This window comes from Stenotrophomonas sp. JAI102, from assembly GCF_013409105.1.
GTDB classification, from domain to species: Bacteria; Pseudomonadota; Gammaproteobacteria; order Xanthomonadales; family Xanthomonadaceae; genus Stenotrophomonas; species Stenotrophomonas maltophilia_AA.
In genome coordinates this window covers 340,562-396,612 of record NZ_JACCCI010000002.1, presented here as the reverse complement: position 1 = coordinate 396,612, position 56,051 = coordinate 340,562, and the positions used below count along the sequence as shown (strand labels likewise).

Annotated in this window: 51 protein-coding genes and 2 riboswitches (1 of these 53 cut by a window edge); of the genes, 26 read left to right on the top strand and 25 right to left on the bottom strand. The window is 68.1% G+C overall.

The features are described 5' to 3' along the window. A protein-coding gene (locus tag HDC96_RS10385; protein WP_179459924.1) for a hypothetical protein crosses the window boundary here: on the bottom strand, window positions 1-729 show its 5' portion. 276 nt of this gene lie to the left of the window's left edge; 729 of the gene's 1,005 nt are visible here — the first part of the coding sequence; its start codon is at window positions 727-729; the stop codon falls past the left edge of the window. Window positions 730-1,166: 437 nt separating this feature from the next. Here HDC96_RS10385 and HDC96_RS10380 point away from each other — a divergent pair, with 437 nt between their 5' ends. Then, window positions 1,167-3,347 (top strand): primosomal protein N', encoded by a 2,181-nt coding sequence (locus tag HDC96_RS10380; RefSeq protein ID WP_179460387.1) that lies wholly within the window; start codon window positions 1,167-1,169, stop codon window positions 3,345-3,347. Window positions 3,348-3,361: 14 nt separating this feature from the next. On the opposite strand, the gene HDC96_RS10375 is transcribed toward HDC96_RS10380, so the two are convergent. Both HDC96_RS10375 and HDC96_RS10370 read right to left on the bottom strand, forming a co-directional pair. Next, complete coding sequence (locus tag HDC96_RS10375; protein ID WP_179459923.1) at window positions 3,362-3,982, bottom strand: glutathione S-transferase; 621 nt, start codon at window positions 3,980-3,982, stop codon at window positions 3,362-3,364. A 76-nt stretch (window positions 3,983-4,058) separates the two neighbouring features. Continuing rightward, the gene (locus tag HDC96_RS10370) at window positions 4,059-4,820 is read right to left on the bottom strand and encodes an NYN domain-containing protein (protein WP_123730048.1); all 762 of its coding nucleotides are present in this window, start codon (window positions 4,818-4,820) and stop codon (window positions 4,059-4,061) included. A gap of 162 nt (window positions 4,821-4,982) precedes the next feature. On the opposite strand from HDC96_RS10370, the gene HDC96_RS10365 reads away from it, so the two are divergent. Then, window positions 4,983-6,275, top strand: coding sequence for an NAD(P)/FAD-dependent oxidoreductase (locus HDC96_RS10365; protein ID WP_179459922.1), 1,293 nt, complete (start codon window positions 4,983-4,985; stop codon window positions 6,273-6,275). Between the two features lie 48 nt (window positions 6,276-6,323). Here the strand turns inward: HDC96_RS10365 and HDC96_RS10360 are convergent, their stop codons facing one another. The 3 genes from HDC96_RS10360 to HDC96_RS10350 all read right to left on the bottom strand — a co-directional run bounded on the left by HDC96_RS10360 (window position 6,324) and on the right by HDC96_RS10350 (window position 7,512). Beyond that, window positions 6,324-6,758, bottom strand: coding sequence for a nuclear transport factor 2 family protein (locus HDC96_RS10360; protein ID WP_179459921.1), 435 nt, complete (start codon window positions 6,756-6,758; stop codon window positions 6,324-6,326). A gap of 53 nt (window positions 6,759-6,811) precedes the next feature. After that, window positions 6,812-7,156 (bottom strand): ribonuclease E inhibitor RraB, encoded by a 345-nt coding sequence (locus HDC96_RS10355; protein ID WP_176988052.1) that lies wholly within the window; start codon window positions 7,154-7,156, stop codon window positions 6,812-6,814. A gap of 86 nt (window positions 7,157-7,242) precedes the next feature. Next, entirely contained in the window at window positions 7,243-7,512 is a 270-nt protein-coding gene (locus tag HDC96_RS10350; protein WP_179459920.1) for a GIY-YIG nuclease family protein, read from the bottom strand. 44 nt (window positions 7,513-7,556) lie between these two features. After that, window positions 7,557-7,650: riboswitch (glycine riboswitch) on the top strand. Window positions 7,651-7,658: 8 nt separating this feature from the next. Further along, window positions 7,659-7,750: riboswitch (glycine riboswitch) on the top strand. A 91-nt stretch (window positions 7,751-7,841) separates the two neighbouring features. Between HDC96_RS10350 and HDC96_RS10345 the strand changes: the two genes are divergently transcribed. The 4 genes from HDC96_RS10345 to HDC96_RS10330 all read left to right on the top strand — a co-directional run bounded on the left by HDC96_RS10345 (window position 7,842) and on the right by HDC96_RS10330 (window position 16,045). Continuing rightward, window positions 7,842-8,459: a trimeric intracellular cation channel family protein gene (locus tag HDC96_RS10345; protein ID WP_179459919.1), complete on the top strand. Its 618-nt coding sequence runs from the start codon at window positions 7,842-7,844 to the stop codon at window positions 8,457-8,459. A 259-nt stretch (window positions 8,460-8,718) separates the two neighbouring features. Beyond that, window positions 8,719-9,879: an MdtA/MuxA family multidrug efflux RND transporter periplasmic adaptor subunit gene (locus HDC96_RS10340; protein ID WP_179459918.1), complete on the top strand. Its 1,161-nt coding sequence runs from the start codon at window positions 8,719-8,721 to the stop codon at window positions 9,877-9,879. After that, window positions 9,876-12,983 (top strand): MdtB/MuxB family multidrug efflux RND transporter permease subunit, encoded by a 3,108-nt coding sequence (locus tag HDC96_RS10335; RefSeq protein ID WP_179459917.1) that lies wholly within the window; start codon window positions 9,876-9,878, stop codon window positions 12,981-12,983. The genes HDC96_RS10340 and HDC96_RS10335 overlap by 4 nt, the downstream gene beginning before the upstream one ends. Continuing rightward, entirely contained in the window at window positions 12,980-16,045 is a 3,066-nt protein-coding gene (locus HDC96_RS10330; protein ID WP_179459916.1) for an efflux RND transporter permease subunit, read from the top strand. The genes HDC96_RS10335 and HDC96_RS10330 overlap by 4 nt, the downstream gene beginning before the upstream one ends. Window positions 16,046-16,177: 132 nt before the next feature. Here the strand turns inward: HDC96_RS10330 and HDC96_RS10325 are convergent, their stop codons facing one another. From HDC96_RS10325 to HDC96_RS10290, 8 genes are all read right to left on the bottom strand, one after another. Next, a complete protein-coding gene (locus HDC96_RS10325; protein WP_179459915.1) occupies window positions 16,178-16,654 on the bottom strand; it encodes a GNAT family N-acetyltransferase in 477 nt (158 codons plus the stop codon). A gap of 3 nt (window positions 16,655-16,657) precedes the next feature. Beyond that, a complete protein-coding gene (locus HDC96_RS10320; RefSeq protein WP_179459914.1) occupies window positions 16,658-16,927 on the bottom strand; it encodes a DUF1778 domain-containing protein in 270 nt (89 codons plus the stop codon). Window positions 16,928-17,105: 178 nt separating this feature from the next. Continuing rightward, a complete protein-coding gene (gene aroG, locus HDC96_RS10315; protein ID WP_179459913.1) occupies window positions 17,106-18,179 on the bottom strand; it encodes a 3-deoxy-7-phosphoheptulonate synthase AroG in 1,074 nt (357 codons plus the stop codon). A 270-nt stretch (window positions 18,180-18,449) separates the two neighbouring features. Continuing rightward, on the bottom strand, window positions 18,450-18,797 hold the full coding sequence (locus HDC96_RS10310) for a DUF6616 family protein (RefSeq protein ID WP_179459912.1): 348 nt from the start codon (window positions 18,795-18,797) through the stop codon (window positions 18,450-18,452). A 14-nt stretch (window positions 18,798-18,811) separates the two neighbouring features. Beyond that, window positions 18,812-19,552 carry a DNA alkylation repair protein gene (locus tag HDC96_RS10305; RefSeq protein WP_179459911.1) on the bottom strand — a complete coding sequence of 247 codons (741 nt, stop codon included), beginning with the start codon at window positions 19,550-19,552 and terminating at the stop codon, window positions 18,812-18,814. Further along, window positions 19,549-20,043 (bottom strand): MarR family transcriptional regulator, encoded by a 495-nt coding sequence (locus HDC96_RS10300; RefSeq protein ID WP_179459910.1) that lies wholly within the window; start codon window positions 20,041-20,043, stop codon window positions 19,549-19,551. The genes HDC96_RS10305 and HDC96_RS10300 overlap by 4 nt, the downstream gene beginning before the upstream one ends. 68 nt (window positions 20,044-20,111) lie before the next feature. Next, a complete protein-coding gene (locus tag HDC96_RS10295; RefSeq protein WP_179460386.1) occupies window positions 20,112-21,416 on the bottom strand; it encodes an ATP-binding protein in 1,305 nt (434 codons plus the stop codon). Between the two features lie 32 nt (window positions 21,417-21,448). Beyond that, entirely contained in the window at window positions 21,449-22,156 is a 708-nt protein-coding gene (locus HDC96_RS10290; RefSeq protein WP_179459909.1) for a response regulator transcription factor, read from the bottom strand. Between the two features lie 103 nt (window positions 22,157-22,259). Between HDC96_RS10290 and HDC96_RS10285 the strand changes: the two genes are divergently transcribed. Beyond that, window positions 22,260-23,189: a pepsin/retropepsin-like aspartic protease family protein gene (locus HDC96_RS10285; RefSeq protein WP_179460385.1), complete on the top strand. Its 930-nt coding sequence runs from the start codon at window positions 22,260-22,262 to the stop codon at window positions 23,187-23,189. A 15-nt stretch (window positions 23,190-23,204) separates the two neighbouring features. Here the strand turns inward: HDC96_RS10285 and HDC96_RS10280 are convergent, their stop codons facing one another. Beyond that, window positions 23,205-24,254, bottom strand: coding sequence for an LLM class oxidoreductase (locus HDC96_RS10280; protein WP_179459908.1), 1,050 nt, complete (start codon window positions 24,252-24,254; stop codon window positions 23,205-23,207). 16 nt (window positions 24,255-24,270) lie between these two features. Continuing rightward, window positions 24,271-24,906, bottom strand: a complete 636-nt coding sequence (locus HDC96_RS10275; protein WP_343203009.1) for a glutathione S-transferase family protein — start codon at window positions 24,904-24,906, stop codon at window positions 24,271-24,273. Between the two features lie 173 nt (window positions 24,907-25,079). Between HDC96_RS10275 and HDC96_RS10270 the strand changes: the two genes are divergently transcribed. Continuing rightward, window positions 25,080-25,979 carry a LysR substrate-binding domain-containing protein gene (locus HDC96_RS10270; RefSeq protein WP_179459906.1) on the top strand — a complete coding sequence of 300 codons (900 nt, stop codon included), beginning with the start codon at window positions 25,080-25,082 and terminating at the stop codon, window positions 25,977-25,979. Window positions 25,980-26,180: 201 nt separating this feature from the next. Here the strand turns inward: HDC96_RS10270 and groL are convergent, their stop codons facing one another. Together groL and HDC96_RS10260 are read right to left on the bottom strand one after the other, a co-directional pair. Beyond that, window positions 26,181-27,830, bottom strand: coding sequence for a chaperonin GroEL (gene groL / locus HDC96_RS10265; RefSeq protein WP_176988040.1), 1,650 nt, complete (start codon window positions 27,828-27,830; stop codon window positions 26,181-26,183). A gap of 91 nt (window positions 27,831-27,921) precedes the next feature. Continuing rightward, on the bottom strand, window positions 27,922-28,209 hold the full coding sequence (locus tag HDC96_RS10260; RefSeq protein ID WP_019183551.1) for a co-chaperone GroES: 288 nt from the start codon (window positions 28,207-28,209) through the stop codon (window positions 27,922-27,924). 293 nt (window positions 28,210-28,502) lie between these two features. Here HDC96_RS10260 and HDC96_RS10255 point away from each other — a divergent pair, with 293 nt between their 5' ends. The 4 genes from HDC96_RS10255 (at window position 28,503) to HDC96_RS10240 (ending at window position 33,616) form a co-directional block, all read left to right on the top strand. Continuing rightward, window positions 28,503-30,287 (top strand): endonuclease, encoded by a 1,785-nt coding sequence (locus tag HDC96_RS10255; RefSeq protein ID WP_179459905.1) that lies wholly within the window; start codon window positions 28,503-28,505, stop codon window positions 30,285-30,287. A gap of 73 nt (window positions 30,288-30,360) precedes the next feature. After that, on the top strand, window positions 30,361-30,699 hold the full coding sequence (gene cutA, locus HDC96_RS10250) for a divalent-cation tolerance protein CutA (RefSeq protein WP_179459904.1): 339 nt from the start codon (window positions 30,361-30,363) through the stop codon (window positions 30,697-30,699). Continuing rightward, window positions 30,699-33,059, top strand: coding sequence for a protein-disulfide reductase DsbD (locus tag HDC96_RS10245; RefSeq protein ID WP_179459903.1), 2,361 nt, complete (start codon window positions 30,699-30,701; stop codon window positions 33,057-33,059). The genes cutA and HDC96_RS10245 overlap by 1 nt, the downstream gene beginning before the upstream one ends. Beyond that, entirely contained in the window at window positions 33,056-33,616 is a 561-nt protein-coding gene (locus HDC96_RS10240; protein WP_179459902.1) for a TlpA disulfide reductase family protein, read from the top strand. The genes HDC96_RS10245 and HDC96_RS10240 overlap by 4 nt, the downstream gene beginning before the upstream one ends. Before the next feature lie 58 nt (window positions 33,617-33,674). On the opposite strand, the gene HDC96_RS10235 is transcribed toward HDC96_RS10240, so the two are convergent. Together HDC96_RS10235 and HDC96_RS10230 are read right to left on the bottom strand one after the other, a co-directional pair. Next, complete coding sequence (locus tag HDC96_RS10235) at window positions 33,675-36,314, bottom strand: excinuclease ABC subunit UvrA (RefSeq protein ID WP_179459901.1); 2,640 nt, start codon at window positions 36,312-36,314, stop codon at window positions 33,675-33,677. Between the two features lie 73 nt (window positions 36,315-36,387). Next, window positions 36,388-38,949, bottom strand: coding sequence for a methyl-accepting chemotaxis protein (locus tag HDC96_RS10230; protein WP_179459900.1), 2,562 nt, complete (start codon window positions 38,947-38,949; stop codon window positions 36,388-36,390). A 358-nt stretch (window positions 38,950-39,307) separates the two neighbouring features. On the opposite strand from HDC96_RS10230, the gene HDC96_RS10225 reads away from it, so the two are divergent. Then, window positions 39,308-39,451, top strand: a complete 144-nt coding sequence (locus HDC96_RS10225) for a hypothetical protein (RefSeq protein ID WP_179459899.1) — start codon at window positions 39,308-39,310, stop codon at window positions 39,449-39,451. Continuing rightward, window positions 39,448-39,651 carry a hypothetical protein gene (locus tag HDC96_RS10220; protein ID WP_179459898.1) on the top strand — a complete coding sequence of 68 codons (204 nt, stop codon included), beginning with the start codon at window positions 39,448-39,450 and terminating at the stop codon, window positions 39,649-39,651. The genes HDC96_RS10225 and HDC96_RS10220 overlap by 4 nt, the downstream gene beginning before the upstream one ends. Window positions 39,652-39,730: 79 nt before the next feature. Here the strand turns inward: HDC96_RS10220 and HDC96_RS10215 are convergent, their stop codons facing one another. Beyond that, window positions 39,731-40,972: an MFS transporter gene (locus HDC96_RS10215; protein ID WP_179459897.1), complete on the bottom strand. Its 1,242-nt coding sequence runs from the start codon at window positions 40,970-40,972 to the stop codon at window positions 39,731-39,733. Next, window positions 40,972-42,180, bottom strand: coding sequence for an MFS transporter (locus HDC96_RS10210; protein WP_179459896.1), 1,209 nt, complete (start codon window positions 42,178-42,180; stop codon window positions 40,972-40,974). The genes HDC96_RS10215 and HDC96_RS10210 overlap by 1 nt, the downstream gene beginning before the upstream one ends. 113 nt (window positions 42,181-42,293) lie before the next feature. On the opposite strand from HDC96_RS10210, the gene HDC96_RS10205 reads away from it, so the two are divergent. The 9 genes from HDC96_RS10205 (at window position 42,294) to accC (ending at window position 51,393) form a co-directional block, all read left to right on the top strand. Next, window positions 42,294-42,908 carry a TetR family transcriptional regulator gene (locus HDC96_RS10205; protein WP_179459895.1) on the top strand — a complete coding sequence of 205 codons (615 nt, stop codon included), beginning with the start codon at window positions 42,294-42,296 and terminating at the stop codon, window positions 42,906-42,908. A 103-nt stretch (window positions 42,909-43,011) separates the two neighbouring features. Continuing rightward, a complete protein-coding gene (locus tag HDC96_RS10200; protein WP_257018686.1) occupies window positions 43,012-45,807 on the top strand; it encodes a PAS domain-containing protein in 2,796 nt (931 codons plus the stop codon). Window positions 45,808-45,848: 41 nt separating this feature from the next. Next, window positions 45,849-46,865, top strand: coding sequence for a helix-turn-helix transcriptional regulator (locus HDC96_RS10195; protein ID WP_179459894.1), 1,017 nt, complete (start codon window positions 45,849-45,851; stop codon window positions 46,863-46,865). Between the two features lie 90 nt (window positions 46,866-46,955). Further along, window positions 46,956-47,801 carry a type 1 glutamine amidotransferase domain-containing protein gene (locus tag HDC96_RS10190; protein WP_179459893.1) on the top strand — a complete coding sequence of 282 codons (846 nt, stop codon included), beginning with the start codon at window positions 46,956-46,958 and terminating at the stop codon, window positions 47,799-47,801. 40 nt (window positions 47,802-47,841) lie between these two features. Further along, window positions 47,842-48,288 carry a nuclear transport factor 2 family protein gene (locus HDC96_RS10185; protein WP_179459892.1) on the top strand — a complete coding sequence of 149 codons (447 nt, stop codon included), beginning with the start codon at window positions 47,842-47,844 and terminating at the stop codon, window positions 48,286-48,288. Between the two features lie 312 nt (window positions 48,289-48,600). Next, the gene (aroQ, locus tag HDC96_RS10180; protein WP_179459891.1) at window positions 48,601-49,050 is read left to right on the top strand and encodes a type II 3-dehydroquinate dehydratase; all 450 of its coding nucleotides are present in this window, start codon (window positions 48,601-48,603) and stop codon (window positions 49,048-49,050) included. Further along, window positions 49,050-49,472: a lysozyme inhibitor LprI family protein gene (locus HDC96_RS10175; RefSeq protein WP_179459890.1), complete on the top strand. Its 423-nt coding sequence runs from the start codon at window positions 49,050-49,052 to the stop codon at window positions 49,470-49,472. Before aroQ ends, HDC96_RS10175 begins: the two co-directional genes overlap by 1 nt. 54 nt (window positions 49,473-49,526) lie before the next feature. Beyond that, window positions 49,527-50,015: an acetyl-CoA carboxylase biotin carboxyl carrier protein gene (accB, locus tag HDC96_RS10170; RefSeq protein ID WP_176988013.1), complete on the top strand. Its 489-nt coding sequence runs from the start codon at window positions 49,527-49,529 to the stop codon at window positions 50,013-50,015. 10 nt (window positions 50,016-50,025) lie between these two features. Further along, the gene (gene accC / locus HDC96_RS10165; protein ID WP_179459889.1) at window positions 50,026-51,393 is read left to right on the top strand and encodes an acetyl-CoA carboxylase biotin carboxylase subunit; all 1,368 of its coding nucleotides are present in this window, start codon (window positions 50,026-50,028) and stop codon (window positions 51,391-51,393) included. A gap of 82 nt (window positions 51,394-51,475) precedes the next feature. Here the strand turns inward: accC and HDC96_RS10160 are convergent, their stop codons facing one another. The 3 genes from HDC96_RS10160 to HDC96_RS10150 all read right to left on the bottom strand — a co-directional run bounded on the left by HDC96_RS10160 (window position 51,476) and on the right by HDC96_RS10150 (window position 53,526). Further along, window positions 51,476-52,018 (bottom strand): alpha/beta hydrolase, encoded by a 543-nt coding sequence (locus HDC96_RS10160; protein ID WP_343203013.1) that lies wholly within the window; start codon window positions 52,016-52,018, stop codon window positions 51,476-51,478. 177 nt (window positions 52,019-52,195) lie between these two features. Further along, window positions 52,196-52,567, bottom strand: coding sequence for a hypothetical protein (locus tag HDC96_RS10155; RefSeq protein ID WP_179459887.1), 372 nt, complete (start codon window positions 52,565-52,567; stop codon window positions 52,196-52,198). Next, window positions 52,564-53,526 (bottom strand): hypothetical protein, encoded by a 963-nt coding sequence (locus tag HDC96_RS10150; protein WP_179459886.1) that lies wholly within the window; start codon window positions 53,524-53,526, stop codon window positions 52,564-52,566. Before HDC96_RS10150 ends, HDC96_RS10155 begins: the two co-directional genes overlap by 4 nt. A 186-nt stretch (window positions 53,527-53,712) precedes the next feature. Between HDC96_RS10150 and prmA the strand changes: the two genes are divergently transcribed. The 3 genes from prmA to fis all read left to right on the top strand — a co-directional run bounded on the left by prmA (window position 53,713) and on the right by fis (window position 55,965). Beyond that, window positions 53,713-54,633, top strand: a complete 921-nt coding sequence (gene prmA / locus HDC96_RS10145) for a 50S ribosomal protein L11 methyltransferase (protein ID WP_179459885.1) — start codon at window positions 53,713-53,715, stop codon at window positions 54,631-54,633. A gap of 30 nt (window positions 54,634-54,663) precedes the next feature. Next, the gene (locus HDC96_RS10140; RefSeq protein ID WP_179459884.1) at window positions 54,664-55,575 is read left to right on the top strand and encodes a DUF3426 domain-containing protein; all 912 of its coding nucleotides are present in this window, start codon (window positions 54,664-54,666) and stop codon (window positions 55,573-55,575) included. A 114-nt stretch (window positions 55,576-55,689) separates the two neighbouring features. Next, on the top strand, window positions 55,690-55,965 hold the full coding sequence (fis, locus tag HDC96_RS10135) for a DNA-binding transcriptional regulator Fis (protein ID WP_026069829.1): 276 nt from the start codon (window positions 55,690-55,692) through the stop codon (window positions 55,963-55,965). Window positions 55,966-56,051 lie beyond the last annotated feature (86 nt).

The window sequence follows — 56,051 nt, the reverse complement described above, 5'->3', positions numbered from 1 at the left end:
CTCCGGCCCGCCGGCCTGGCGGGCGTGTTTCCACCACGCCGCGCCACCGAGCAGCACGCCGGCGGTGACGGCCACGATCAGCACGCCCTTCCACGGGAAGCGACGGCCACGCGGGCGCTTGACCGGTTGGCGCTGGGCGGGCGCATCGGACTTGACCGGGGTGCGCCAGGAGGCGGCCTCCGGCTGCTGGCTGGCCGGTGCCGCGACCGGTTGCTGCAGGCGCTGCAGCCGGCTGGCCGGGAGATCGCGGATGCGCAACTGGACCTGCTCGGCCAGGGCGCGCCAGCCGGCGGCATCCGGATTGCCATGGGCATCGCGGGGGCAGGCATCGGCCAGGGCGTGCTGATAGTCGGCCATCGGCAGATCCAGGATCTGTCCGGCCGCCGCTTCGTCCAGACCGCCGCCGATCCGCAGCAGGAACGCGAGCCGCGCCGGCGGGGTCAGGCCAGCCAGGTGCTCCAGCGGCGCCGGCCACCGGCCCGGGGTCGGCTCGCGCAGCGGCGCGCGGTGCACCAGCAGCGACCAGAACCGCTCCGGCCACTGGACCATGGGCAGGTCGCTGGCGATCCCGGCAAAAGCCCGCATGACCGCGACCAGGGCCTGCTCGGCGACGGTCGGGTTGCCGCACTGCAGCTCGGCCACGACCAGGGCGCGGCGTTCAACGCCACGGAGAAACGCCGACAGCGCGCCGGCTGCGGTAGAGGAAACAGGGGCGGGCGCAGCCGTCATAGCAACTCCATCATTGTGTGGAAATGATAGCGATTGCGTCACTCCAGCGGCGCGCGGATGTTCATTTCCTGTGAGCGGCCACGGTCCGCAAAGCCTTCCGGCGCAAAAGGTTGTGCACAGCACCACGGAAAACCGGGGTAGAACCACACGTGAGCCCCGCGTCAAGTCTGTTTCAACTTTGTTTCACAGCTATCCTGCTGTTTTTATTGACTATTGTATCTTGGCTATTTTTTGACCAACGTGAGAGGAACGTCGGAAGTTCCTGACGCAGGGCGGTCACATACGCAGTGGCACACAGACTTATCCACAGAAGATGTGGATAAGCCTGAATCTCCAATCAAGTCGGATATTTAGGTGGGATTTATGATTTGGCGCGCATCCCGTTGAGACGGTGAATGGGCGTGATCGGGTCCGCCGCCGCCCGCTACACTGACCCGATGACCTCCTCGTCTTCGACCCTGCGCGTCGCCCTCCCGGTGCCGCTGCCGCACTTGTTCGACTACGCCCCGCCGCCCGGCCCGGATCCGGATCCGGCGATGACCGGGCAGCGGGTCCGGGTGCCGTTCGGCTCCCGGGAGCTGGTCGGGGTGGTGGCGGGGATCGGCCAGGTGGAGGACCCGGGCAGCCTGCGCGCGGCGATCGAGTGGATCGACACCACCCCGCTGGTCACCGGCGAGCTGTGGCGCTCGCTGCAGTGGCTGGCGCGCTACACCCATGCCCCCCTGGGCGAAGTGATCAGCACCGCGCTGCCCGGCCCGCTGCGGCGCGGGGAGGCCGTGCCGGATACCCATCAGTGGGGCTGGCAGTTGACGGACGCTGGCCGCGACCCGCAGCCCAGGCTGCGCAGCGGTACCCGCCCGCAGCGCCTGGCTGAATGCCTGGCCGAGGGCGTGGTGAACGAAGACCGGCTGGATACGTTGATGGACGACTGGCGCAGCGCTGCCCGGTCGCTGGCCAAGCGCGATCTCGTCGAACGGATCGCGCTGGCGCACGCGCCGGCCGTGGCATCGCCGGCCAGCGGTCCTGCCCCCAATGCCGAACAGGCCGAGGCGATCGCCGCGATCACCGCCGCCGACGGTTTTGCCGCCTACCTGCTCGATGGCGTGACCGGCAGCGGCAAGACCGAGGTCTACCTGCAGGCGATCGTCGCCTGCCTGGCGCGGGGCAGGCAGGCGCTGGTGCTGGTGCCGGAGATCGGGCTGACCCCGCAGACGCTGTCGCGCTTCCGCAACCGCCTGGGCATTCCGGTGCATGTGCTGCACTCGGGCTTGAACGACAACGAGCGTGCCCGCGTCTGGGCGGCCGCCGCGCGGGGTGAAGCACAGGTCATCGTCGGCACGCGTTCGGCGGTGTTCACCCCGCTGCCGAATGCGGGCCTGATCGTGATCGACGAGGAGCACGACGGCAGCTACAAACAGCAGGACGGCATCCGCTACCACGCGCGTGATTTCGCGCTGGTACGCGCCAAGGCGCTGGACGTGGCAGTGGTGCTCGGCAGCGCCACGCCGTCACTGGAATCGCTGCACAACGCGCATGCCGGGCGGTATACCCACCTGCGCCTGAAGCAGCGCGCGGGCGCGGCGCGTCCGCCGGTGGTCCGCGTGCTCGACGTGCGCAAACGGCCGCTGCGCGATGGGCTCTCGCCGGAAGTACTGGCCGGCATCACCCAGCACCTGCAGGCCGGGCACCAGGTGCTCGTCTTCAAGAACCGCCGCGGCTATGCCCCCGTGCTGCTCTGCCACGACTGCGGCTGGACCGCACCGTGCCAGCGCTGCGATGCGCCGATGACCGTGCACGCCGGCGGCCGCCGCCTGCAGTGCCACCACTGTGGCGCACGCCAGTCCGCGCCGCTGGCGTGCCCGGACTGCGGCAGCCTCGCGCTGCAGCCGCAGGGCATCGGGACCGAACGACTGGAAGAACACCTGGTCGAGGCCTTCCCGGACTTCCCGGTGATCCGCATCGACCGCGGCACCACCGGCAAGCGCGATGCGCTGGAAACCCAGCTGGCCTCGCTCGGTGATCGCGCGGGCATCCTGGTCGGCACGCAGATCCTGGCCAAGGGCCACGACCTGCCGAAGCTGACCCTGGTGGTGGTGGTGGGTATCGATGAAGGCCTGTTCTCGGCCGACTTCCGCGCCAGCGAAAAACTCGCGCAGCAGCTGATCCAGGTCGCCGGCCGCGCCGGGCGCGCGGTCGATGCGGGCGAGGTCTGGCTGCAGACGCATCACCCGGGGCATCCCCTGCTGGAGACGCTGGTCAACGGCGGCTATCACGCCTTCGCGGAGGCCGAACTGCAGCAGCGCGAAGCGGCCGGTTTTCCGCCGTTCGCGCATCTGGCCCTGCTGCGTGCCGAAGCGCAACAGGTGGAGCATGCCAACGCGATGCTGAGTGCCGTGCGTGCCCTGATTCCCGACGATGCCGCCGTGGAGCGCTACGGCCCGATGCCGGCGCCGATGCCCCGCCGCGCCGGCTACCAGCGCACACAGCTGCTGCTGTCCTCACCCGCCCGGCGCCCGCTGCATGGCGTGCTGGATCAGGTGACACCGCAGATTTCCGCGCTGCCGCAGGCACGCAAGGTGCGCTGGTCGCTGGATGTGGATCCGATGGATCTGTATTAGGCCGGCACGGCCTCTCAGGTCAACGCCGTCATGACCCCACGCTGATACGCCGGCCGCTGCTTCAACCGCGCGTACCACGCCGCCAGATGCGGCAGGTCCGGGCGCTGGATCGGCATCTCGAACCAGGCATAGATGAAGGCGCCCAGCGGGATATCGCCCATCGCGAACTGCTCGCCGGACAGATACGGCTGCCGCGACAGCGCGTCATCGGCCACCGCCAGCAGCTCGCCGGAGCGCACCAGCGCCGCCGCGATACGGGCCTCGTCGCGGTCGGCCGGGGCCGTCCGCAGCGTGCCCCAGAACAGATCGCGGAACACCCCGGCGAAGGTCGAGGTGGTCCAATCCATCCACTTCTCCGACTGTGCGCGCGCCACCACGTCTTCCGGGTACAAGGTGCCCAGCGCGTAGCGCGCGGAGAGATAGCGCACGATCGTGTTGGACTCCCACAGCGGCAGGCCGTGGTCCTCGATCACCGGCACCAGACCGTTGGGATTCATCGCACGGTATTCCGGCGACTGCGTGCCACCGAATGCACCGCCGACCTCGATCGACTCGTAGGGCGCCCCGATCTCCTCGGCACACCACAGCACTTTGCGCACGTTGCTGGAATTGCGACGGCCCCAGATTTTCAGCATGGTCGGACTCTCGTAGCGGGCGATGCGCGGCACCGGGGTCGCGCGGTGCCGCTACGATACGCCCAACCGCGCGCCGTTACTTCGCCGCCTTCGCCGCACTCTTCTTCGGCAGTGCGCGCACATAGGTCGATTTGCCGTCCTTCTTCATCTCGAACAGACCGGTCGCGGCCAGCAGATCGCTGAGTTTGCCGTACCCGTAATTGCGCGAATCGAAGGAAGCCTGGTTGCCGATCTGGCTGCCGACCGGGCCCAGGTGTGACCAGCCATCCTCGGCTTCGGCCGAGGTCACCGCGCGCCGCAGCATCTGCACCAGCCGGGTGTCGTTGCGCAGCTCCGGGCCGCTCTTGCGCGGGCGGGTCTCCTCGTTGTCCTGCTCCACCTCCTGATCGGCCGCATGCGGCTGACCCAGGGCTTCGATATAGGTGAACTTCGAGCAGGCGTTGACGAATGGCTCCGGCGTCTTCTTCTCGCCGAAGCCATACACCTTGACCCCGTCGGTCAGCAGGCGCATCACCAGCGGGGTGAAATCCGCATCGCTGGAGACGATCGCAAAGCCGTCCAGGTTGCGGGCGTACAGCATGTCCATCGCATCGATCACCATCGCCATGTCCGAGGCATTCTTGCCGCGGCTGTAGGCGAACTGCTGGATCGGGCGGATCGCGTATTCGTGCAGCACCGATTCCCACCCTTTCAGGCGCGGGCTCTTCCAGTTGCCGTAGGCGCGGCGGACATTGGCCACGCCGTAGCGGGCGACTTCGGCCAGCACCGCATCGATCTTGGACGAGGGCGCGTTGTCGGCATCGATCAACAGGGCGATGCGCTTTTCCGGTTCGGACATCTCGGTCTCCAGCGTGGGATCGGATCGGCCATCGGACAAGCGCGATGGCCCCTGAATCCAGTATCGGCCATCGACGTGAACATCGCGCTTCACGTGCGACCATGGGCCGCATCACGAGACGACCTGCGCCGCCCCCCTCCGGCGCCCGCCAAGGAGTGAAGCATGACCCGCGATCCCACGCCCCACCTGCTCATCATCGGTGGTGGTTTTGCCGGCCTGTGGGCCACCCGTGCCCTCGCCTCGGCACACGTGCGCATCACCCTGGTGGACCGTCGCAACCACCATCTGTTCCAGCCCCTGCTTTACCAGGTGGCCACGGCGGGCCTGTCGGCCCCGGATATCGCCGCGCCGCTGCGCCACATCCTCGGCGACCAGCGCAACGTTGAAGTGCGGCTGGGCGAAGTGACCGACATCGACAAGGCGGCGCGCACCGCGACCCTGGCCGATGGCACGCAGATCGCCTACGACACCCTGATGCTGTGCACCGGCGCCACCCACGCGTATTTCGGCCACGACGAATGGGCCACCGATGCGCCGGGCCTGAAGACGCTGGACGATGCCATCGCACTGCGCCGCAAGCTGCTGCTCGCCTTCGAGCGCGCCGAGGCCGAACCCGACCCCGCGCGCAAGGCGGCGTGGCTCAGTTTCGCCGTGGTCGGCGGTGGCCCCACCGGCGTGGAACTGGCCGGCACCCTGGCCGAGATCGCACGACACACGCTGCGCAATGAGTTCCGCCATATCGATCCCGCCTCGGCCAAGGTCCGCCTGGTCGAGGCCGGGCCGCGCGTGCTGTCGACGTTCCCCGAGGTGCTCTCGCTCAAGGCGCGTCGGCAGCTGGAGAAGCTGGGCGTGGAAGTGCTCACCGGCACCCCCGTCAGCGACATCAATGCCGAAGGCTTCCAGCTCGGCGACCGCTTCGTCGAGGCTCGTACCGTGGTCTGGGCCGCGGGTGTCGCCGCCTCACCGCTGGCGCGTACGCTGGACGTCCCACTGGACCGCGCCGGCCGCGTGCCGGTGCAGCCCGATCTCACGCTGGACGGCCACCCGGAAATCTTCGTCGCCGGCGACCTCGCCGCACTGACCCAGGCCGACGGCAAACCGGTGCCCGGCGTCGCGCCGGCGGCCAAGCAGATGGGCAAGCACGTAGCGACCACGATCCAGGCACGGCTGGCTGGCAAGCCTGCGCCGGGCCCGTTCAACTACCAGGACTTCGGCAACCTGGCGACCATCGGCCGCATGGCCGCGATCGTTCACCTCGGACGCCTGCAGCTCTCCGGCGTGCTGGCCTGGTGGTTCTGGCTGGCCGCGCACGTGTTCTTCCTGATCGGCTTCCGCAACCGCGTCGTGGTGCTGCTGAACTGGGCGGTGGCGTACTGGAGCTACCAGCGCAGCGCGCGGATCATCTTCGGCGATGCGCAGGATGATCGCCGGCCGAAACGACCGCCGACGCCGTGATCGTCCGTGCCGCAACAGTGGCAGCCGGCCGTGCCTGGCTGCCATCGCTCACTTCGGCTTGCTGTACCACAGCGCGTTGACGATCACCCAGCGCTCGCCGAACCGCCCCATGTGGAAATAATCCACGAACCACGGGGTTTCCAGCCGCACCGAGGCGGCGTTGCCAACGACGTCGAGCACCTTGCATTGCCGGTTCCACGCGGCCTTCGGCGTCTTCAGCGCGCCAGCACGGGTCAACCCGACCAGTTCCTCTTTCGACATCCGGCGCAAGCCAAGCCGCTCGTCCGGCGTATCGCCCAGGATCGCGCGCTTCGCCAGGTCCGGGTGCAGCGAGCGCGCCACGCGCTCGGGATTCCCTTCCAGCTGCCCATCCACATAGTCGAAGCAGGTTGCTTCGATGGCGGCCAGCGTGGCCGGATCAGGACCATGGGCCGCCGGTGTGGCGGCCGTGGCAACCGCGAGCATCAGGGACAACGTCGACATCGATTCTCTCCGGCAGGGGGACCTTCGAATGGGTCACGCGGCGTTGCGGTGGCTCACCCCTGCGACAGGCATCCCCAGCCGTCGACCTGGCCGCTGTAGGAGACCGCCTCGCTGGCGAGCAGGCCTTCGAAGCCCGAGATGTTCTGATGCGTCGGCAGCATCAGCGGATGCACCACCACCTGCCACGGGAACTCATCGTTGCCCTCGTACGCGGCGAAGGACACCTTCTGGTCGTTCTTGAGCAGGTGCACGGCGAAGGCGATCGCCACGTCCTGGGTCGGGAAGATCAGCGCGAAATCCACCTCGCGCGGAATGGTCAGATCGTCTCCGTCCTGCAGCATGTTCCAGAGCACATCGCCATTCTCATCTTCCGGGTACAACGACAGATCGCGGGACATGGCACTCCAGGGCTTGGGCAAGCGGATCAACGAACGATGCTCGATGGTATGCCGCCAGCGGAGCCCCGAACAACCCGCGCGCGGGCCTAGTTGGGATCGGGCAGCGCCAGCCACGCCAGCTTGCGCTCCCGCGGTTGCCGCTTGAGCTGCCACTCGGCCTTCGAGGCCGCCGCGCGGTCCGGGTAGGCGCGCATCGCCAGCACCTTCACCGGCGGGTTGGCCCGCGTGTATTTCGCCCCTTTACCGGCGAGGTGGGCCTGGAAGCGCGCGTCCACATCGTTGCTGATGCCGGCGTAATAGCTGCCGTTGCGGCATTCGAGCAGGTACAGATACCAGAGGGCAGGTTCAGCGGGCATACCGGGATTATCGCCCGGTGCGGGCCCGGCGGCTGCTAGAATCCGCCCCGGATGCAGGAGAGAGGCGCCGCGCTGGCGCCCGCCGAAGGCGCAGGCTCCCATAATCGCTCAGGCCGGTGGCTGCACAGCCACCAACCATGCATCCGACACGCCGATCTGGAGAGAGGTCTTCAATGACCCGCCGAAGGGGCACGTGGCCTTGGCCACCGAACTCTCAGGCAAAAGGACAGCGGGAGCGGCAACGGAATCCCACCCACGACAGTGCAGCAGCGCTGGCGTGACGCGTGCGCGTTTCCGTCCCCGCCTGCCGTGTCCCCGGAGCCACCCCCATGCTGCTCTCCCTGATCTACCTCATCGCCATCTCGGCCGAAGCCATGACCGGCGCGCTGTCGGCCGGCCGCCGCCGCATGGACCTGTTCGGCGTGGTCATCATCGCCTGCGTCACCGCGCTCGGTGGCGGCTCGCTGCGCGACATCGTGCTCGGCCATTACCCGCTGGGCTGGGTGAAACACCCGGAATACCTGGGCTTCACCATCTGCGCGGCACTGATCGCCACCTGGGTCGCCCGCTGGATGCATCATTTCCGCCGGACCTTCCTGGTGCTCGATGGATTGGGACTGATCGCCTTCACCCTGATCGGCTGCGCGGTCGCACGCGAGGGCGGGCACACCGTGCCGATCATCCTGATCGCCGGCATGCTCACCGGTGCGTTCGGCGGCGTGCTGCGCGATGTGCTGTGCAACGAGGTGCCGCTGATCTTCCAGAAAGAACTGTATGCGGTGATCACCCTGCTCACTGGTGCGGCGTACCTGGCGCTGCTGGAACTCGGCGTGTCGCTCAACGCGGCGACGCTGTGGTGCCTGGGCGGCGGCTTCCTGTTCCGCCTGCTGGCGATCCACTTCAACTGGGAAATGCCGAAGTTCGTGTACCGCGACGAGGTGCATTGAACGGAACGTTCAATGCACCGGTAGCACCCGACCGTTGGTCATCCACCCGGGCCCTGCCCCGCCCCATGACCAAGGGCATGTGAGTGCAGGCACCCACACGCGGTACCATGACGCCCCCGCCCCTCCCGGGTCGGTATCCAGCCACGCTGCGGCATTCGACCAGCGGCCCCGCCAGACAACCCCACTTCGCCCCGCCTGCCCCCCCGGGCCGGTTAAACCATGGACGCGTTCGCCGTGTGGCGTACGCGCAGGATGCCCCATGTCTGCCCCGCTCCCCTCGCGTTCCCGTCGTCTGTTCAAACCGCTGTTGGTCGTGGCCGTACTGGCCGCCGCCGTGATCGCCTGGCGGGTGTTGTCGCCCGCGCCGACCGCCGAGGCCGCGCCTGCGAGCACCGCCACCCCGGTACGCGTGGCCACCGCCCAGCAGGAAGACCTGGTGGTGCGCCTGAAGGCGCTCGGTACGGTGACGCCGCTGCATACGGTGGGCATCCGCAGCCGCGTGGATGGCGAGCTGCTGCGGCTGGCGTTCTCCGAGGGCCAGCACGTCACCGCCGGCGAGCTGCTGGCCGAGATCGATCCGCGCCCGTTCCAGGTACAGCTGTCGCGTGCGCTGGGCACCCAGCAGCAGAACCTGGCCGAGCTGGACAACGCCGAAAGCCAGCTCAAGCGCTTCACGGAGCTGCAGAGCAAGCACTTCGTCTCCGCGCAGGACCTGAGTGATCAGCAGAGCAAGGTGCGCCAGTTGCAGGGCCGTCGCCAGACCGACCAGGCGGCCGTGGATGAAGCGCGCCTGCAACTGCAGTACACCCGCATCACCGCGCCGGTGGCCGGGCGCATGGGCCTGCGCAACGTGGATGTCGGCAACCTGGTGCGCAGTGGCGATACCGAACCACTGGCCACCATCACCCAGACCATCCCGATCAGCGTGCTGTTCACCGTGCCCGAGCCGGACCTGCCGGCGGTGGTCGCCGCGGCACGCGCGAATCCGCAGCTGACCGTGGAAGCCTGGGACCGCGAAGAGCGCACCGCGCTCGGCGACGGCGTGCTCTCCAGCCTGGACAACCGCATCGACACCGCCACCGGCACGCTGAAGCTGCGCGCGCAGTTCGCCAATGCCGATGAGTCGCTGTTCCCCAACCAGTTCGTCAACGTGCGCCTGCAGGTCAGCAGCAGCGATGCAGTGGTCATTCCGAACGCGGCCGTGCAGTTCGGCAGCAAGGGCAGCTACGTCTACGTGATCGCCGCCGATGCCACCTCGCATCTGCGCAATGTAGTGCTCGGCCCGGCCGATGGCGAGCGCGTCTCGGTGCGCGAAGGGCTCAAAGCTGGCGAGCGCGTGGTGGTGGAAGGCATCGACGGCCTGCGCGACGGCGCCAAGGTCGAGGTGGTGGAGCAGGACCCGCCGCGGACCGGCGCATGAACCTCTCGCGTCCCTTCATCGAGCGCCCGGTCGCGACCACGCTGCTGATGGTGGCGCTGCTGCTGTCCGGCGTGATGGCCTACCGCCTGCTGCCGGTCGCGGCGCTGCCGCAGGTCGATTACCCGATCATCCAGATCACCACGCTGTATCCCGGTGCCAGCCCGGATGTCACCACCAGCGCGGTCACTGCGCCGCTGGAACGCCAGCTGGGGCAGATTCCCGGCCTGAAGCAGATGTCCTCGACCAGCTCCGGCGGGGCCTCGGTGATCACCCTGCAGTTCTCGCTGGAGGTCGCGCTCGGCGTGGCCGAACAGGACGTGCAGGCCGCGATCAACGCCGCCGACAGCTTCCTGCCTGATGATCTGCCAGTGCCCCCGGTGTATCGCAAGGTCAATCCCGCCGACACCCCGATCCTGACCCTGGCGGTGACCTCGCAGGGCCTCTCGCTGCCGCAGGTGCACGATCTGGTCGATACGCGCATGGCGCAGCGGCTCTCGCAGCTGCCCGGCGTCGGCCTGGTCAGCCTGGCCGGCGGTCAGCGTCCGGCAGTCCGCATCCAGGTCAATCCGTCCGCGCTGGCCGCCAACGGCCTGAGCATGGCCAGCATCCGCACCGCGATCGGCACGGCCAACGTCAACATGCCCAAGGGCAGCTTCGACGGTCCGACCCGGGCGATCATGCTCGATGCCAACGACCAGATGCGCTCGGTGGCCGAGTACCGTGCCCTGATCCTGGCCTGGAAGGATGGCGCACCGCTGCGCCTGGGCGACGTCGCCAGCATCGAGGATGGCGCCGAGAACCGCCAGCTGGCCGCGTGGTCGGGCACCACCCCGGCCGTGCTGATCAACATCCAACGCCAGCCCGGCGCGAACGTGATCGCCGTGGTCGACCAGGTGCGAGCGCTGCTGCCGCAGCTGCAGGCCTCGCTGCCGGCCGGCGTGGATGTGGCCATCCTGAGCGATCGCACCGAATCGATCCGCGCCTCGATCCGCGGCGTGCAGCACGAGCTGCTGATCGCGATCGCGCTGGTGGTGATGGTCACCTTCGTCTTCCTGCGCAACATCCCGGCCACGATCATTCCCAGCATCGCGGTACCGCTGTCGCTGGTCGGCACGTTCGGGGTGATGCTGCTGGCCGGCTTCTCGCTCAACAACCTCACCCTGATGGCGCTGACCATCGCCACCGGTTTCGTGGTGGACGATGCGATCGTGATGCTGGAGAACATCGCCCGTCATCTGGAGCGCGGGGCCACGCCGATGCAGGCGGCACTCAAGGGCGCCAGGCAGATCGGCTTCACCCTGATCTCGCTGACCCTGTCGCTGATCGCGGTGCTGATCCCGCTGCTGTTCATGGCCGACGTGGTCGGCAAGCTGTTCCATGAGTTCGCGATCACGCTCGCGGTCGCGATCGGCATCTCGCTGCTGGTCTCGCTGACGCTGACGCCGATGATGTGCGCGCGCCTGCTCAAGGCCGGGCATGCCACCCGTCGCGATGCCGACGGATACGAATCGGCGCAGCAGGGCGACCCGTTCGACCGCGTCGTGGCGGTCTACGACCGCCAGCTGCACTGGGTGCTGCAGCGCCAGCCGCTGATGCTGGCCGCGACCGTGGCCACGCTGGTGCTGACGGCGCTGTTATACGTGTGGGTGCCCAAGGGCTTCTTCCCGGTGCAGGATGCCGGGCTGATCCAGGGCATCAGCGAGGCGCCGCAGTCGATCTCCTTCCAGGCGATGTCGCAGCGCCAGCAGGCACTGTCGGCGGCGCTGCTGGACGACGAGGACGTGGCCAGCCTGTCCTCGTTCATCGGCGTGGATGGCAACAACGCCACGCTCAACAGCGGGCGCCTGCTGATCGAATTGAAACCGCACGCGCAGCGCGACGCCAATGCGCAGGCGATCATCGCGCGGCTGCAGCAACGCGCGGCACACGTGCCGGGCATCACGCTGTACCTGCAGCCGGTGCAGGAGCTGGGCATCGAGGACCGGATCAGCCGGACCCAGTACCAGTTCACCCTGACCAGCCCGGACATCGCGCAGCTGGAAACGTGGACACCGCGCCTGCTCGCGCATCTGCAGCAGGCACCGGCGTTGGCCGGCGTGGCCAGCGATCTGCAGAACCAGGGTCTGCAGGCCCACGTGGTGATCGACCGCGTGGCTGCCGCGCGCCTGGGGATCAGCGTGGAGGCCATCGCCGACGCACTGTACGACGCGTTCGGGCAGCGCCAGATCTCGACCATCTTCACCCAGGCCAACCAGTACCGCGTGGTGCTGGAAGCGCGCCCGGACGTGGCCTTCGGCCCGGACGCCATCGCCCGCCTGCACGTCAGCGGGCCGGACGGACGGCAGGTGCCGCTGGGCGGCATCGCGCGGATCGAGCAGCGCCCCGCGCAGCTGCTGATCAACCACGTCGGCCAGTTCCCGGCGGTGACGTTCTCGTTCAACCTTGCCCCGGAGGCGTCGCTGGGCGAAGCGGTGCAGGCGATCGAGGGCGCACGCGCCGCGATCGGCCTGCCGACCAGCGTGGAGCTGCGCCTGCAGGGTGCGGCCGATGCATTCCGCGCGTCGCTGTCGAGCACCTTGTGGCTGGTGCTGGCGGCGGTGGTGGTGATGTACCTGGTGCTGGGCGTGCTCTATGAGAGCTTCATCCACCCGATCACCATCCTCTCCACCCTGCCCTCGGCCACGGTCGGCGCGTTGCTTGCGCTGCTGGTCAGCGGGCGCAGCCTGGACCTGATCGCGGTGATCGGCATCGTGCTGCTGATCGGGCTGGTCAAGAAGAACGCGATCATGATGATCGACTTCGCGCTGGAGGCCGAGCGCGAGCACGGCATGGCGCCGCGTCAGGCCATCCATCAGGCCGCGTTGCTGCGCTTCCGCCCGATCCTGATGACGACGCTGGCCGCGTTGTTCGGCGCGATCCCGTTGATGTTCGCCAGTGGCTCGGGCGCGGAGCTGCGCCAGCCGCTGGGCCTGGTCATGGTCGGCGGGCTGATCGTCAGCCAGGTGCTGACCCTGTTCACCACGCCGGTGATCTACCTGTTCTTCGACCGCTTCCGCCAGCACCCCGCGCCGGTGACCGACGAGGCTGACGAGGCGCTGGCGTGAGTCCGCTGTCGCGGGCGATCGGCTGGTTCGTCCAGCATCCGGTCGCCACCGTGCTGCTGGCGGTGGCGGTGGTGCTGGCCGGCCTGCTCGGGCTGCGCCTGCTGCCGGTCGCGCCGCTGCCGCAGGTCGACTACCCGGCGATCAACGTCAGTGCCAGCCTGCCCGGCGCGAGCCCCGAATCGATGGCGGCCAACGTCGCCACGCCGCTGGAACGTGCCCTGGGCACCATCCCGGGGCTGACCGGGATCGACTCGGCCAGTACCCAGGGCTCGACCCAGGTCGAGTTGACGTTCGCGCTCGGCCGCAACGTGGACGATGCCGCGCGCGACGTGCAGGCGGCGATCAACGCGGCGCGCGCGCAGCTGCCCAGCGGCATGCCGGGCATGCCGCAGTACCGCAAAGTGAATCCCTCGCAGGCGCCGATCATGGCGCTGGCGCTGAGTTCGGACAGCCTTTCGCCGGGGCAGATCTACGACGTGGCCTCCACCGTGATCGCGCAGAAACTGGCGCAGATTCCCGGCGTCGGCGAGGTGCAGGTGGGCGGCAGTTCGCTGCCGGCGGTGCGCGTGTCGCTGGATCCCAATGCACTGAACCACCACCGCATCGCGCTGGACGACATCGCCGCGGCGATCCGCAATGCCAACGCGCTCAAGCCGCTGGGGACGGTGGCCAGCCAGGCCCGGCAGTGGCAGCTGGAAGCCACGCTGCAGCTGCGCACCGCCGCCGAGTACCGCCGCCTGATCGTGGCGATGCGCGATGGCCGCCCGGTCTACCTGGAGGACGTGGCCGGGATCAGCGAAGGCGTCGAGGACCGCTACGCCAGCGGCTTCCACAACGAGCGCCCGGCGGTGCTGCTGATCGTCAGCCGCCAGCCGGACGCCAACATCATCGAGACCGTCGACGCCATCCAGGCGCAGATGGACACGCTGCAGGCGCTGCTGCCGGCCAACATCGACATGCAGGTAGTGATGGACCGCTCGCCGGTGATCCGTGCCACCCTGCGCGAGGCCGAACTGACCCTGCTGCTGGCGATCGCCCTGGTGGTGCTGGTGGTGCTGGCGTTCCTCGGCCACTGGCGCGCGGCGCTGGTGCCGACCGTGGCGATCCCGGTCTCGCTGCTGGGCGCGCTGGCGATCATCGCCCTGCTCGGGTTCTCGCTCAACACGCTTTCACTGATGGCCCTGATCGTGGCGGCGGTGCTGGTGGTGGACGATGCGATCGTGGTGCTGGAGAACATCGCCCGCCATCGCGAGGAAGGCGCCTCGCCGATGACCGCCGCGCTGCGCGGCGCGGGTGAAGTCGGTGCCACGCTGCTGTCGATGAACATCGCGCTGGCCGTGGTGTTCATCTCGATCCTGTTCCTGGATGACTTCGTCGAGAAGCTGTTCCGCGAGTTCTCGCTGACCCTGGTGGCAGCGATGGGCGTCTCGCTGCTGGTCTCGCTCAGCCTGACCCCGATGCTGTGCGCGCGCCTGCTCGGTCAGGCACGGCCCGGCCCCGGCAATGGGCTGCAGCGCGCCGGCACCGCGCTGTTCGAGCGCCTGCGCGGCGCCTACGTGGGCAGCCTGCAGACGATGCTGCGCTGGCTCGCGCTGCCGCTGCTGCTGTTCGCCGGCGTGATCGCGTTGAACGTGTGGCTGTTCCAGCAGGTGCCCAAGGGCATCGTGCCCAAGCAGGACACTGCCCAGCTGCGTGGCTTCGCGCGCGGCGACGACGGCCTCTCGTTCCAGGTCATGCAGCCCAAGATCGAGGCCTACCGCAAACTGCTGCTGGCCGACCCGGCGATCAGCGACATCATCGGGTACATCGGTGGCCGCAGCGGGGTCAACAACGCCTTCATCATGATCAAGATGAAGCCGCTGGCCGAACGCAAGGTCTCCAGCCAGCAGGTGATCGACCGCCTGCGCGCCAACATGCCGAAGATTCCCGGCGGCGGGATGTTCCTGTGGGTGGACCAGGACATCAAGCTGGAAGGCAGCGGCGACAGCGGCCAGTACGAGTTCCAGCTGCTCTCCGGCGAGCTGGAGCCACTGCGGCAATGGACGCCCAGGGTGGCCGATGCACTGCGCGCCCTGCCCGAGCTGGTCGATGTGGAATCCAAGGGCGATGAAGGCATGCGCCAGGTGGTGCTCGACATCGACCGCGATGCCGCGGCACGCCTGGGCGTGGACATGCGCATGATCGCCTCGGTGCTCAACAACGCCTTCAGCCAGCGCCAGGTCGCCACGCTGTACGACACCCTCAACCAGTACCGCGTGGTGATGGAGCTGGACCCGCGCTACACCCAGGATCCCTCCACGCTGGAGCAGATCCATGTGATCGGCAAGGACGGCCAGCGCCTGCCACTGTCCTCGATTGCCAGCTGGTCCTACGGCATGGCACCGGACCGCATTTACCACAGCCAGCAGTTTGCCTCGGTCTGGATCGAGTTCGCGCTGGCGCCCGGCGTCACCCTCGACCAGGCGGTGAAAGCGGTGGACCAGGCCATGGGCAGGATCATGCTGCCCACCCATGTGCAGGCGCGGCTCAGTGGCGAGGCCGGTGGCTTCGAGAAGCTGCGCGAGCGCCAGCTGTGGCTGATCCTCGGCGCGATGCTGGCGGTGTATCTGGTGCTGGGCGTGCTGTACGAGAGCTTCGTGCAGCCACTCGCGATCCTCTCCACCCTGCCCTCGGCGGGCGTGGGCGCATTGCTGGCGCTGATGGCCTTCGGCAACGAGTTGAACCTGATCTCGCTGCTCGGCCTGTTCCTGCTGGTGGGCGTGGTGATGAAGAACACCATCCTGATCATCGACTTCGCACTGTCGGCCGAACGCGAGCGCGGCCTGTCGTCATACGACGCGATCTGCGAGGCGGCACGACTGCGGTTCCGCCCGATCCTGATGACCAGCGTGGCGGCCCTGCTGGGCACGTTGCCGCTGATGCTGGCGACCGGTGAGGGCTGGGAGATGCGTCAGCCGTTGGGCATCGCGATTGTCGGCGGCCTGCTGGTCAGCCAGTGGCTGACCCTGTACACCACGCCGGCGATCTACCTGGCGTTGGCGAAGCTGAGGCGCGCCGCGTGATCATCGAACGCGCGACACCCCAGGGGTAGAGCCACGCCATGCGTGGCTGCTTCTGCATACGGCGTTGCGGCGTTGGGGCGTTGGGGTAGTGTGCGCAGCCACCCATGGGGTGGCTCTACTTGGCTGGACGCCCTATGTCACCGGGAGCATCAGCGTCATGGCATCCATCGGCGATTCCATGAAGCCGTGCTTGAGATAGAACGCTTTGGCCGTCTCGTCGAAAGCGTGGCACAACATCGCACGCGCGCCGACCTGCGCGCAGACCTGCAGCGTGCGTTGCACAGCGTCCTTCAGCAGGCCCGCGCCGATGCCTTGGCCGACCCAGTCGGCATGGACGGCCAACCTGCCCAGTACGATGACCGGAATGGGATGCGGCATGTTCCGGCGCAGGCGACCGGGAACCAGTTGATGTGAAACACCGCCGGCAGCAAGTGCGTAGTAACCGACCACGTTGTGTTGCGCATCATAGACAACAAAACACCGCGACGCACCCGATGCCTGGTTCTGATGCGCACGCTCCAGCAACCACGAGGTCAGCTCTGCCGCGCTGCATCGAAACTGCTCCAATCGATGCCCTTGAGCAAGCGCTTGTGGCGCAGACAACCGCAATGCTCAACGCTCCCAGGGTGCAGACGTGCTCAACAGATGCCTGATGGCGGCGTTGTTTTCCAGCGGTGCATCCAGCAGCGCATTGAAGCGTCGCAGCTCCTGAGGACTCAGTGAGAACTGTGTCTGGTCCGCCAGTACCTCTCGCGCTTTCTCACAGGCAGCATCGAGGATGAACTCGGTACGGCTCACGCCGGTAACCTCGACCGCACGGTCTATCAGCGCCTGCTTGTCGGCGGGCGCCCGGAAGTTGATGACTTTGCTGGCGAGGACCATGGGAGGCATTCCGGAAGTCTGTGCATACAATGTACACACAATCGGATGGTCGCTCAACGGTGCACCCCACGTTCCAAACGGTGAGGCCAGGGTATGCCGTTGGTTCTCAATGAAAAATAGGGAGTTTCCCCGGAATGCCGTAGGCCGGAGCGCCCCGCGCAGGGGGCGCGCCGACGCCTCAAGCGGCCTTGCTGATCCGCACCGCCCGCCGTGCACGCACTGCCTCGGCGAGACTCTCCAGCACCACCAGCGAGCTGTCCCAGCCGATGCAGCCATCGGTGATGCTCTGCCCGTAGGTCAGCGGCTGGCCGTCGACCAGATCCTGCCGGCCGGCCACCAGATGGCTCTCCACCATGACACCGACGATGCGCTCTTCGCCATTGGCCAGCTGCGCATTGATGTCCGCGATGACCTTCGGCTGGTTCTCCGGATTCTTGCTGCTGTTGGCGTGGCTGGCATCGATCATGATGCGCGCGGCCAGGTGCGACTTGGCCAGGGTCTGGCTGGTCGCTTCAACGTGGTCGGCAGCGTAGTTCGGCGTCTTGCCGCCGCGCAGGATCACGTGGCAATCCGGATTGCCGGCGGTGGCCACGATGGCGGTGCCGCCTTCCTTGGTCACCGACAGGAAGTGATGTGGATTCGACGCAGCACCGATCGCATCGGCGGCGATCTTGATGTTGCCGTCGGTGCCGTTCTTGAACCCCACCGGGCAGGACAGCCCCGAGGCCAGTTCGCGATGCACCTGGCTTTCGGTGGTCCGCGCGCCGATCGCGCCCCAGGCGACCAGGTCGGCGATGTACTGCGGCGAGATCACGTCGAGGAATTCAACGCCGGCAGGCAGGCCGAGCTTGTTGATGTCGCGCAGCAGACCGCGCGCCACGCGCAGGCCCTTGTTGATGTTGAAGCTGCCGTCCAAGTCCGGATCGTTGATCAGGCCCTTCCAGCCCACCGTGGTGCGCGGCTTTTCGAAGTACACGCGCATGACGATTTCCAGCTCGTCGGCGTAGGCATCGCGCAGCGGTTTGAGGCGCTGGGCGTATTCGATGGCAGCTACCGGGTCATGGATCGAGCACGGGCCGATCACCACCGCGAGGCGGTCGTCGCGGCCGTGCAGGATCTCGTGCAGGGCCGCGCGCGAGGCGCTGACCGTATCGGAGGCTTCATCGTCGCAGGGCAGCATCGCCAGCAACTGTGCCGGCGGGGTCAACGGTTCGATCTTGCGGATGCGCAGGTCGTCGGTATGCGGGGGCATGGGGTAACTCCTTGGAAGTGGGGGTCCCCAGCGCGGCGGCAACAAAAAAGCCGCCAGGTGCGCTGGCGGCTTTCGGGAATGCGTCTGAAGGTTTCTTCAGGGTGAGCGCATGCCTTCCTCCGCCGGTGGCTTCGGAAAGTAATACCAAAAGTAGGCATTGGCGGGGCGTGCGTTCATTGGGGAGTATTGATAACACAGGGGTTTGGAGGTGCCAACTGTTTCATTCGCAACTGCGATGAGCGTTCAGCCGTCATCCGTCCCAGCGCGCGATCACCCGCGCGGCAGTGCGGCCAGCTCGGCCAGGTGCTGCTGCAGGTTTCCTGCGGCGCCCAGCGCATGGGTGGTGGTGAAATACTCATGCCAGCCGGTGGCGCCGATCGCCGCCAGCAGGGCATCGGCATCCAGCCGCTCGGCGCACTGCCACACTGCATAGAACCGCTCGGCCGTGGTGTGCGGCACGTCCTGTTCGATGCGGCCCATCGCCACCGGCGTGATCCGGGCCGGATCCACGTGCTGCATGCCGGCCCCGATGCGGGCGAAGAACGCGCCGCGCGATACCGGATCCAGCGCGGTCCAGGCGGGGGTAGCGGTGTACAGCTCGATCAACATGTGCGACATGGCATTCCTTGAGGTCAGAGCGAGCGCAGGGCGCGCTTGCGGATGTAGGTGTTGGCCGGATCGTCAGCGTGCTGTTGCTGCCATTCGGCGCACAGCGCGCGGACCCAGTCCGGCTGGGTCTTGCCGGCGTCGTTGAGCCAGTTGCCGACCGAATCCTGCACATAGCGCGAGGCATCACGGCACAGCGCCTGCAGCAGTGGCAGGGCGTGGTGTGGTTCCTGCTTGAACAGCGTGATGTGGGCTGCCCACACACCCCGCGGACGCAGCGCTTCGCAGGCGAAGCGGCGCACGTTGGGTGAGGCGTCGGTGGTCCAGCCGCGCAGGTGCGTCAGCACCCGCAGCGGTTCGGAGACAATATGCGGTCGCACGGCCAGCCACGCCCACTCGCGCACGCCGAAGTGCGCGTCATCGGCCAGCGGGCGCAGCGCATCCAGCTTGCGCTCCAGCGACAAGGCGGGATCGCTGCCGATCAGATAGCAGGCCCAGCCACGCACGGTGTCGCTGGTGTGCCGCGACCACGGCGCGTGGTCACCGTGTCCGTGCACGCGCAGCAGGGTGGCGGCACCCTGCATGCGCAGCGTGATGCCGCGCTTGGCCGCGTTGCGCATCGGGGTGATCGCCGAGGCGGGCAGGCCGGGCGCGATATTGGCCATGAGCTTGGCGAAGTCCACTGCCAGCACTTCGGCCAGGTGGGTGGCTTCGGTTTCACCACGATCCAGCTGCCCGCGTCGCTCGCGGGTGATGGGCTGTTTCATGCGGCACGCCCTGCGTCGGTGCGCGACCACACGCGTTGCAGCAGCGTGCCGAGCGTGCGGCGCTCGCTGGGACTGATGTCGGCGAACAGCGAGGCGATCCAGTGCGTCTGCTGGTCGAAGAGCTGCGCGGCCAGGGTCTGGCCTGCCGCGGTCAACTGCACATGGATGCGCCGCTTGTCCTCCGGATCGCTGTGACGGCTCACCAGCTGCTCGCGCTCCAGCCCATCGAGCAGGCCGGTGATGGTGGCGCGGGTCACCCCGGCACGCTCGGCCAACTGATGGGGCGAGAGCGCGGTGTCGGCGCCACGCAGCAGGAACAGCAGCACGAAACGCCCTTCGCTCAGGCCGAGCGGGGCCAGGCGGCTCGCGCAGTCCTGGTCGATCGCGCTGGCCAGCGACAGCACCTGGAAACACAACGCCAACTCACCCGCGTCCGGCTGGCCACGTCGCTCCAGTTCGGTCAGGAAGGCTTGGTGTTTGATTTCCAGCATGCAGGCGGATCCAACATAGTACGGCGGCTAACTATATCGTCATCCAGCGCATGGAGGAAGACCGATGCCTACTGCGGCGACTTCACCGGCAGCTGCATCCGCACGACCAACCCGCCGCCCGGCCTGTCCAGCAGCCAGAGCTGACCTCCGTGCTGGCGAACCGCGCCCTGGACCACCGCCAGCCCGAGACCGGTGCCGCCGGTGGCGCGATTGCGCGAGCTTTCATGCCGCTGGAAAGGCTGCAGCAACCGGGCTTTCTCGCCATCGGGGATACCCGGCCCGCGGTCGGCGACCTCCAGCCACAGCGCGTCGCCCGTGTTGTGCACCTCCACTTCCACCGTGCCGGCGTAGCGCGCGGCGTTGTCGATGAGGTTGTCCAGTGCGCGCCTGAGCAGGAGGGCGTCACCGTGCCATGGCAGAGGCCCGGTCAGGCCACTGTGGATGTCCACACCACGCAGGCGCGCAGACTGCACGCACTCGTCCAGCAGTGCCGCCATGTCCAGCGACAGCATCGAGGCGGGCTCCAGTTCGCCACGGGCGTAGTCGAGTACCTGTTCGATCATCGCGTTCATGCGTTCGATATCGGCCACCATCCGCGCCGACTGCGCAGGCGGTGCGAACTCGGCGCGCAGGCGCAGCCCGGTCAATGGCGTGCGCAGATCGTGCGCGACCGCGGCCAGCATGCGCGTCATGTCCTGCGCCTGGTCACGGAGACGTTCACGACCGGCATTGATGGCCTTGGCCAACATCTGGACATCGCGTGGGCCGTCGTCGGGCAGCGGCGTGCTGGATTGCAATGTCACGGCAGCGCCGGCATCGGCCAGCCGGCGTAGCGGGCGGCCGATCCTGAGCGCCGCCCATGCCGTCAGGGGCGCCAACAGGAGCGTGCCGCCGAGCAGCGCCAACAGCACCTGGCGCCGCCACGCGACCACGTCGCCCTGGTCGCTGGCCAGCACCTGCCAGCGGCCATCGGCGCGCTGCACGCCAAGCTCGAACAGCGGCCATTGCAGGGCCGCCAGTGCCAGCCCCTGCGCACGCAGCACCTCTGGATCGGCCAGCGCGTCCACCGGGGTACCACGGGAGTACACCTTGATATCCGGCGCATTGCCCGCTCCTTTCCAGACCAGCCTGACATGCTCGACAGGCAGCGCCAGCTGGTGGGCGGTCAACTGTGTCAACCAGGGACTGGCATGACCGCTGGGCGGCGCATCCCGCAGCGTCACCAGCATGCCCTCGGCCGCCGGCGCCCGTTCACCGCGCAGCACCTGCACAGCATGATCCAGCCGCATCTGGGGCGGCGCAGGCCGGGGCATCCAGCCGATCACCGCAAGGCTGACCAGCGTGGCCAACAGCAGGCTGCTCACGGCCAGCATCACGATCCAGGTGGTGGTGGACCAGTGCCGGGTCACAGCGCTTCCACCGTCGCATCGAACCGGTAGCCCTCGCCGCGCAGCGTCTGCACGAGTGCGTCACCGCCAGCCGCTGCATGGGCCAACTTGCGGCGCAGGCGGCTGATCGCCAGATCCACCGCGCGATCGACACTGTCGTGCGCATCGCCGCGCGTGAGCTGCATCAACCGTTCGCGATCAAGCACTCGGCCGGGTCGCTCGGCCAAGGCCTGCAGCAAGGCGAACTCGCCCCGGCTCAGCACCACCTCGGCGCCATCGGGTGCGAGCAGGCGGCGTTGCTCCGGCACCAGCCGCCAACCGGCAAAACGCAGTTCGGCAACAGCCTGCCCCCGCAGCTTCTCCTGCCTGCGCAGCAGCGCGCGGACGCGCGCGATGAGTTCGCGCGGGTCGAACGGCTTGGCAAGGTAGTCGTCAGCGCCCATTTCCAGGCCGATGACGCGGTCGGGCGTGGCCCCCATCGCCGACAGCATCAGGATCGGAATCGCACGTGCCTGCAGCCGCCTGCAGACCGACAGACCGTCCTCACCGGGCATCATCCAATCGAGGATGATCGCGTCGGGCCGATGGACCTGCAGCAGGCGGTCGAGCGCTACCGCATCGGCGGCCACGCGCACACGGAAGCCATGCCGCTCCAGGCACTCGGCGAGTGCATCACGGATGCTGGTGTCATCGTCGACCACGACGATCTCGGGGCTGCTGTTCATGCGGGCAGTATCGGGCAGGTCTGTATCCGCACGGTATCAACGCGGACATTCCCGCGATACGGCGGCGAGGATCAATAGCCGCTCCTCCCTACGGCGTTCTCCCATGCATCCTGCCCTGCTCCCATTGCTTGCCGCCACGATCGGGGTGCCGGCCCCAGCACCCGAACATGTCCTGCCGATGTGGATGCAGGCCATGCATCCCAGCGTCGCCGTGCGTCTGGATGGCCAGGCCGAGCCGTTGCGCTTCGTGGTCGACAGCGCAGCAGGGGCCACCCTGGTGGACAGCCGCATCGCCCGTCGTTACGGCCTGGACAATACCGACGACGCGACCACCGGGCAGATCCGCGGCGCATCTTCCAGCAGCGCCACGGCGAACCGCATGCGGCAGACCGACTGGGCGATTGGCACGGTGAAGCTGAAGATCGTCGGCATGCACGCGGACCTGTCGCGCCTTTCCAATCCCGACAAGGCGATCACCGTCGATGGCATCCTCGGCAATGACCTTACGCGCCGCTGGGACACCCGGTGGGATTTCGCTGCGAGTGAGCTGCAGTTGTGGACGGCGGGGCAGCTTGATGATGGGCCTCATTGCCAGGCCAACGCACTGCCTTCGCGACGACGTGGTCTGGAAGGCTTCGGCTTCATCACCACACAGTTGGGCGACACGGGTATCGATGCCATCGCGGTGGTGGATACCGGCGCAGCGCAGACGGTGCTCAATGCCGCCGCCGCACGCGCGTTGGGGCTGCGTACCGATGGCAGCGATCCCCGGGTCACACCTCGCGAAAAGGGCACGGAAGGCCTGGGTGGACAGCCTCAACCAAGCAGGCTGTATACCCTGCCTGCATTGCGCAGCGGCACGTGGCAGCACCCCGCGTTCGAAGTACGGATCAGTGCGCTGCCGGTGTTCAAGGCGATCGGGTTGGAAGACGAGCCGGCGCTGATCCTGGGCGCCGATGCGATGCTCGACAGCCAAGTGGACATCAGTGCAGGCGCAGCGCGCATTTGCCTTCAGCGTCCAACTGAAAAGTGAGACACCCTCACTTCACTACCACCGGACACCCACAGGTACGGGTCCGTCATGCGAGGGGAACAGCGGCAGCACGTACTCGGCCAGCTCCTGCAGCACCTCGGCCGCCGGACGCTGTGAGAACTGGATGCCCAGCGCAGCATGGTTGACGCCGGCGCGCTGCCATTCGCCCAGCAGATCAATCAACCCGTTGCGCCCCGTCTTCAACGTGTAGCCGCCATTGATCGGCGTGCGAGGATGGTTCGGGTCCTCGACCAGATCCAGCCACTCGTTGGTGACGTGCGGGCGGAAGCCACCGTCGGGAATCAGACGGCGCCACGCCCGGATCTTGTCGGCCAGGCGCTGCGGCCCGCCTTCGTGGTGGGTCGCCTCGGGATAGGTGAGCCAGCCATCGGCGTGCTGCCCCACCCAGTCCAAGGTCTGCCGCGAGGTGCCGGTCACCAGCAGCGGGATCGCAGCGGCCACCGGCTTCGGCAACAGCTCCACACCCTGCAGCGCGCCCAGTGGCGAATCGATATGCAGCGGACCGGTCTGCATCAACTGCCTGACGTACGCCACCGAGTCGGCGAAGCGCTGGCCGCGGTCGGCGTGCTCCAGACCGTACGCCGGGAACTCCACCGGGCGGTCGCCGGAAGCGATGCCCAGCACCAGCCGCCCACCGGACAGCTGGTCGATGGTGGTGGCCGACTTGGCCAGATCGATCGGGTGCCGCAGCGGGAAGATCGCGCTGCCCGTGGCCAGCGCCAGTCGCTCCGTACGTGCGGCCAGGAAGGCCAGATAGGTAAACGGATCGAACACCTGGCCGGCGTCGCCGAACAGGGGATCGAACAGCGGTACGTCACGTACCCAGGTCGCGGCGAAGCCGTCGCGGTCCAGCTGTGCCACCAGATCGGCCTGGCCGGCCAGCACCTGCATGTCGCCCTGGTAGAAGCGCAACGGCAGGAACACGCCCAGCGTCAGTGCGCCTTCGCGGAACATGCGCTGGTAGCCGGCATGCCCGGCGAAGGCAGGTGCGGAGGCACCGGTCAGCGGCGCCTGTGTGGCAGTGATTTCGGTCAACAGGTTCATCGTGGTCGTTCCTGGATCAGGGGCCGGTGGCCGGTTCGGGGAGCTGCACGCCACGCTGCACCGCGGGCCGCTGCGACATCCGCGCGTGCCACGCGCTCAGGTGGGGGTATGCGCTGAAGTCGACGCCGATGAGCTGTGCGATGTGGGTCCATCCGTAGCCGGCGATATCGGCGATGGAATACTCCTCGCCTACAAGCCAGGTGCGGCCTGTGAGGCGCTGGTCCAGCGTGGCGAAGAACTCCGCGCTCAAGCGCCGATAACGTTCGATGGCAGGCGCATATCGCTCCTCGGCGAAGATCTCGGCGTGCACGCGCTGGCCCAGGATGGGACCGACGCTGGCGGCATGGAACATCAACCAGGTGATCGCTTCCCAGCGCGCGCGGGGCGCCTGGGGCAACAGTCGTCCGCTCTGCTCGGCCAGGTAGAGCAGGATGGCGGCGGATTCGAACACCGTGATATCCGTTGCCTCGTCGACCAGCACCGGAATGCGGCCGTGCGGATGCAGCCGAAGGAAATCGGGATGGCGGTGCTCACCGGCGTCGATGCGCACGTGATGCAGTACGTAAGGGATGCCGAGTTCTTCCAGCGCGATGGTGATCTTGAAGCCGTTGGGCGAGCTGTCGGTGTACAGGTGCAGCGAAGCGGGGGACACAGCGGTCTCCTTGGCGGGCGATGGATGACGGGAGAAAGGTGGTCGCGGCATCGGGGCTCTGCCGATGCAGCTGGACTAAACACGACCGGTTCAACATGATCACGATGCTACGCACGCCAACACGTGCTGTAGAACGATTTATCCTGCGCACTCAAGAGAGAAAATCTAAGGTCATGGGCGCCGTTCTTCCCCTGCTCGCACTCCGCGCTTTCGTCGAAACCGGACGGCATGGCAGCCTCAAGGCCGCCGCCGCGGTCATGGGCGTGACCCCGGGCGCGATCAGCCAGCAGCTCAAACTGCTGCAGGCGCGCACCGGCGTTGAGCTGTTCACCCGCACGCGGCAGGGCATCGCACTCACACCGGCCGGCGCACAGGTGCACCCTGCCCTGCTGCGTGCGTTCGATCAGATCCAGGACAGCATGGCGATGCTGGATGCCATCCACGCGCGGCAGACACTGACGATCAGCACCGTGCCCAGCTTTGCCGCCTCCTGGCTGGTGCCGCGGCTGGGGCGCTTCACGGCACGGCACCCGGCGATCGAAGTCCGCGTGGAGGCGTCGTCGGCGCTGGCGGATCTGCGTCGCGACCGCATCGACATCGCGATCCGCCACGGTCTCGGCGAGTATCCCGGCCTGATCTCGCGCCCGCTCGCGGCGCCGGTGCTGTTGCCGGTGGCCTGCCCGGCATTGCTTGCCGATGGCCCACCGATCCGGTCGGCCGCGGACTGCCTGCAGTACCCGCTGCTGCAGGACTCGGACCGCAGCGACTGGTCGCTGTGGTTCAGCGCGCTCGGCCTGCCGCCCGATCCACGCATCGAGCGTGGTCCGGCCTTCGATGATGACGTGCTGCTGATCCGCGCCGCGGAAGCGGGCCAGGGGATCGCGCTGGTGCGTGACCTGTATGTGGAATCCGAAGTGGCCAGCGGGCGGCTGGCGGTCGTGCTGGATCACCCGTGGCCGACGCGGTTTGCGTACTACGCTGTCACCCTGCCCGGGGCCGAAGAGAATCCGGCCATCGCGGCGTTCCTGCGCTGGCTGCAGGAGGAAGTCGAGGCGGCGACCAGCGCGCTGTGAGCCCGTGATGCACGCACAAAAAAACCCCGCCTTCCGGCGGGGTTTTTTGTTGTAGCGCGGTGTGGCGGTACCGACCAACGGTATGCCCTCCCTTCGGGCGGGCACCCTTCGGGCCGTCGCAAGCGACGTTAGCAACGGCATTCGCCGTTACTTGCGGTACCTACCGGACCGATGCGTGCCGACCGAAGGCCGGCCTCTACATCAGAAGTCCATGCCGCCCATGCCACCCATGCCGCCCATGCCGCCGCCAGCTGCGCCAGCGCCGTCATCCTTCTTCGGGGCGTCGGCAACCATGGCTTCGGTGGTGATCATCAGGCCAGCGATCGAGGCAGCGTTCTGCAGCGCCGAACGGGTCACCTTGGTCGGGTCCAGGATGCCGAATTCCAGCATGTCGCCGAATTCGCCGGTGGCCGCGTTGTAGCCGAAGCTGCCGGTGCCTTCCTTGACCTTGTTGACGATCACGGACGGCTCTTCGCCGGCGTTGGCCACGATTTCGCGCAGCGGGGCTTCCATTGCGCGCAGGGCGATCTGGATGCCGTGGTTCTGGTCTTCGTTGGCACCCTTCAGGCCGCTCAGCGCGGTGACCGCACGGACCAGCGCAACGCCGCCGCCCGGGACCACGCCTTCTTCAACGGCTGCACGGGTAGCGTGCAGGGCGTCGTCGACGCGATCCTTCTTTTCCTTCATTTCGATTTCGGTCGAGGCGCCGACCTTGATCACGGCAACGCCGCCGGCCAGCTTGGCCACGCGTTCCTGCAGCTTCTCGCGGTCGTAATCCGACGAGGTGTCTTCGATCTGGGTCTTGATCTGGGTGACACGCGCTTCGATGTTGGCCTTCTCGCCGGCGCCATCGATGATCGTGGTGTTTTCCTTGGAGACCTGCACCTTCTTGGCGCGGCCCAGGTCCTTGATCGTCGCCTTTTCCAGCGACAGACCGATTTCCTCGGAGATCACGGTGCCGCCGGTCAGCACGGCCATGTCTTCCAGCATCGCCTTGCGACGATCGCCGAAGCCCGGAGCCTTGACGGCCACGACCTTCACGATGCCACGGATGGTGTTGACCACCAGGGTCGCCAGCGCTTCGCCTTCGATGTCTTCGGCGATGATCAGCAGCGGCTTGCCGGCCTTGGCGACGCCTTCCAGCACGGGCAGCAGGTCGCGCACGTTGGAGATCTTCTTGTCGTGCAGCAGCACGTACGGATCGTCCAGGTCAGCGGTCTGCGACTGCTGGTTGTTGATGAAGTACGGGGACAGGTAGCCACGGTCGAACTGCATGCCTTCGACGACGTCCAGCTCGTTGTCCAGGCCCGAGCCTTCTTCAACGGTGATGACGCCTTCCTTGGTCACGCGGCGCATCGCTTCGGCGATGATGTTGCCGATCGACTCGTCCGAGTTGGCCGAGATCGTGCCGACCTGGGCGATCGCCTTGTCGTCAGCGGTCGGCTTGGAGATGTTCTTCAGCTCGGCGACGGCGGCGATGACCGCCTTGTCGATACCGCGCTTGAGGTCCATCGGGTTCATGCCGGCCGCGACGGCCTTGGCGCCTTCGCGGATCAGGGCCTGGGCCAGCACGGTGGCGGTGGTGGTGCCGTCGCCGGCGTCATCGTTGGTGCGCGACGCGACTTCCTTCACCATCTGCGCGCCCATGTTCTCGAACTTGTCAGCCAGTTCGATTTCCTTGGCGACGGAGACGCCGTCCTTGGTGATGGTCGGCGCGCCGAAGCTCTTTTCGAGCACGACGTTGCGGCCCTTCGGGCCCAGGGTGGCCTTGACGGCATTGGCGAGAACGTTGACGCCGCGCACCATGCGGGCGCGGGCATCTTCACCGAAACGAATATCTTTGGCAGCCATTGCGATTACCTTTTTATGTAGAGCCGGGCCATGCCCGGCTGCTTGAACGGGAGGAAGTGCGGAAGCGCCGGCACGGGGCCGGCCGCATCACTCAGCCGACGATGGCGAGGATGTCGTCTTCGCGCAGGACCTTGAACTCGACGCCTTCGGACTTGTAGCTGCTGCCGGCGTACTGGCCGTAGATGACCTTGTCACCGACCTTCAGCGACGGCGCGCGCACGCTGCCGTTGTCCAGGGGCTTGCCCGGGCCGACGGCCACGACTTCACCCTTGGTGGACTTTTCCTTGGCGGAATCCGGAATCACGATGCCGCCGGACGAGATTTCGTCGGCTTCGATCGGCTTGACTACGACGCGGTCATGAAGCGGCTTGATGCTCATGTGAGACCCTTTTAAGTTGTTGATTGGTCTAGGAAAGTCTGGCGATGTTAGCACTCGCACAGGGCGACTGCCAGCCACGCTCACGAAAAAACCCGACGGTGCGGGACAGAGCAGAGATGGTGCTGGCCCCACCCCTTTCAAGGGCTGCCGGTCGGATTTTTTTGCTGGGCCACCCCTGGATGTGAATGTTTGACGCAGTTCTCAATGCGAAAGGTCGAACACGACAGTCCAATCGATGTGTCATCTGGATTGCGTAGTTTCGAGCGGCACTGACCAATCACAAGGAGCCGTAGATGAGGTTGCTGACGCCGCTATCCCTGGCCTGCCTGCTGGCGCTGGCCACCAGCCCCGCTCGGGCCGATGTATTCATCAATGAACTGCATTACGACGACAGCACCCCCGCCGGGGACGTCGGCGAGGCGATCGAGGTGGTCGCCACCGCCGGTGAAGACCTGTCCGGCTATCGGCTCTACCTCTACAACGGCAGCACCCCCTCTGCCGCCGCGGTCTACGCCAACAACGCGGTTCCGCCCGGTACCGCCAGCTGCGGCAGCGCCCGGCTGGCCACGGTCAGCTACCCGACCAACGGGATCCAGAACGGTCCCAACGACGGCATCGCCCTGGTCGACGCCAGTGGCAAGGTGGTCCAGTTCCTCAGCTACGAGGGCACCATCACCGCCGCCGGGGGGCCCGCCGCGGGCCTGACCAGCCAGAACATCCCGGTCAGCGAGACCAACGGCACTGCGCCGGGGACCTCGCTGCAGCTGACCGGTGCCGGCAGCCAGTACGCGCATTTCACCTGGACCGCCTCGGCCGCGCAGACCTTCGGCGCCTGCAACAACGGGCAGACCTTCAGTGGCGGCGGCCCGACCGGCCCGAACACGGCGCCCTCGGTCACCGCCACCACCCCCGAGCAGGGCGCCAGCACCTTCCCGGCCGCCGCCGACCTCAGCGTCACCTTCAGTGAGCCGGTCACGCTCTCCAGCGGCGCCTTCGCGCTGAGCTGCGGCCAGTCCGGCACGGTGGCGCTGAGCCACCCGACCACCGGCACCCGCTTCACGCTGGCCACGAATACCGCGCTGGTCGCCGGTGAAGCCTGCCGCTTCGACATCCGCGCCACCCGCGTGAAGGATGCCCAGGGCGCCCGCCCGGCCGCCGATACACGCATCGCCTTCACCGTGGCCACAGCCACTACACCCGATCCGGGCAATCCCGGCACGCCCGGCGAGTACTACGCCAGGGTCAACACGTCCACCCCGAGCCAGCTGCGCTGCTCGCTGCACGAAACCATCAAGGGCCACACCGCCTATCCGTACAGCGGCTCGGGCACCAGCACCTGGACCATCCTGGAGATCGCCGACGAAGATCCCAACAACAGCGGCAAGATCCTCGATGCCTACCGCAACCGCAGCTACACCAAGGTCAGCGGCCGCGCGGGCACCGGCAGCGGGCTGACCTACAACCGCGAGCACACCTGGCCGAACTCGCTGGGCTTTGCCAGCACCACCGGCGACAAGGGCCTGCCGTACGCGCCCTATACCGACACCCACATGCTGTATCTGACCGATGCGCAGTGGAATGCGGACCGCGGCAACAAGCCCTTTGCCAAATGCGACAGCAACTGCGGTGAACGCGCGACCGAAGCCAACAACGGGTTCGGCGGCGGCAGCGGCGGCTATCCCGGCACGTCCAACTGGGTGCGCACGCCGGATGGCAATGGCGGCTCGTTCGAAGTGTGGGGCCACCGCAAGGGCGATATGGCGCGTGCGGTGATGTACATGGCGATCCGCTATGAAGGTGGTAAAGATGCCAAAACCGGGCAGTCCGAGCCGGACCTGGAGCTGACCGACGACCGCAGCAGGATCGTCAAGACCTCGGCCTCGCCGGCCTACATGGGCCTGCTCTCGACCCTGATCGACTGGCACCTGTCCGACCCGCCGGACGCGGCAGAACGCGCCCGCAACGAGGTCATCTTCAGCTTCCAGGGCAACCGCAATCCGTTCATCGACCACCCGGAGTGGGCCACCCCGGTGCTGTTCACCTCGGCCCAGCCGGCCACCTGCCAGCTGGCCAACTGAGCCCGGCCGACCGGCGCCCCCCTCGCGGCGCCGGTCGGACCATTGGCCTCCCACGGTCCTATACTCGGCGGTCATGTCGACTGCCGATCCCGTCTTCCTGCTGTTCACCACCTGCCCCGACGTGGCCTGCGCCGCGCGGCTGGCACACGCGCTGGTGGACGAACGCCTGGCGGCCTGCGTCACGCGCCTGGACGGGGCGCACTCGACCTACCGCTGGCAGGGCGAGGTCACCGAGGACCATGAGGTCCAACTGCTGATCAAGACCACCGGCAGCCGCCTGGAGGCCGCGATCGCGCGCGTGCAGGCCCTGCATCCGTATGAACTCCCCGAGTGCATCGCGGTCGAAACCCGCGCCGGCCTGCCGGCGTACCTGGATTGGATTCGGGCCCAGACCCGTGAGGAAAGTGATTGATGACGCTGTTTCGTCGTGTTGCCGCGCTGTGCGCGTTGCTTGTGCTCTCCCTGCCGGCCTGGGCGGTCAGCGAAAAGGACCTGCTCCCGGTCGATGAGGCTTTCGGGCTCACCGCACAGGCGCGTGATCGCGACCGGGTGGAGATCAGCTGGAAGATCGCGCCGGGCTATTACCTGTATCGCCACCGCACCACGGTCAAGGCCGCTGCCGGCTTCGATGCCCAGGCGCTGCAGCTGCCCGCCGGCAAGAAGCACCACGATGATTTCTTCGGCGAGGTGGAGACCTACCGCGAACGCCTGACCGGCGTGCTGCCGGGCAAGGCCGCCGACGGCACCGACACCGTCACGCTGGAAGTGCGCTACCAGGGCTGCGCCGATGCGGGCGTGTGCTACCCGCCGCAGAAGCGCACGCTGCAGGTGAAGCTGCCGGCCGGCGGCAGCGCCGCGGCCAGCACCACGCCGGCCGCCGCCGGCGCTGCCGCCTCCCCGTTCAACAACCCGCTGGCCGGCAACACCGGCAGCGGGCTGCGCCTGCCGGGCACCAGCAACACCCAGGCGTTGCCGCTGCCGTCCGAGCGTGCGTTCGGCTTCGATGCGATCGTCGGCGATGGCAATACCGTGCTGCTGCGCTTCACCCCCGCGCCGGGTTACTACCTGTATCGCGACCGCACCTCGCTGGCGCTGGAAGGCGCCCCGGGCATCCGCGCGGACAAGCCAAAGTGGCCGGCTGCCCAATCCCACCGCGATGAACATTTCGGCGATGTGGCGGTGTATTTCGATCAGATCGACGTGCCGCTGCCGCTGCGCCGCAGCAACGCTGGTGCCTCCGATGCCACCCTGGTGATCACCTTCCAGGGCTGCCAGACCGACGGCATCTGCTACCCGCCGATGACGCGCCGGGTAAAGCTGGCGCTGCCGGCAGGCACGATCAACGCCAAGGCCGATGACGTCGCGCAGAAGACCGAGGTCATCGCACCGCTGCCCACGCGTGACAAGCGTGCCCTGGCCCGCGGCGACGTCGGCAGCCAGCCGATGCTGATCCGCCCGAACGAACCTGCCCTGGCCGTGCCGGGCGACACCGCCGCCACGCCCGATGCGAGCGCTGACAACGCCCAGCGCACGCCGCCGCCGGTCGCCCCGGCGGCCGCACCGGGCAACCTGCTGGTGCTGCTGCTGTTCGCCGTGGCCGGTGGCCTGATCCTCAACCTGATGCCGTGCGTGCTGCCGATCCTGTCGCTGAAGGTGCTGGGCGTGGCGCAGAGTGGCGAGAGCCGCCAGCGCGCGCGCAGCCATGCGCTCTGGTACACCGCCGGCGTGCTGGTCGCCTTCGCCGCCATCGGTGCGCTGGTGATCGCGCTGCGTGCGGCTGGCCAGGCCGCAGGCTGGGGCTTCCAGCTGCAGCACCCGTGGTTCATCGCCGCGCTGGTCTACCTGATGTTCGCCGTCGGCCTGAGCCTGTCGGGCGTGTTCACCCTCGGTGGCAGCATGGGCGGTGTCGGCCAGTCGCTGGCCTCGCGCAGCGGCCCGGTCGGTGATTTCTTCACCGGCGTGCTCGCCTGCGTGGTCGCCAGCCCGTGCGTGGCCCCGTTCATGGGCCCTGCGCTGGCGTATGCCTTCGCCGCCCCGGGCCTGCAGGCGATGCTGGTGTTCCTGGCACTCGGCCTGGGCCTGGCGCTGCCGTTCCTGCTGATCGGATTCGTGCCCTCGCTGGCCCGTCGCCTGCCGCGGCCGGGCGCGTGGATGGAGACCCTCAAGCTGGTGCTGGCCTTCCCGATGTACGGCACCGCGATCTGGCTGCTGTGGGTGCTGGGCAAGCAGCGCGGCGTGGATGCGATGGCGCTGGTGCTGGGCGGCCTGGTGATCCTGTCGCTGGCGCTGTGGTGGTTCGAGCGCAGCCGCTGGCGCAGCCAGCGCGTGGCCGGCCTGCTGGCCACGCTGCTGATCCTCGGCGCGCTGTATCCGATCTGGGGCGTGACCCGCCTGGATCCACCGGCCAAGGCCGCACAACCGGCCAGCGACAACGTGGTCGAGTACTCGCCGCAGATGCTTGATCGCCTGCGCCAGGACAACCGCGTGGTGTTCGTCAACATGACCGCCGACTGGTGCGTGACCTGCAAGGCCAACGAACGCGCCGTGCTCGGCACCAACGCCTTCCGCGACACCCTGCGCCGGACCAACGCGGTCTACATGCGCGGCGACTACACCAATGTCGACCCGCAGATCACCGCGTTCCTGGATGAACACAAGGCCGTCGGCGTGCCGCTGTACGTGGTCTACGGCCCCGGCGCACCGCCGACCGTGCTGCCGACCGTGCTGACCCAGGCGCTGGTGGAAGAAGCCCTGCTGCGGACCGCGCGATGAGGACGCGGCCACCACGCCGGATGGTCGTGGTGGTCGTGATCGCCGCCGTGCTCGGTATCGGCGCCGGCGTGTGGCTCCCGGGACGGGAAACCGGTCCGGCCTCCGCCCCGCCACCGCCGCGCCCGGTGGTGGCTCCGGCCCGGCCCGGCGACCCACTGCCGGCGATCACCCTGCCGGACCTCCACGGACAATCGGTGGATCTGGCCCGCTTCCGCGGGCGGCCGCTGCTGATCAACGTCTGGGCCAGCTGGTGCGGCCCGTGCGTGGAAGAAATGCCCGCGCTGACCGCGTTTGCCGCCGGCCAGGGCGCCGGCGGGGTGCAGGTGCTCGGGCTGGCGCTGGATACGCCCGAGGGCGTGCGCGATTTTCTGACCCGTATTCCGGTCACCTACCCGATCGTGCTCGAGACGCCCGGGCCGGCCGATGCCAGCGTGCGGCTGGGCAACGCGCAGGGCCTGCTGCCGTACTCGGTGCTGATCGATGCGCAGGGACGGATCGTGAAACAGAAGCTGGGGCCGTTCGCGGCCGGCGAGATCGAGGCCTGGGCGAGGCACTGACGGCAGCGCGGGGACGATCCACAGTCCCCGCGTGCACGTTTCTTTGCTGTCGGCCGGCTTACCCGAACCAGCGGCGCAGATAGCGCGCGGTCGCGCCCTGCCCGGCACGGCTGACCTGCGCGGGGATGCCTTCGGCCACGATCCGGCCGCCCTCTTCGCCTGCACCTGGTCCCACATCGATCACCCAATCCGCGTCGGCGACCACGCGCAGGTCATGCTCGACCACCACGACCGTGTTGCCGGCGTCGACCAGCCCGTGCAGCTGCGTCATCAACTTGTCCACGTCGGCCGGATGCAGGCCGGTGGTCGGCTCGTCCAGCACATACAGGCTGTTGCCGTGCTGGCTGCGCTGCAGCTCGGTGGCCAGTTTGATGCGCTGCGCCTCGCCACCGGACAGTTCCGTCGCCGGTTGGCCCAGGCGCAGATAGCCGAGGCCGATATCCCGCAGCAGCTGCAGCGGGCGCTGCACCGGCGGCTCGTCGGCGAAGAAGGCCAACGCCTCCTCCACCGTCATCCCCAGCACCTGCGCGATGTTGCGGCCGTTCCACTGCACCTCCAGCGTCTTGGCGTTGTAGCGCTGGCCATGACAGGTGGGGCACGGCGCGTAGACGCTGGGCATGAACAGCAGTTCGACATGGACGAAACCTTCGCCCTCGCAGGTCTCGCAGCGCCCGGCGGCGACGTTGAACGAAAAACGACCCACGCTGTAGCGGCGCGCCTTGGCCGCGCGCGTGCCGGCGAACAGCTTGCGCACATGATCGAACAGGCCCGTATAGGTGGCCAGGTTGGAGCGCGGCGTGCGACCGATCGGCTTCTGATCGACGTTGACCAGGCGCTTGATCGCCTTGGCGCCGTTCAACCGGCCGCGGGTACGTTCGATGCGGCTGGGTTGCGGCAGCTCGCTGTCGTTGTCCTCGATCACCGGCTCCTGTCCCAGGTGTTCGCCGACCAGCTCGACCAACGCCTGGCTGACCAGGCTGGACTTGCCCGAGCCGGACACACCGGTCACCGCCGTGAACGCGCCCAGCGGAAAGCGCGCGTCCACGCCATGCAGATTGTTGCGATGGATGCCCTGCAGGGCCAGCCAACCGGACGGTACACGCGGCGTGCGGCGTGGTCCGTGTTCGTCCTCGAACAGATACGGCGCGGTCACCGAGGCCTTGATGGCGCGCAGGCCTTCGGGGGGCCCGCTGTAGAGCACCTGGCCGCCGTGCTGGCCGGCGCCCGGGCCGACGTCCACCAGCCAGTCCGCGCGGCGCAGCATCTCCAGATCATGCTCGACCACGAACAAGGTATTGCCGCCGGCCTTGAGCTGCGCCAGTGCGTCATACAGGGCCTCGCCGTCGGCCGGATGCAGGCCGGCAGTCGGCTCATCCAGCACGTAGACCACGCCGAACAGGCTGGAGCGGATCTGTGTCGCCAGGCGCAGGCGCTGCAGCTCGCCCGGCGACAACGTCGGGGTGGCGCGATCCATCGACAGATAGCCCAGGCCGAGCGACTGCAGCGTGCCGATCCGCTCGACCAGATCATGCGCGATGCGCTGGGCGGCGATGCGTTTCTCCTCGGACAAATCCGGCGTGCGGCGTACGTCGCTGCCGCCGGCATGCGCGTTGCCGCCGGCCGCCACCCGCTTGGCGGTGGCCTGCCGGCCGGCGCTGCGGCTGCGCGTGGCGGTGGCCTTGGGTGCGTCGAAGTGGCCTTCGGCGGCGGGCCGCAGTGCCTGCGCCATGGCGCTCAGCGGCAGCTGTGACAGGGTCCCGATGTCCATGCCGGCAAACGTCACCGACAGCGCTTCGCGCTTCAATCGACGGCCATCGCAGACCGGGCATTGCGCGCCAATCATGTAGCGCGCCACGCGTTTTTTCATCATCGCGCTCTGCGTGGTCGCAAACGTATGCAGCACGTAGCGGCGCGCCCCGCTGAAGGTGCCCATGTAACTGGGCTCTTCCTTGCGGCGCAGGGCCGCGCGGGTTTCGGCCGGGGTAAAGCCGGCATAGACCGGTACCACCGGTTGTTCCTCGGTGAACAGAATCCAGTCGCGCTGCTTCTTGGGCAGGTCGCGCCAGGGGACGTCCACGTCGTAGCCAAGCGTGACCAGGATGTCGCGCTGGTTCTGCCCGTGCCACGCCGGCGGCCATGCGGCGATGGCGCGCTCGCGGATGCTCAGCGACGGATCGGGCACCATCGACTGCTCGGTGACTTCATACACGTAGCCCAGGCCATGACAGTTGGGGCACGCCCCCTGCGGCGTATTCGGCGAGAAATCCTCGGCGTACAACATGGGCTGCCGGGCCGGATAGGTACCGGCACGCGAATACAGCATCCGCAGCAGGCTGGACAGGGTGGTGACGCTGCCGACGCTGGAGCGCACGCTGGCGGTGCCGCGCTGCTGCTGCAGGGCCACGGCCGGCGGCAGGCCTTCGATGGCATCCACATCCGGCACGCCGACCTGGTCGATCAAGCGGCGGGCATAGGGCGACAAGGATTCCAGGTAACGCCGCTGCGCCTCGGCGTACAGCGTCCCGAAGGCCAGCGAGGATTTCCCCGAACCGGAGATGCCGGAGAACACCACCAGCGCATCGCGTGGAATGCCGACATCCACGTTCTTGAGGTTGTGTTCGCGTGCACCCCGGACCCGCACGAAGGCATCCGGGGAAGTGCTGGGCGATGGGCGGCGCGTGCGCGTGGAAGTCTTCATGGATGAAGAATAGCGAACCACAGCGCCGGCTCACCGCCGGTGAAGGCCGGTGAGCACCGCGTTGACGCGACGGTCAGGCCGCCGCCGATAGGCGCGCACCCGGCGTCGGGATCACCAAGAACGCATCGACGGCGTCGCCCAGCACGGTCGCCTGCCGTTCCAGCGCGCGGGCCGAGGCGGAGGCCTCTTCGACCAGCGCGGCATTCTGCTGGGTGCTGCCATCCATCTGCAGCAGGGTCTGGCTCACCTGCTCGATGCCCACCGTCTGCTGCTGCGAGGCTGCCGAAATACTGGCCATGATCGCGGTGACCCGCTGCACGCTGCCGACGATCTCGCCCATGGTCGCGCCCGCGCTGTCGACCTGCCGGGTGCCGGCGTCGACCTTCTCGACCGATGCCTCGATCAGCTGCTTGATCTGGCGCGCGGCATCGGCGCTGCGCTGTGCGAGCAGGCGCACTTCGCTGGCGACCACCGCGAAGCTGCGCCCCTGCTCGCCCGCGCGCGCGGCTTCCACGGCGGCGTTCAGGGCCAGGATGTTGGTCTGGAACGCGATCCCGTCGATGACCCCGGTGATCTCTCCGATCCGGCGCGAGGACAGCGCGATATCGGCCATGGTGGTCACCACCTGCGCGACCGATTCACCGCCGCGGGCTGCGACCTCGGCGGCGCGGATCGCCAACAGGTTCGCCTGCTGCGCCGAGTCCGCGTTCTGCCGCACGGTGGCGGAGAGTTCTTCCATCGAGGAGGCGGTCTCTTCCAGGTGTGCCGCCTGGCGCTCGGTGCGGTCGGACAGATCATGGTTGCCCGCGACGATCTCACCGGAAGCGGCGTTGATCGCCAGCGAAGCCTGCTGGATGCGCGCGACGATGTCGGTGAGCTGGATGACCGTGGCGTTGGCATCGTCGCGCAACCGCGCGAACACCCCGTGGAAGTCGCCCTGCATGCGCACGCGCAGATCCCCCTGCGCCAGCGCCGAGAGCAGGCCCTGCACGCCGGACAGGTTGCTCTGGAAGGTATCGAGCAGGTGGTTGATGCTCAGCGCCAGGGTCTTCACGAACCCCTGTTTGCCCTCCACCGCGATCCGCCCGTGCAGTTCGCCGCGGGCGGCCGCATCGACCAGCGCGGCCACTTCATTCTCCACCGTGGTTTCCAGCGCGCGGCTGCGCCACTCCACGGCAGCACCGAGCAGGTGGTCGTGCTCCACGATCGGGGTGATCACCAGCTGGTAGCGGGTGCCCGCGTGCTCGATCTCCCGGCTGGCACGCTGGCCGCCCTGCAGCGTGGGCAGCAAGCTGGCGAAAGCCGGATGCAGGGCGGCAGCGGGTTGGCCGCTGCAGTCCTCGTGCGCCAGCCGCAGTTCGGTGAGCAACGCCTGGTTGAGGAATCCGATCCGCCCTTCGCCATCGAGCACCATCACCCCGGTCTGGGCGCTGTCCAGCGCCTGGCGGGCACGGGTGTTGTCGCGCGCCACGGCGCGCTCGGCCTCGATCCGCTCGCGCAGGCGCTGCTGCATGTGGCACAGGCGCGCGGCGAGCTGGCCGATCTCGTCGTGCGGATTGTGGATGGCCAGCACGGTGTCGAGACGATCCTCGGCGATGTCCTCGGCGAAGCGCAGCGTATCGGCGATCGGCCGACGGAACGCGCGCAGCACCAGCAGCAGCGTGGCGATCAACACCACCGCCACCAGCAGCAGGGTCAGCGCGAACACGATGCCCATGGTGCTGGCACGCGCGGCCTGCCGCTCGCGCGCCGCCGCCAGGGCCTGCATCTGTGCCTGCTGCAGCGCCTGCAGACCGGGGCCGATCTGGGCGGCGGTCTCGGCCAGTGACTGCGCCTCCACATCCAGCCCGATACGGGCGGCGGTGTAGGCCAGCAGCGCGCCCTGGTAGGCATCCATCTGCGTCCGCAACGTGTCCTGCGCTTCTACGCCCAGCCGCGCGTCGGCCAAGGACAGATCGAAGGGCAGCTTCTGCTCGCTGGCGCGATCGGTATGCGCCGACTCCCCGGTGAGCAGCAGCAGGCTCTCCTCGCGGCGCATCTTCTGCAGCTGTGCGATCAGCACGGGACGCGCGCTTGCCTCCACGCTGGCTTCCAGCGTTGCAGCCGCCGCCTCCAGTTGCGCGCGCAGGCCGGCATCGCCGCGCCCCATTTCGTCCACACGGGTGTTGAGGGCTGCGATGCCTTCCGCGAAATCACCCGCCCGCGCAGCCACCTCGCGCAGCGCATCGGCGCTGCCGGCATCATGGGGATCGCGCTGCAGCTGGCCCAGGGTCGACTGCAGGCGCTGCTGCGCCGCCTGCAACGCCTCGCGGTCGGCGTCCTCGAAGGTGGCGGCATAGCGGGTCTGCAGCCGCCGTGCATCGGCGATCTCGGTGGCCAGGGTCGCGGCCAGCGCCGCCTCCTGCTGGTGCGCCGCGAAGGCCTCGGCCGCGCGCTCGGTATCATGGCGCGTCCAGCCGTAGACCATCGCGACCGCGAGCAGGCCCAGGCAGCAGACCAGCAGGCTGGCCGTCAGTTTCCGTGCGACGCTGAGGCGGCCGAGCGCGGCAAGCCGGCGCAGGGGGGACAAGCGGACTCGATAGCGGTCACCCAGGTGGGTGACGAACAACGACAGGCGGCGGGGGACGGCCGACATCACGTACTCCAGGCGGAAGGACGCATCGGTATCGGCGGGCGCACGGTGAACTTTAGCGCCCATCTCGATGCGCCCCCCCGGCCCTCCCCGGAGGCTCCCCGTTGTAAGGGGACCAGGCGACGACGTGATGACGATCAGGCGACAAGCGCGGTACTACGGCTGGCGACCTTGGCGGGGCGCGCGGCGGTCCGCGACGCATGAACGCGCGACAGTGAACGAAGGGACAACACCTTCACGGCGATTGCGTTGAACTAGCACTGGGATCGCGGCCGGGGCCGCTGCAGGACCGGGTGTGCCCTCCACCGCACATCTGGTTGATCAGGACGCTTGACGCCATACCGCACGGAGAGAGACCGCCATGAATGCCGCCTTCAAGATCTTTCTGCTCGCCGGTGCACTGCTGTACGGCCTGCCGGGGCTGGTGTGGTGGGTGAACCATCGGCGGGCGAAGCGTGCGCGATTGGCCCAGGGCGTGGTCAGCGTCGAGGCCCGCGCGCCATGAGCGGCGGCACCGGTACGAACGCGGCACCCCACCTGACCGAAGCACAGCGGCAGATCCTGCGCGATATCAACGCCACGCGTCCGGTCAGCGATGAAGCGGCCAACTGGGCCGTCAAGGCCGGCTATGCGGCCCAGGCCGAAGATGGCGACATCGACCTGACCCAGGCCGGCCGCCAGCGGGTGGACTCCAGCACCCTGTAACGGGCCGGGGCACAAGTGCGCTGCGTAGGCAGCGCGACGTTCGTGATGGTCTGGCAGCACAAGGACGGGCAATGGCCGCTCACCCGGGTGCTGAGCTACGGCCATCGCGCGTTGACCGAGGCTGAGAAGGCGGCGCTGGAGACGACGGGAACGAGGTAGGGCCTGAGCGGCCAGCAATGCACAGCGCCACAGCGGCAACCGCGAAGCCGCTGGTGAGCCAGAGATTGGCGATCAGGCCGAGCCGATCCAGCGCCTGACCGCCCAGCCACGCGCCGGATGCGATCCCGACATTGAAGGCACCGACATACAGTGCGGAGGCGACTTCGACCGCCCCCGGCGCGGCCTTCATCATCCACGTCATCAAGCCCACCGACACCCCGCCGTAGGCCACCCCCCACGCCAGCAGCGCCAAGGCACCGCCCAGGCGCGATTCGCCGATGGACAGGAACAGCAACGGCGCCAGCACCAGACCCGCTGCAATCAACGACACCGTCAGTCGGGTACGTCGTGCCGCCACGATACCGGCCAGGAAATTGCCGGCCATGCCTGCGGCGCCGTAACCGAACAACAACGGCCCGACCCAGCGCGCGTCGAACCCCGGGACGGACAGCAGCAGCGGCCGAACGAAGGTAAAGGCGATGAAGTGTCCCGCGACCAGCAGGAAGGTCAGCATCAACCCACGCTGCAGCGCGCGGTTGCCCAGTTGATGACCGAACTGGCGCAGGGTCGTTGTGCCGGACGGCGGCAGACCGGGCATGACGGCCAGATGCAGGGCGAGCACGGCGGCAGCCAACAGCGCCATGCTGCCGAACGCCCAACGCCACCCGAACAGCTCCCCGATCAGCGCGCCAAGTGGAACGCCCAGCACGGAAGCAGCCGCCACGCCGCCAAAGATGAGCGATGTGGCGAGGCCCACCGATCGGGTCGCCACCAGCCGCACCGCCAGGCCGCCGGCAATCGCCCAGATGCCTCCCATGCACAGCCCGACCAGCACGCGGGCCGCCAGCATCCAGCCCAACGTGGGTGCGAAGGCCGCGCCCAGGTTCGCGATCACCAGCAGGCCCAGCAGCGCGCACAGCAGCGAGCGCCGATCCAGTCCGCCCGCGCTGATCACCACCAGCGGTGCGAACAGCGCGGCCAGCAGGGCGGGCAGCGAGATCATCAGGCCCGCGGTGCCGGTGCTCGTGTCCAGCGCCTCGGCGATCGGGGTCAGCAGGCCGACCGGCAGCATCTCCGTGGTGACGACCGAGAAGGTCGCCAGGCTCACCGCGGTGACCGCCCACCACCGGTGGCGGGGTGTCGATGGCGCGTGCGCCTGCATCAGCAGATCTCCAGGTTGCGTGAATCGCGCGGACGCAACACGCCGTGCGCGATCGCCGCCGCCAGCAGCACCGCGCCTCCTGCACACAGCGCAACCAGGTACCCAGCACGCGGCCCGTGTGCATCCACCCCGTAGCCGGAGATCGCGGCGCCCAGCGCCACGCCCACGTTCAGCGCCGCCAGCAGCCAGGTCATTCCCTCGGTGAGCTGGCGCGGCGGCACCTGCTGCTCGGTCAACGACATCGCCACGATCATGGTCGGGGCGAAGAACACGCCCGCTACGAAGACCGTCACGGCCAGCGCGCCGATGCTTCCCACCAGCAGCAGAGGCAACGTGGTCACTGAGGTCGCGATCCCGCCCAGCAGCAGCAGGCGGCGCAGGGGCGTCCGGAGGGTTATCGCACCGAACAGCACGCCGGACAGGCAGGAGCCGGCGGCATACGCGCACAGCACGATGCTGGCGGCAGCGGGCTGCCCCAGGTGTGCGGCGAAGGCGACGCTGACGATATCGACGGTGCCGACGATCACGCCCATGGCGACCATCAGCACGGCCAGCCACCGCACGCCAGGCAGACGGATGACGGACGCAGCAGGCGCGGCAGTCCGTCGTGCCGCTTCGACGGGGGGCTCGGTCCTGCGCTGCGCGATCAGCGCAAACGCACCGATCGGCAGCAGCACGGCCGCGGCAAGCACACCCGCCTGCGGCAGCACGGCGACCGCCAGGCCGACCGACAGCGGCGGCCCGGCGATGAAAGTGACTTCGTCGAACACGGTTTCCAGCGCGTACGCCGTCTGCAGCTGCGGTTGCCCGCGGTAGATCGCGGTCCAGCGCGCACGCACCATCGCCGACATGCTGGGCATGGCGCCGGCCAGCAAGGCGCCGAAGAACAGCAGTGCGGCCGGCGCCGCCCACCACGATGCGCCAAGCAGGAGCAGCAGGCCGAACACGCTGACGCCGGTAGCCACCGGCAACACCCGGCGCTGCCCGTGCCGGTCCACCAGGCGGGAGACCTGCGGTGACAGCAGCGCGTAGGTCAGCACGAACGTGGCCGCCACCGCGCCGGCCAGCGCATAGCTGCCGCGCACCTGGGCGAGCATCGTGATGATGCCGATGCCGGTCATCGGCAAGGGCAGCCGGGCCAGCAGGCCCGCCAGGGCGAAGCCGGTGCTGCCCGGGGCCGCGAACAGCGCGCGATAAGGGTGGCTCATGGGGTGGTTCACCCGGTCTCTTCCATTTTACATACACATCGTATGTTTAAAATCCTATATACATACGCTCCGGATGTAAACCAGCGTCCGCCCCCGCATCCAAGGAGAGTCCGATGGCCCGTCGTACCCGCGCCGAGATGGAGCAGACCCGCGCCACCCTGCTGGCGACCGCCCGCGCGGTCTTCAGCGAGCGCGGCTACGCCGATACCTCGATGGACGACCTCACCGCGCAGGCCGGCCTCACCCGTGGCGCGCTCTACCACCACTTCGGTGACAAGCAGGGGCTGCTCGCGGCGGTCGTCGATGAGCTCGACGCAGAGATGGACGCACGCCTGAAGGCGATCTCCGACGCCGCCGTGGATCCGTGGGAGGGATTCCGGCTGCGCTGCATCGGGTACCTGGAGATGGCCCGCGAACCCACCATCCAGCGCATCGTGCTGCGCGATGCGCGCGCCGTGCTGGGCGGTGCCTCGCCGGAATCGCAGCGCCACTGCATCGATTCCATGCAGCGCCTGCTGGCGCACCTGATCGATCTGGGTGTGGTCGCCGAGGCCCATCCGCAGGCCCTCGCCTCCCTCGTGTACGGCAGCCTCGCCGAGGCGGCGTTCTGGATCGCCGACGGCGACGATGGCGATGCGCGGCTGGCACAGAGCGGGGTTGCGCTGGAGCTGCTGCTGCGCGGGCTGCGCTGCAGCGCGCCGACGTCCCCAGGCGACCTGCCCGCCTGACGGCTTCACAGCTCGCCTCGCGCCGATACCCTATGGTGTCCGCCCCGCGCCGCCTGCCGTCCCGAGGCCGGTGCATCCGCCCCCTGCCGACCGCGAGTACAGCTTGAGCTCTTCACCTTCCCCCGGTTCCCACGGCGAGCGTGATGCCGAGCGCGTCAGGATGGCACTGGCCGCCGGCGCGATCATCGGCACCTGGTTCTGGGATGTTGCCCAGGACAGCCTGACCGTCGACGATGCCCTCGCCCTGGCCCACGGCCTTGACCCGGCCCTGGCCCGCACCGAACTGCGCCTGGACCAGGTCGTGTCCGCCGTCCACCCCGAGGATCGCGCCGGCCTGGCCGAGGCGATTGCCGAAGCGGTCCGCCGCGGTGGCCGCTATGCCCACCAGTATCGAACCCGCGGCGCCGACGGCGCCTATCGCTGGATCGAGGCGATCGGCCGGGTGGACCTTGATGCCCACGGGCAGGCCGTCAGTTTCCCCGGGGTGCTGATCGATATCGATGAGCGCCGCCGGATCGAAGCAGAGCGCGACCAGGCGCAGACCCTGCTGCGCTCCTTCGTCGAGGCCGCGCCCGGCGTGCTGTACGCCAAGGACCGGCAGGGCCGGATGCTGATCGGCAACCGCGGCACCACCGAGCTGATCGGCCTGCCGCCGGAGATCTACGTCGGCCGCACCGACGCCGAGCTGCTCGGCGACCCTGCCCAGGCAGCCATCGTGATGGCCACCGACGAGCGCGTCATGGCCAGCGGGCAGACCGAGCAGCTCGAAGAAGAAGTCAGTTTTCCTGATGGCCGGCGTGCGCATTGGCTGTCGACCAAATCACCCCTGCGCGACGCCGACGGTGTGGTGGTGGGGCTGGTCGGCACGTCACTGGACATCACCGACCGCAAGGCCGCCGAGGCCCGTCATCTGGAAGCAGAGGAGCGTTATCGGCTGGCCGCCCAGGCCACCAATGATGCGATCTGGGATTGGCGTATCTCCGATGGCCAGGTGATCTGGAACGAGGCACTGACCACGCTGTTCGGCCATGCGCTGCGCGAGACCAGCGCGCAGTGGTGGCTGGATCACATCCATCCGGACGACCGGGCGCGCGTGGACCGGGACATCCATGCCGTGATCGAAGGCGGTGGAACCGCGTGGAACAGCGAGTACCGGTTCCGTCGCGCCGACGGCAGCTTCGCCTCCGTGCTCGACCGCGGCACCGTGCTGCGCGGCAGCGTGGGCGAGCCGCTGCGGATGATCGGCGCGATGCTGGACCTGACCGTCCGCCAGGCGGCCGAAGCCGCGCTGGCCCAGAGCGAAGAGCGCCTGCGCTTAGCCACGGAGGCCGGCGACATGGGCTTCTGGGATGTCGACCTCGTGCGCGATGCGCTGATCTGGCCAGCGCGGACGAAGGCGATGTTCGGCATCTCGCCCGAGGTGGCGGTGTCGATGCGCGACTTCCATGACGGGCTGCATCCCGACGACCGCGCCGCCACTGTCGCTGCGTTTGCGGCGGCCGCCGACCCGGCGCGGCGCGCACTCTACGACGTGGAATACCGCACCGTCGGCAAGGAAGACGGCGTGGTGCGCTGGGTGGCGGCGAAGGGACGCGGGCATTTCGAGGGCGACCGCTGCGTGCGGGTCGTGGGCGTGGCGATCGAGATCACCGCGCGCAAACTGGCCGATGCCCGGCTGCAGGAATTGAACGAGCACCTGGAGAGCCGGGTGCTGGAAGAAGTGGCGCAGCGCACGCGCGTGGAAGATGCCCTGCGCCAGAGCCAGAAGATGGAGGCGGTGGGCCAGCTGACCGGCGGCATCGCGCACGACTTCAACAACATGCTTGCCACCGTGATCGGCCCGCTGGACCTGCTGGCGATGCGCATGGGCGACAGCGATCCGCGCGCCAAGCGCTACATCGACATGGCCATCGATGGCGCGACCCGCGCCGCGCAGCTCACCCAGCGCCTGCTGGCGTTCTCCCGGCAGCAGCCCTTGCAGCCGGTGCCGTTGGATGTGAACCGGTTGATTGCCGGGATGTCGGACCTGCTCGTGCATTCGCTGGGCAGCAGCATCCGCCTGGAAACCGTGCTGGCCGCACAGGTGTGGTGCACGTTCGCCGATGCCAACCAGCTGGAGAACGTGATCCTCAACCTGGCGGTCAACGCGCGCGACGCGCTGCCCGGTGGCGGGCGCCTGGTGGTGGAGACCGCCAACTGCACGATCGCCGACGATGACGATGCGGCAGCGGCAGAGGTCCCCGTGGGCGAGTATGTTCGGATCACCGTGGCGGACAACGGCAGCGGCATGCCGCCCGAGGTCATCGCCAAGGCCTTCGATCCGTTCTTCACCACCAAGAAGGTGGGGCAAGGCACCGGTCTGGGCCTGTCGCAGGTGTACGGCTTCGTCAAACAGTCGGCCGGCCACGTGAACATCGATTCGACCCCGGGACAGGGAACCACGGTGACCCTGTATCTTCCGCGCCGCAGGGTGGATGTCGCGCCATCGCCCCCGGCCGGAAGAGAGGACCACCGCGCCCTGAGCGGGGGTCGGGAACTCGTCCTGGTCGTCGAAGACGAACCCGGCGTGCGACAGTTTTCCATCGACGCACTGACCGAACTGGGCTACCCGGTGCTCGCGGCCGAGGGAGCCGCCATGGCGCTGACCCTGCTTGACCGCCATCCCGACATCGCGCTGCTGTTCACCGATGTGGTGATGCCGGAGGTCAACGGGCGGCAGCTGGCGGATGAGGCGCTCAGGCGGCGGCCGACGCTGAAAGTGCTGTTCACCACCGGCTACAGCCGCAATGCGCTGGAGAACGATGGCGTGCTCGACCCCGATGTCCACCTGATCGGCAAGCCGTTCACGCTGGAGGAACTGGCGTTGCGGGTGCGGGCGGTGCTGGCCGAGGTGCGCTGAGCGGCGCTTGACGGCAAGGGGATTTTCTCAATACTGCGGCAATGCTCAGCCAACATTTCCTCTTCTTCTTCGCCATGCTGGGTGCCTTCAATGGCATCGTCGCGGCATCGGTGTTGTGGTGGCGGGCACGGGGCGAAACCACGCAGCGCTGGCTGTCCCTGCTGATCCTGATGGTGGGTGTGCGAACCGGAAAATCGGTGGCCTTCCATTTCTGGCCGGATATTCCGCTTGTCGTTCTCCAGCTCGGGTTGACCGCGTGTTTCCTGATCGGGCCCTGCCTCTACTTTCTGGTGCGCTCCAGCCAGCGCGACGCTGCGGGAACCGATAGCAGGGGCCGGTGGCACCTCGCCGCGCTGCTGGTGCTTGCCGTTGCGGTGAATATCCTGCTCCCGTATGCCCGCAACATCGAGCTGTGGCGGCACATGATCACGCCGGGCATCAACTACGCCTGGCTGGGGTATCTCGTCGTCACCACCTTCCAGATGTATCACCACCGTGCACGCCTTCGTGGCACGCCGGCGGCCCCGCTGCTGGTGGGGGCGTTGACGGGTATCTGGATCATCTGGATCGCGTACTACACGGCCGGGTACACCTCCTACATCGTCGGCGCCCTGTCCTTCACCTTCGTTCTCGCGGTGAGCGTCCTGGTGGCCGTCCGCCTGCGCTCGGGGCAAGTACCGATCGAGCCCTATCAGGATCGTCGGATTCCCGCGTCCGACGCCGCCGTTCAACTGCAGGCCCTGGCCGAGCTGATGGCGCGTGAGCGCTTGCATCTGGACCCGGCCCTGACCCTGCCCCGCCTCGCCCGCCGGCTTGGCATGCCCCAGACCCGGCTGTCGCAGCTGCTCAACGACAACAACCAGACCTCGTTCAAGCAGTACCTGACCCAGCTGCGTGTGGTCGAAGCAAAGGCGATCCTGCAGCAGAGCCCCCCGAAGCCGCTGGACATCGTGGCGCAGGAAGCGGGCTTCCAATCCATGTCGACCTTCTACAGCGCGTTCAAGAAGTGCGAGGGCGTCACCCCGGCGGCCTACCGCACGGCGGCGGCGCACTCCTAGAATCGATTCCCGCACTCCGGGAAGACGCTGCAATACATTGATTCGAAAGTGATTGGGTAGGGTGCTGGCTCCTTCCTGCGAGTCAGTGCCATGCAGACGTTACGTGCCATCGCCACCTTCGTATTGCTACTGCTGAGTGTCTGGCTGGGTGGTGCCTGCAGCACCGGCGCCGCCCCCGGCCTCTCCACAGACAGCCCGATCGCGTCGCCTGCCCGCGGCCACCAGGAACGCATCCTGTTCATCGTCGCCAGCAGCCGGGTGCATGGGACGTCAACGCTCCCGGCCAGCATCAGCTTTGGCGAGGTGGTGCATGCCTGGGATGTCTTCCATGCCGCCGGCTACGCGGTGGACTTCGTGTCACCCGACGGCGGCGCCGTGCCGATTCTCGGTGACTACGTCAGCGACGACGTGGCGCACCGTCTGGACGATCTGCGGATCATGCGCGGGCTGCGCGGCACCGCCACCCCGGCACAGATCGATCCGACGCAGTACCGGGCCGTGTACTACGTGGGCGGGAGCAATGCCATGTACGGCGTCGCGGAGAGCATGGGCCTGCAACGCATTGCCATGCAGGTCTACGAACGCAACGGCGGGGTGATCTCGGCCGTCTGCCACGGCACGGCCGGCATCGTGAACCTCCAGCTTGCCGGCGGCCAGTACCTGGTCTCGGGCAAGCGGATCAGCGGCTTCCCGGAAGAGCACGAGCAACAGGATGCCGCGTACTTCAACCAGTTCCCGTTCCTGATCCGCCAGACCGTCGCGGCCCGCGGCGGCACATTCCGGACGGTGGAAGGCGTTGACCCGCATGTCGAAGTCGATGGCCGGCTGGTGACCGGGCAGAACTATGCCTCTGCCAAGCCAGTCGCCCAGGCGGTCGTCGAGGCGCTGCGCACACATGCCGATCCATCGCCGAGCCGGACGACAGCCGAACGCTGATGTCCTACCCACCCACCACCCACCGTGCTGAGAGAACACCATGAAAAGACCGTTCCGATCCGCTGCCCTGGCAGCCTCCCTGCTCCTGCTGCTCCCCACCATGGCCTCGGCCCAGAACTCCGACCGCGAGGCCGTGGACAAGGTCATGCAGACGTTCATGGCCGCCTACAAGACCGCCGACAACGCGCTGGCCAAAGAGGTCTTCCGGGCCGATGGCGTGATGATCGGCTATTCGGAAGCCCGGGGCAGCTCGCTGCTCATGCGGACAGGCGAACAGTTCGCGGAAGGCTTCGACGGCAAGCCCGCCGCCAACGAGGCCCAGCGCAAGCGCCGCTATGAAATCGTGGATGTGGCCACGAATCTGGCGGCGGTGAAGGTGATGCTGGACTATCCCGGTTGGGATGGGGTGGACTACGTTGTCCTGCTGAAGACCGATGGCAAGTGGCAGATCATGAGCAAGTCGTGGACGGGCCAGGTCAAGCCGTGACCGGCGCCATGCCGCGCCGACGCCCAAGGTCTGGCTGAGGCCGGCGTTCCGGATCGACCCCTGCCTTGCCCGCCGATCGCCGGTGGGCAAGGCAGCAGGGTCCCGACCTGCGCGGGCCTCCAGCGCCCGACTCCACCCAACACCCGCCCTTCTGCGGTGTCGCCGCGCCGCCGTTCTCGCGCACCGATACCGCGCTGGCGCAACGATCTGCACCAATTTTCAAACATGCGATTGAAACACGCGTAACTTCGTCGAACTGGACACGATCCACCAGTTCCGCCAGACTCCGCCCTTTCCTGTTGTTCGGCACCCATGGCGAAACTGCTGGTCCTGCATGGCCCCAACCTCAACCTGCTCGGTACGCGCGAGCCGGGCGTGTATGGGCACACCACGCTGGCGCAGATCGACCAGGCCCTGCTGGCCCAGGCGCAGGCTACCGGCCACGCCGTGGAGGCGCTGCAGTCCAACGCCGAGCACGTGCTGGTGGACCGCGTCCAGGCGGCCCGTGGCGACGGTACGGCCTTCATCCTGATCAACCCGGCGGCGTTCACCCATACCTCGGTGGCCCTGCGCGATGCGCTGGCCGCGGTGGACGTGCCCTTCATCGAGATCCATCTGTCCAACCCGCATGCACGCGAGCCCTTCCGCCAGCACAGCTATTTCAGCGACAAGGCGGTCGGGGTGATCTGTGGGTTCGGTGCGGACAGCTATCGCTATGCGATGGACGCGGCGCTGACCCGGCTGGCGGCTGCCTCCGCGTGATGACACTGCCGCGTGTCCTCGCCAGCGTCGTGCTGTGGGGCTGCCTGTGTGGCGCCGCCATCGCCGGCGACCGCGAGGATGAGGGCATCGACTGCGCGCACCCGGTCACCACGATGGAGAGCGACCTGTGCGCCTCGGACGTGGCCGCCGCCGCCGACGTCGAACTCAATGCCGTGTACGCGCAGGCGCGTCGGCAGCTGCGCTCCCCGGCCGACGGCGGTGCCTGCAGCTGGTGCGGCAACGCCGAGCAGCAGCTGGTGCTGGCCCAGCGCGCCTGGGTCGAACTGCGCGACCACGACTGCGACGCGGTGTACCTGTTGAATTCCGACGGCTCTGCCCGCAATGGCGCGCAGATGCGCTGCCTGACCACCCTCACGCGTGACCGCATCCGCCAGCTGCGCGACTTCTACGAATTGCTTTGACCCGAGCGCACCGCGCTTCCCACCACACTGACACCACGAGCTAAAGAGGCCCCTATGGATCTCCGCAAAATCAAGAAACTGATCGACCTGCTGGAAGAGTCGAACCTCGCCGAAATCGAAATCAAGGAAGGCGAAGAGTCCGTGCGCCTGTCGCGCGCGCCCGTCTCCGGCTACGGCATGGTGCAGGCCCAGCCGCAGATGATGATGGCCCCGGCGCCGGCACAGCCCGCCGCCCCGGCGATGCCGATGCAGTCGCCGACCGAAGCCTCCACCGGTGGCACCGCCAAGGCCGGCAACGCGCTGCCCGATGGCCACGTGCTGCGCGCACCGATGGTCGGCACCTTCTACTCGTCGTCCTCGCCGGACAAGCCGGCCTTCGTGTCGGTCGGCCAGGCCGTCAAGGCCGGTGAAACGCTGGCGATCATCGAAGCGATGAAGATGTTCAACCCGATCGAAGCCGATGTCTCCGGCACCATCGTCGCCATCCTGGGCGAAAACGGCCAGCCGGTCGAATTCGACCAGCCGCTGTTCGTGATCGGCTAAGGATTAGTCCATGCTCGACAAAGTCGTTATTGCCAACCGAGGGGAGATCGCGCTGCGCATCCTGCGCGCGTGCCATACCCTGGGCATCCGCACGGTGGCTGTGCATTCCACGGTCGACCGCAACCTCAAGCACGTGGCCATGGCCGACGAGTCGGTCTGCATCGGTCCGGCACCGTCCTCGGAGAGCTACCTCAACATCCCGGCCCTTATCGCCGCGGCGGAAGTCACCGACGCCCAGGCCATCCACCCGGGCTACGGCTTCCTGTCGGAGAACGCCGACTTTGCCGAGCGTGTGGAAGAATCCGGCTTCATCTTCATCGGCCCCAAGGCCGACACCATCCGCCTGATGGGCGACAAGGTGGAAGCGATCCGCGCGATGAAGGCCGCCGGCGTGCCGTGCGTGCCCGGCTCGGGCGGCCCGCTGACCGACGACATCGTGGCCAACACCAAGATCGCCCGTGAGATCGGCTACCCGGTCATCATCAAGGCCTCCGGTGGCGGTGGCGGCCGCGGCATGCGCGTGGTGCATGCCGAAGCCTCGTTGAAGGCGGCGATCGAGACCACCAAGTCCGAAGCCAAGGCCGCTTTCAGCAACGATCAGGTCTACATGGAGAAGTTCCTGGAGAATCCGCGCCACGTGGAGATCCAGGTGCTCGCCGACGGCCAGGGCAACGCCATCCACCTCGGTGAACGCGACTGCTCGATGCAGCGCCGCCATCAGAAGGTGGTGGAAGAAGCGCCGGCACCGGGCATCACCACCGAGCTGCGCGATGAGATCGGCAAGGTCTGCGTGGAAGCCTGCATCCGCATCGGCTACCGAGGCGCGGGTACCTTCGAGTTCCTGTTCGAAGACGGCCGTTTCTACTTCATCGAAATGAACACCCGCGTGCAGGTGGAACATCCGGTGACGGAGATGGTGACCGGCATCGACCTGGTCTGCGAGCAGCTGCGCATCGCCGCCGGCCAGAAGCTGAGCATCAAGCAGAGCGACGTGGTGCTGACCGGCCACGCGATCGAGTGCCGCATCAACGCCGAAGACGCCGAAACCTTCGTGCCGAGCCCGGGCCAGATCACCGCCTTCCATCCGCCGGGTGGCCCCGGCGTGCGCGTGGATACCCACATCTACAGTGGTTACCGCGTGCCGCCGAACTATGACTCGATGATCGGCAAGCTGATCGTGCACGGCCCGGATCGCGAGACCGCGATCGCGCGCATGCGCGTGGCGCTGAGCGAACTGGTCGTGGACGGCATCAAGACCAACGTCGCGCTGCAGCAGCGCATCATGCGCGACAAGGGCTTCCAGGCCGGTGGGCAGAACATCCACTACCTGGAAAAGCGCCTGGCCGAACGCAAGAACAAGTCGATCGCGTTGACCTGATCGACACGCTCGCGCGGGACGCTGGACAGCAGAAAGGCGGGGATCTCCCCGCCTTTTTGTTTGTCTGCGTTTTTCCGCTGCCCTATCCGAGCCCGCCCATGAACTGACGCACCACGTCGGCGGCCGCCTGCGGGTTGGCCTGCAGAAGCAGATGAGGGCCCGCCACGGTGTGCTGCTGTGCCTGCGGCAGCAAGCGTGCCCATTCGTGCTGCGCCCGCGCAGGCAGGAGGCGGTCATGCGAGGCCTGCAGACACAGCATCGGCACTGCGATGTCGGGCAGGGCCGCACGCGCATCAACGTCAAGCACGGCACGCAGGCGCGCGCGCAGGACCGGAACAGTGACCTGGGCCAGCGCCTTCCGCAGGCCGTCCCGCAACGCTGGCGTTGCCCAGCGACCCAGCAGCCACCATGACAGCGCTGGCGACGGCATGCCCCGCATCGGAACATAGGGCAGCAGCGGGCGCAGCGCGCGACCGGCGGGCCAATGTGCGCGGGCAAAGGTCGTGGAGAGGATCAGCCCCTGCAGTCGCGAAGGCGCAGCGGCGGCGACGGTCAGCGCCAACGGCCCCGAGAACGACTCCCCCAACAACACGAACGGCGCATCGCGCGGCAGCGCCGCCTGCACGAAGGGCAACAGCGCGGGTAATCGAGAGGAACACCCCGCGGGTAAGCGATGACCGAGGTGGTCACGCCCCGCGCGGCCATCGCATCGATGAAGGCGGTATGCAGCGTGCCGGTGGCATCCATGCCCGGCAATACGATCAGCGCAGGCAGATCGGCCATCGCCGCCCCTGCCTGGCTGTCACTTGGCGGTATCCGCCGCAGTGACCTGCGAGTTCTTCACCGGCTCCACGCCCAGCGACGAGGTCGGATCGATGATCACCATCGTTTCGGTGGAGCCATCCGGCCACACCACCTGGAAGGTGCTGCCGGTGGGCAGCGAAGCGAACGGCATGCCACTCTGCGCGCGATACACCGCAGCGACCTGACTGGCACCGGCGCGACGCACTTCGGCATCGGCCTTGACCGAGGTCAACTGCACTTTGGACAGGCTTCGGTAACGATCGTCATAGGTATCGATCATCACCAGGCCCACCGCTCCGGCCGAGTACGCGACAAACAACGCCACCCAGAACCAGAATTTGGCACCGTGCAGAATTCGACGGTAATTCATCGCCCATTCCTCTGCTTGACCAGCTCTTCGACCAACACGTTCATTTTCCCCGCACCTTGCCGCGATACCGCAGCGTCATACACAAAAGTGGCAAAGTCCTGCCCACCGTCCTGCGAACAGATCCCTCCGTTCGCGCAGAAATTATTCATCAGCACGCTGTCCGGCCCGCAGGCCATGCCCAGCTCGCAGGCGGCCAACCGCCAGGCCAGTTCGCTGAACTGATCGCCGGCCACCAGGCCGCTCATCGCGTTGTCGCCACTGGCACGCTGGCCCATGCCCGGCGCCAGCGCCATGTAGGCTTCCGGATCACGCGACTCCATCACCCGCTCGACCAGCCCGCGGCGATAGCCCGGCCCGGTTTCCAGCGGCTGGCCCTCGGCGAACAGCGAGGCCTCGGCGGCGAGGTTGCCGGCCTTGGCCGACTGCAGCCGCTGCGCCAGGATCAGCGGCCGGCCCAGGTGGTCGCTGCTGACGAAGCCCGCACAGCGCCGCGAGACGCGCTCGCGTGCAGCGACCATCGGCGCCGACGCGCTCATGCCCATACCGGTCAACAGCGTGTTGTCGAGCTGATAGCCGCCCGGGTCCATCGCATACATCGCGCAGTAGTCGTAGACGCGGCTGACCATCCATCCGGCCTCGGCGTTGCCGTTGGCCGCCTGCAGCTGCAGGCGTTGCGCATAGGCGAACAGGTCGGTGTCACCTTCGATATCGGCCCGCAGGTCCAGCGGCAGGCCGGAGGCCACCGCCGTGCCGCGCTCGCTGCCGAGCAGGCGCCGGGCCAGTTGCCGTGCTTCGGCCGGGACCGCGGTGGGTGCGCTGCCGGCCTGCGGCTCATCCAGATGCGACGCAACCTGATCGGCGTGCAGCACCCGATCGCCCGCGCGATAGCCCACCACCCCCAGCAACGCCAGGGCCGGTACGACCAGCAACCAGGTTTTCAGGGTCGGCACGAGCGCCATGGGCAGAAGTCACACGCTGTCCGTGATGGACAGCAGGAGTTCAAGTTTAGCAAGCGGCTGCAGCGGTGTCTGAACCAGCCGTCGGGCCGATCTTACCGGTCGGCGAGACGAGCGCCCGGCGGCACGTCCGGGACCATCGCCCCGCACTGGTCTAACATGCACGGTTTTCCGCCGGTCCCTGCCCCCATGCCCTTCCTGGAACTCACCCTGCACTGCACCGAAGCCACCCAGCCGCGCTATGAGAATGCGCTGGACGACGTGGGCGCGCTGGCGGTGACCCTGCTCGATGCCGATGCCGATACCAGCAACGAGCGCGCCATCCTGGAACCGGGCGTGGGCGAGACCCCGCTGTGGAACGACCTGGTGCTGACCGCGCTGTTCCCCGGCGATACCAATGCGCTGGCCCTGCTGGCCGCGCTGGACGCCTTCGATCCCGGCCTGGACTGGGCCAACGCCAGCTTCCGCGCCGTGGCCGACGAAGACTGGGAACGCGCCTGGATCGACCAGTTCCAGCCGATGGCGTTCGGGGATCGCACCTGGATCGTGCCGTGGAACCATGCGCTGCCGGAGGCCGCACAGGCCGACGATGCTGCCGTGGTCCGCCTGGATCCGGGCCTGGCGTTCGGCTCGGGCACCCACCCGACCACCGCGCTGTGCCTGCGCTGGCTGGACGGCCTGGCCGCCGAGGGCGCGCTGGCCGGCACCACCGTGCTCGATTTCGGCTGCGGCTCGGGCATCCTCGCCCTGGCCGCGCTGAAGCTGGGCGCGGCCCGCGCGGTCGGCGTGGACAACGACCCGCAGGCGGTGCTCGCCACCGGCGACAACGCCGAGCGCAACGGCCTGCAGGACCGCGTGCAGGTCTATCTGCCGCAAGACGAACCGCAGGCGACGTACCCGGTCGTGGTGGCGAACATCCTCGCCTCGGCACTGGATGCGCTGGCCGATGTGCTGGCGGCGCGCGTCGCCCCGGGCGGCCGCATCGCGCTGTCGGGCATCCTGCACGGGCAGGAAGGGGAACTGCTGGAGCGCTACGCCCCGGCCTTCGAACAGCTGGCCGTGGCGCAGGAGGGCGACTGGATGCGCATCACCGGCGTCCGCCGTGCTTGAATAGCCTGTCTCCTGCCCGGTCCCGTGCCCATGTCCGAGCCTCCGATGCCGCCGCGACGCCCGATCGCCACGTTCCTGCGTCCGTCTGCGGAGGCGCCGGCCGATCCCGCTGAGCCGGTGTCCCGCTCCCACGAGGAGACGCCTGCGGCGTCGGCAACGTCCATGGGCGATCGCATCGCCCCGCTGGCGGTGGAACAGGTGATCGATGCCCAGCCGGTGCATGCGCCGCAGCCGTCCGTGTCGCAATCCCGATCTGGATTCGACATCGAACGCGCAGCCGATGTCGAACATGCGTACGTCGGCGAAGCTGCACCGGCTCCCGCACCGGCCGTCGGGACGGGAGCGCCGTCGCACCCGCTGCCGGATGACGCGCACGCCCACCATGAGGACGCGCGCGGCCCGGCCACCGCTGCCCTGCCCCCGGGCGAAGCGGTCACCACACCCAGTTTCCTGCGCCTGCCCGGTGCACGCCTGCGCACGCCGCGCTGGCAGTGGGGCATGGTGGCCGGGCTGGCTGCCGTGCTGCTGGTGCAGATCGCGGTGGCCGACCGCGCACGGCTGGCCGCCGATGCCGGTACCCGCCCATGGATCGCCGGACTGTGCAGCGTGCTGCGCTGTTCAGTGCCAGCCTGGCGCGAGCCGACGGCCTTTAGCATGCTCAGCCGTGATGTACGCCCGGTGCCGGGCCAGGCGGGTGCGCTGCAGGTGCAGGCGAGCATCCGCAACGACGCGCGGTGGGCCCAGGCCTGGCCGTCGCTGCGGCTGTCGCTGTCCGATGCCGATGGCCGCGTGATCGGCACCAATGTGTTCGCGCCGGCCGACTATCTGGAGCGCGCGATGGACCCGTCCGCCACGCTGGAACCGGGACAAAGCGCACAGATCAGCTTCCGCGTGCGGGAGCCTGCAGCGTCTACCGTCGCATTCACCTTTGAGTTCCTCTGAGGCACCGCCGGGGCCGCCGGAGCGTGGCAGGCAACCGGCGCACGCGCTAGACTGACCCCATCACCCTTCCGCCGTGGGCTGTTGTCCGCCCCGGCTCTTGCACCGGGAAACTCCTTGAACGCTGTCCTTTCTCGTCCTGACAACAGTCGTGGCGCACCCAAGCCACCCCTGCGCGAACACGTGGCCCAATCGGTCAGGCGGTACCTGCGGGACCTGGATGGCTGCGATGCGGACGATGTCTACGAGATCGTGCTGCGCGAGATGGAGATTCCGCTGTTCGTGGAAGTGCTCAATCACTGCGAAGGCAACCAGAGCCGCGCCGCCTCGATGCTGGGCATCCACCGCGCCACCCTGCGCAAGAAGCTGAAGGAATACGGCATCACCACCTGATGCCGGTGCGGCACGGGTCGCGCCCAGCGGAAGGCCGGATCGAGCAGCCCTCGGTACCGGCCTTCGTCGTTTTGCGGGGTTGGCGG

Bases quoted from the DNA above. Each gene is read 5' to 3' on its own strand.
- HDC96_RS10380 (WP_179460387.1), top strand. From the start codon at position 1,167: ATGACCTCCTCGTCTTCGACCCTGCGCGTCGCCCTCCCGGTGCCGCTG.
- HDC96_RS10375 (WP_179459923.1), bottom strand. From the start codon at position 3,982: ATGCTGAAAATCTGGGGCCGTCGCAATTCCAGCAACGTGCGCAAAGTG.
- HDC96_RS10370 (WP_123730048.1), bottom strand. From the start codon at position 4,820: ATGTCCGAACCGGAAAAGCGCATCGCCCTGTTGATCGATGCCGACAAC.
- HDC96_RS10365 (WP_179459922.1), top strand. From the start codon at position 4,983: ATGACCCGCGATCCCACGCCCCACCTGCTCATCATCGGTGGTGGTTTT.
- HDC96_RS10360 (WP_179459921.1), bottom strand. From the start codon at position 6,758: ATGTCGACGTTGTCCCTGATGCTCGCGGTTGCCACGGCCGCCACACCG.
- HDC96_RS10355 (WP_176988052.1), bottom strand. From the start codon at position 7,156: ATGTCCCGCGATCTGTCGTTGTACCCGGAAGATGAGAATGGCGATGTG.
- HDC96_RS10350 (WP_179459920.1), bottom strand. From the start codon at position 7,512: ATGCCCGCTGAACCTGCCCTCTGGTATCTGTACCTGCTCGAATGCCGC.
- HDC96_RS10345 (WP_179459919.1), top strand. From the start codon at position 7,842: ATGCTGCTCTCCCTGATCTACCTCATCGCCATCTCGGCCGAAGCCATG.
- HDC96_RS10340 (WP_179459918.1), top strand. From the start codon at position 8,719: ATGTCTGCCCCGCTCCCCTCGCGTTCCCGTCGTCTGTTCAAACCGCTG.
- HDC96_RS10335 (WP_179459917.1), top strand. From the start codon at position 9,876: ATGAACCTCTCGCGTCCCTTCATCGAGCGCCCGGTCGCGACCACGCTG.
- HDC96_RS10320 (WP_179459914.1), bottom strand. From the start codon at position 16,927: ATGGTCCTCGCCAGCAAAGTCATCAACTTCCGGGCGCCCGCCGACAAG.
- aroG (WP_179459913.1), bottom strand. From the start codon at position 18,179: ATGCCCCCGCATACCGACGACCTGCGCATCCGCAAGATCGAACCGTTG.
- HDC96_RS10310 (WP_179459912.1), bottom strand. From the start codon at position 18,797: ATGTCGCACATGTTGATCGAGCTGTACACCGCTACCCCCGCCTGGACC.
- HDC96_RS10305 (WP_179459911.1), bottom strand. From the start codon at position 19,552: ATGAAACAGCCCATCACCCGCGAGCGACGCGGGCAGCTGGATCGTGGT.
- HDC96_RS10300 (WP_179459910.1), bottom strand. From the start codon at position 20,043: ATGCTGGAAATCAAACACCAAGCCTTCCTGACCGAACTGGAGCGACGT.
- HDC96_RS10295 (WP_179460386.1), bottom strand. From the start codon at position 21,416: ATGCTGGCCGTGAGCAGCCTGCTGTTGGCCACGCTGGTCAGCCTTGCG.
- HDC96_RS10290 (WP_179459909.1), bottom strand. From the start codon at position 22,156: ATGAACAGCAGCCCCGAGATCGTCGTGGTCGACGATGACACCAGCATC.
- HDC96_RS10285 (WP_179460385.1), top strand. From the start codon at position 22,260: ATGCATCCTGCCCTGCTCCCATTGCTTGCCGCCACGATCGGGGTGCCG.
- HDC96_RS10280 (WP_179459908.1), bottom strand. From the start codon at position 24,254: ATGAACCTGTTGACCGAAATCACTGCCACACAGGCGCCGCTGACCGGT.
- HDC96_RS10270 (WP_179459906.1), top strand. From the start codon at position 25,080: ATGGGCGCCGTTCTTCCCCTGCTCGCACTCCGCGCTTTCGTCGAAACC.
- groL (WP_176988040.1), bottom strand. From the start codon at position 27,830: ATGGCTGCCAAAGATATTCGTTTCGGTGAAGATGCCCGCGCCCGCATG.
- HDC96_RS10260 (WP_019183551.1), bottom strand. From the start codon at position 28,209: ATGAGCATCAAGCCGCTTCATGACCGCGTCGTAGTCAAGCCGATCGAA.
- HDC96_RS10255 (WP_179459905.1), top strand. From the start codon at position 28,503: ATGAGGTTGCTGACGCCGCTATCCCTGGCCTGCCTGCTGGCGCTGGCC.
- cutA (WP_179459904.1), top strand. From the start codon at position 30,361: ATGTCGACTGCCGATCCCGTCTTCCTGCTGTTCACCACCTGCCCCGAC.
- HDC96_RS10245 (WP_179459903.1), top strand. From the start codon at position 30,699: ATGACGCTGTTTCGTCGTGTTGCCGCGCTGTGCGCGTTGCTTGTGCTC.
- HDC96_RS10240 (WP_179459902.1), top strand. From the start codon at position 33,056: ATGAGGACGCGGCCACCACGCCGGATGGTCGTGGTGGTCGTGATCGCC.
- HDC96_RS10235 (WP_179459901.1), bottom strand. From the start codon at position 36,314: ATGAAGACTTCCACGCGCACGCGCCGCCCATCGCCCAGCACTTCCCCG.
- HDC96_RS10230 (WP_179459900.1), bottom strand. From the start codon at position 38,949: ATGTCGGCCGTCCCCCGCCGCCTGTCGTTGTTCGTCACCCACCTGGGT.
- HDC96_RS10225 (WP_179459899.1), top strand. From the start codon at position 39,308: ATGAATGCCGCCTTCAAGATCTTTCTGCTCGCCGGTGCACTGCTGTAC.
- HDC96_RS10220 (WP_179459898.1), top strand. From the start codon at position 39,448: ATGAGCGGCGGCACCGGTACGAACGCGGCACCCCACCTGACCGAAGCA.
- HDC96_RS10215 (WP_179459897.1), bottom strand. From the start codon at position 40,972: ATGCAGGCGCACGCGCCATCGACACCCCGCCACCGGTGGTGGGCGGTC.
- HDC96_RS10210 (WP_179459896.1), bottom strand. From the start codon at position 42,180: ATGAGCCACCCTTATCGCGCGCTGTTCGCGGCCCCGGGCAGCACCGGC.
- HDC96_RS10205 (WP_179459895.1), top strand. From the start codon at position 42,294: ATGGCCCGTCGTACCCGCGCCGAGATGGAGCAGACCCGCGCCACCCTG.
- HDC96_RS10195 (WP_179459894.1), top strand. From the start codon at position 45,849: ATGCTCAGCCAACATTTCCTCTTCTTCTTCGCCATGCTGGGTGCCTTC.
- HDC96_RS10190 (WP_179459893.1), top strand. From the start codon at position 46,956: ATGCAGACGTTACGTGCCATCGCCACCTTCGTATTGCTACTGCTGAGT.
- HDC96_RS10185 (WP_179459892.1), top strand. From the start codon at position 47,842: ATGAAAAGACCGTTCCGATCCGCTGCCCTGGCAGCCTCCCTGCTCCTG.
- aroQ (WP_179459891.1), top strand. From the start codon at position 48,601: ATGGCGAAACTGCTGGTCCTGCATGGCCCCAACCTCAACCTGCTCGGT.
- HDC96_RS10175 (WP_179459890.1), top strand. From the start codon at position 49,050: ATGACACTGCCGCGTGTCCTCGCCAGCGTCGTGCTGTGGGGCTGCCTG.
- accB (WP_176988013.1), top strand. From the start codon at position 49,527: ATGGATCTCCGCAAAATCAAGAAACTGATCGACCTGCTGGAAGAGTCG.
- accC (WP_179459889.1), top strand. From the start codon at position 50,026: ATGCTCGACAAAGTCGTTATTGCCAACCGAGGGGAGATCGCGCTGCGC.
- HDC96_RS10155 (WP_179459887.1), bottom strand. From the start codon at position 52,567: ATGAATTACCGTCGAATTCTGCACGGTGCCAAATTCTGGTTCTGGGTG.
- HDC96_RS10150 (WP_179459886.1), bottom strand. From the start codon at position 53,526: ATGGCGCTCGTGCCGACCCTGAAAACCTGGTTGCTGGTCGTACCGGCC.
- prmA (WP_179459885.1), top strand. From the start codon at position 53,713: ATGCCCTTCCTGGAACTCACCCTGCACTGCACCGAAGCCACCCAGCCG.
- HDC96_RS10140 (WP_179459884.1), top strand. From the start codon at position 54,664: ATGTCCGAGCCTCCGATGCCGCCGCGACGCCCGATCGCCACGTTCCTG.